The sequence below is a fragment of the Streptomyces sp. NRRL F-5123 genome, assembly GCF_000721495.1.
GTDB lineage: Bacteria > Actinomycetota > Actinomycetes > Streptomycetales > Streptomycetaceae > Actinacidiphila.
On sequence record NZ_JOHY01000018.1, the window covers coordinates 1 to 57,671 of the forward strand.

Here is a 57,671-nt window from a genome sequence, read left to right on the forward strand (position 1 = left end):
GTCACCGGAGCCTCCACCGCCAACGGCGCACTCGCCGAACTGTGGACCTGCAACGGCGGCAGCAACCAGCAATGGACCCTCGGCTGACACCAGCCGCACCGCGAGAACCGCACCACCCACACCGGTGGCCCGCCGGCTCCCTCCGGCGGGCCACCGGCCTGGAAGCCGCCCAACGACTTACGGAGACGCCATGCGCTTACTGCAAAAAAGAGCGACGCACGCGGTGACGGCGGCCCTGTGCACTCTCGGCCTGCTCAGCGCCGCCGGCCCCGCGCACGCCGGACCCCCCGCCACAGCGCACGCCCCGGTGCCGATCTACCTGGACACCGGTTACTCCTTCCAGGAACGGGCCGCCGACCTGGTCTCGCGTATGTCGCTCGACGAGAAGGTCCAGCAGCTGCGCACCAACAGCGCACCGGCCATTCCGCGCCTCGGCGTGCAGCAGTACACGTACTGGAGTGAGGGCCAGCACGGCATCAACACGCTGTTCGCGAACACCAACTCCGGGTCGGTGACCGGCGGCGTCCACGCCACCAGCTTCCCCACGAACTTCGCCGCGTCCATGAGCTGGGACAAGGACCTGGTCTACCGGGAGACCACCGCCGTCTCGGACGAGGCCCGCGGCCTGCTCGACAAGTCGCTGTGGGGCACCGGGCAGAACAACCTCGGGCCGTCCCGGGACGACTACGGCATGCTCACCTACTGGGCGCCGACGGTGAACCTCGACCGCGACCCGCGGTGGGGCCGCACCGACGAGGCGTTCGGTGAGGACCCGTACCTCGCGGGCCAGATGGCCGGCGCTTTCGTCAACGGCTACCAGGGCCAGAACCCGGACGGCACCGCGCAGAGCAAATACCTCAAGGTCGCGGCCACGGCGAAGCACTACGCCCTCAACGACGTGGAGCAGGACCGCACCGGCATCAGCTCGAACGTCTCGGACGACGACCTGTACGACTACTACACCGCGCAGTTCAAGAGCCTCATCGAGAACGCGCACGTGGCCGGACTGATGACGTCCTACAACGCGATCAACGGCACCCCGTCGGTCGCCAACACCTACACCACCAACCAGATCGCGCAGCGCACCTTCGGTTTCGGCGGGTACATCACCTCCGACTGCGGCGCGGTGGGCACCACCTACCAGAGCTTCCCCGCCGGCCACGACTGGGCTCCGCCGGGCTGGACCACGGACCGCAAGGGGGCGAGTGCCACCTGGACCGAGACCGCCACCGGGCAGCAGGTCTCCGGTGCCGCCGGTGGCCAGGCCTACGCGCTGCGGGCGGGAACCGACGTCAACTGCACCGGCACGGAGGCGACGTCCCTCAACCTCGGACAGGCGCTCAAAGCGGGAATCCTGAGCGAGGGAGTCATCGACAACGCGCTGCTGCACCTGTTCACCGTCCGGATGCGGACCGGAGAGTTCGACCCGGTGGACAAGCAGCCGTACACGAAGATCACCAAGGCAGCGATCGAGTCGCCCGCGCACCAGGAACTCGCCCGGACCGTCGCCGACAACTCACTCGTCCTGCTGCAGAACGACGCGCCCGACGGCGCCCGGGGGCCCCTGCTGCCGCAGGACCCGGCCACGCTGGACAAGGTCGTGATCGTCGGCGACCAGGCCGGCAAGGTCACCCTCGGCGGCTACTCGGGCGACCCCACCAAGAAGGTGGACGCCGTACAGGGCATCACCGCCCAGGTCACGGCCGCCAACCCGGACGCGCAGGTCGTCTACGACGCAGCCGGCACGTCCACCACCGCGACCGGTGACGCCGTGCTCAGCGACCGGACCAGGGCCGACATCCAGAACGCGGACCTCGTGGTCGTCGCCGTCGGCACCGACGAGGCCACCGCGGGCGAGGGCAAGGACCGCAGCGGCCTGGCCCTGCCCGGCAACTACGGCAGCCTCATCGACCAGGTCGCGGCCCTCGGGAACCCCAGGACCGTGGTGGACATCCAGTCCGACGGCCCGGTGGCCATCGAGGCCTACCGGTCCGAGGTCGCAGCGATCGTCTTCGCCGGCTACAACGGCGAGAGCCAGGGGGACGCCCTGGCCGACGTCCTGTTCGGCAGGCAGAACCCCGACGGGCACCTCAACTTCACCTGGTACAAGGACGACTCGCAGCTGCCGGACATCTCCGACTACGACCTCGCCCCCAGCGGCACCGGCGGCCTGGGCCGCACCTACCAGTACTTCACCGGCACCCCGACCTACCCCTTCGGCTACGGTCTGAGCTACAGCGCCTTCGCCTACTCCCACGTCGCCGCCGACCGCCACTCGGTCGACGCCGACGGCACCGTTTCGATCGGCTTCGACGTCACCAACACCGGCTCGGTGGCCGGAAGCACGGTGGCGCAGCTCTACGCGGCGGGCGACTTCGCCGTCAAGGGCAGGGAGCTGCCGGACAAGCGGCTTGTCGGCTTCCAGAAGACCAAGGTCCTGCGGCCCGGCGCCACGCAGCACGTCACCCTGCGCGTCCGCGTCCCCGACCTCGCCTTCCACGACGGCCAGAAGGCCCAGCAGGTCGTCTACGACGGCCGTTACCGCTTCGAGGTCGGACCCGACTCCGCCACCAGCGCGGGATCGGTCCAGGTGACCGTGCACGGCAGCCTCACCCCGCACGTCGCCTACGTGACCGTGCAGCCGGAGTCCGTGGTCTACGGCGCCGGCGACACCATCGACCTCACGGGCCGCAACCGGTGGATCAAGGACGACACCGATCCCACCGCCCAGCCCGGACGCAACATGAGCGTCACCGCCGACCACGTCGTGCAAGCCGTCAACGACGACGGATCATTCGTGGACCTGTCCAGGACCGCGGTCCGGTACACCAGCAGCGACCCGTCCGTCGCCCGCGTGAGCCCTCGAGGTGTGGTCACGACGGTCGGCAACGGTGTGGCGACCATCAGCGCGACCGTGCACGGGGTGACCGGAACCGCCGTGATCCGCGTTCACCACACCCTCGCCCTCTCCTCGGCGCGCATCGTCACCCCGGGAACGCCGGTCAGCGCCACCACCACCTACACCAACACCGGCCCCACCGCGCTGCCCAGCGCCTCGGTGACACTGGCCGCACCCGACGGCTGGACCGTCACGCCCACGTCCCCGGCCACCTTCTCCGAGGTTCCGGCGGGCGGGTCCGTCACCACCACCTGGTCCGTCACTCCCCCGGCGGACACCGGGCCGGGCAGCTACGCCCTGGCCGCCTCCGCCACCTACCGGGGTGCGAAGGCGGGCGACGACGCGGTGGGGCAGGTGCTCGTCCCCTACTCCTCGGTCGACGACGTCGTCACCAACGTGGGCATCAGCGACGATGCCGACCCCGGCAGCGGCAACCTCGACGGCGGCGGGCAGAGCCTGTCCCAGCAGGCCCTCGCCGCCCAGGGGATCACCTCCGGCGGCGCGGTCACCCACGACGGTCTCACCTTCGCCTGGCCCACGACGGGCTCGGGCAAGCCCGACAACATCGTGGCCGGCGGGCAGACCGTCCCGTTCACCGGACGGGGCAGCACGATCGGATTCCTCGGCACCGCCGACTACGGCAACGCCTCGGGCACCGGAACGGTCACGTACACCGACGGGACCACCCAGAACTTCACCCTGTCCTTTCCCGACTGGTGGGCCAACAGCCCCTCCACGGGCAACGACGTCCTCGCCACGACCGACTACTTCAACAACGGCGGCGGCAAGGTCCAGCAGAAGGTGAGCGTGTACGCCGCGACCGCTCCGCTCCAGCCCGGCAAGACCATCGCTTATCTGACCCTGCCCGACATCGGCCCGGGCGCCGCCACCAACCAGGTGGCGCTGCACATCTTCGCCATCGCCGTCGGCTGACGGCTACCGCACCACGGCAGCAGGCCAGCTCGCCGTGCGGCCCGGGCGGAAGCCCGGGCCGCACGGCTTTCCTGTTTTCGAGCACGAGGCGGGCACGCGGCGGCAATCCCGAGGGAGTGACCGGGCGGCATGTCCGTCTACCCTAGGGGGCGACGTACCAAGTGCCCTCACGTGCGACGCACCCAGTGTGCGCACCAGCACGGAACGGCGGCGCCGGATGTCGACCGGCGCCGCCCGCACGTGCACAGGAAAGCGAGCTGATCTGCCATGGCGGACAATGCCACCCTGAAGTCCCAGTACCTTGCCCAGATCCAGGCCGACCTGGAACGCACCGCCGAGGAGAAGGAACGCATCGCCGGCGAGCTGGCGGCGCTGCAGGAGAAGTTGACGAGCCTCGAGCAGGACCACGCGCTCCTCGTCGGAGTGCAGCAGGCCCTGATCGCATCGTCCACCGCCCCCGAGCAGGACGAAGTCCCGGTCACCGCCGGCGCACCCGAGGCGCCGCAGGCAGTGGTGCCCGGGCCGCGCAAGCCCGAGAAGGCCCCCCGTGCTTCCGGGCGAGCCACCCGCAGGACGAGGACCGCGGCCGGGGACAGCACGGGAACGAACTCCGCGCCCGCACCCACGCTGGTGGAACTGGTCGTCGCCGATCTCACCGGACGCAGCGAGCCCCGCTCGGCCGCCGAGGTCGCCACGGCACTCTCCCAGGCGCACCCCGGCCGGACGATCCAGACGACCGTGGTGCGCAACACCCTTGAGGCCCTGGTCGCCAAAGGCCAGGCCCAGCGCTCCAAGCAGGGCCGGTCGGTGTACTACTCGGCCGCCGGGAACCCCGCGCCGTCCGCCTCGACCGCGGAGGCCGCCGCGTAGGGTCCGCCGCGCGTGGACACCGGCGCCGGGGGGCGATGCTGTGCTCGCCCCCCGGCGCCGGGCCCGCGGGGCGGACGGTCCACCGGCCCGGTGCAGGTGACGTACGGATCGGCCGCCCGCGGCGGCCGGCCCCTACGTCCGGCTCCGTGCCGTCATGGTGCGCTGGATCAGGATGAACGCGAAGAGCAGCACCCCCGTGGCGATCTTCGTCCACCAGGAACTGAGGGTGCCCTCGAACTGGATGAGCGTCTTGATCAGGCCCAGCACCAGCACCCCGAACAACGTCCCGACCACATAGCCCGATCCGCCCGTGAGCAGCGTGCCTCCGACCACGACCGCCGCGATCGCGTCCAGCTCCAGACCGACCGCGTGCAGCGGGTCACCCGACTGGATGTACAGGGTGAACAGCAGCCCCGACAGCGCGGAGCAGAAACCGCTGACGGTGTAGACGGCTATCTTCGTACCCGCCACCGGCAGGCCCATCAGCAGCGCCGACTGCTCGTTCCCGCCGATGGCGTACACCCGCCTGCCGAACCGTGTGCAGTGCAGCACGTAGAACGCGACGGCGAGGACCACCAGCGAGACGACGGCGGCGATCGAGAGGAACGACCCTCCGGGCAGCGGGACATGCGTCTGGGCGAGCCTGTCCACCGTGGGGTCGCTGATGGATATCGACTCCTTGCTGATGACCAGGCACAGCCCCCGGAAGAAGAACAGCCCCGCCAGGGTCACGATGAAGGGCTCGATCTCGAAGTGGTGGATCACGTAGCCCATCAGGTAGCCGCCGAAGGCACCGACTACCAGGACGATGGGCGCGACGAGGAGGAGGGGCAGGCCCTGCTTCTCCACCAGCCACGCGGTCAGCATCGTCGTGAACCCGATGACCGAGCCCACCGAGAGGTCGATCCCACCGGTGAGGATCACGAAGGTCGCACCGACGGCGGCGACGAGCAGGTAGCCGTTGTCGATGAAGAGGTTCATGAAGACCTGGGCGTGCAGGAATCCGTAGGCCTGGTACCGGAAGGCGCCGAAGCCGAACATGACCACGAACAGGCCGGCTGTCACCAGGACGGGCAGCCGGCGGTCCTGCAGCAGCCGGCGGCCCTCCACACGTGTCCGGAAACCGTCGATCACGCTCACGGCGACACCTCCGTCCGCGGGGCCGTGTCAGCGGCCACGCCCGGGGTCTTCAGGTCGGGGATCCGACGCCCGGTGCGGGCGCCGAACACCTTGGCCCGGAAGACGGGCGACTGCATCAGGCAGACGACGATGACGACGACTGCCTTGAAGACCAGGTTGGTCTGGGTCGGCACACCGATCGTGTAGATGGTGGTGGTGAGGGTCTGGATGATGAGGGCTCCGATGATCGTGCCGCCGAGATGGAATCTGCCGCCGGTGAGCGAGGTGCCGCCGATCACCACGGCGAGGATGGCGTCGAGCTCGATCCACAGGCCCGCGTTGTTGCCGTCCGCCGCCGACACGTTGGAACTGATCATCAGGCCGGCGATACCCGCGCAGAGGCCGCAGAACATGTAGGCCATGATCTTGATGCGCCGTGACCGGATGCCCACCAGGCGGCTCGCCTCGGCGTTGCCGCCGACGGCCTCGACCAGCAGTCCCAGGGCGGTACGGCGGGTGAGCGCCATGCTCAGCACGACCACCACGGCGACCACGAAGAGGGAGAACGGCAGGGCCAGCCAGTAGCCCCCGCCGATGAGGGAGTACGCGTCACTGTTGACGGTGATGATCTGACCGCTGGTGATCAGCTGGGCGATCCCGCGGCCCGCGACCATCAGGATCAGTGTGGCGATGATCGGCTGGATGCCGAGCCGGGCGACCAGCAGGCCGTTCCAGGCCCCGCACACCAGGGACACGGCAAGTGCCAGCGCGAAGGCCAGCAGCACCCCGACCACGCTGCCCTGGTCCGCCTGCTTGCTGACGACGAGGCAGGCCAGCGCACCGGAGATCGCCACCACCGCGCCGACCGAGAGGTCGATGCCTCCGGTGGCGATCACCAGGGTCATACCGATCGCCACGAGGATGAGTGGGGACCCGAACAGCACGATGGAGACCAGACTCCCGTACAGGTGCCCGTTCTTCAGATGGATCTCGAAGAACCCCGGGGTGAAGGGGACGTTGACCAAAAGCAGCACGATCAGAGCAGCCACCGGCCAGAACAGCCGGTGCTGACTCGCCGCGCGCCACAGGGATGTGAGGCTCACTGATGCTCTCCGCTCGCAATGATCTCCAGGACCCGCCCGGCCGTCACGTCGGGCCCGTTGGCCAACCGCGCCACGAGGCGGCGGTCGCGGAGCACGCCCATGGTGTGGCTGAGCCGGAGCACCTCCTCCAGTTCGGCCGATATGTAGACGACGGCCATGCCCTCTTCGGACAGTGACACGACAAGCTTCTGGATCTCCGCCTTGGCACCCACGTCGATGCCCCGGGTGGGCTCGTCGAGGATGAGCAGCTTCGGCTGGGTGAGCAGCCATCGGGCGAGGAGGACCTTCTGCTGGTTGCCGCCGCTCAGCGAACCGGCCTTCGCCTCGGGGTCGGCCGGACGGATGTCCAAGGCCGCGATGTACTTGGCGACCAGCTCGTCCCGCTGCGACGCCGGTACGGGGCGGGTCCACCCGCGCGCGGCCTGGAGGGCGAGGACGATGTTCTCCCGCACCGTCAGGTCCGGGACCAGGCCCTCCGCCCTGCGGTTCTCCGAGAGGAAGGCGACTCCCCTGCTGATCGCGTCGTTCGGCTCCCGCAACGCGGCCTGCGCTCCGTCGATGTACACCTTGCCGCTGTCGGAGCTGTCCGCCCCGAAGAGCAGACGGGCCAGTTCCGTACGGCCCGATCCGAGAAGCCCGGCGAGCCCCAGGACCTCCCCGGTGCGGACCTCCAGATCGAAGGGGGCGACACCGCCGGCCCGGGAGAGGCCCTCCGCCTTGAGCCACGGCTCGCCCGTCTCCGGCTGCGCGTGGTGCTCGCCGAGTTCCTCCAGCTCGTCCAGGTCCTTGCCGATCATCAGCTTGACCAGGTTCACCCGGTCGAGGTCGGCGACCATGTGCTCGCCGACCAGGGTTCCGTTGCGCAGTACGGTCATCCGGTCGCAGACCTCGTAGATCTGGTCGAGGAAGTGGGAAACGAACAGGATGGCCACGCCGTCCGCCCTCAGCCGCCGCATGAGGGCGAACAGCTCCTCGACCTCGTCACGGTCGAGGCTCGACGTCGGCTCGTCCAGGATCAGCACGCGGGTGCCCGTTCCGGCCGCCCCGGCGGCGGGGTTGCCGGAACCGACGGCGCGGATGATGGCGACCAGCTGCTGTACGGCCAGCGGGTGCGAGCCCAGCGGGGCCGACACGTCGAGGTCGAGGCCGAACCGGGTCACCAGCTCCGCGGCCTGCCTGCGCAGCTCCTTCCACCGGATCCGGCCGCCGCCGACCGGTTCGCGGCCGATCATGATGTTCTCTGCCACCGAGAGGTTCTGGCAGAGGTTGACCTCCTGGTAGACCGTGCTGATCCCGGCCTGCTGGGCCTGCAGCGGACTGGTGATGCGGACCGGCCGCCCGTCCAGGTCGACCCTTCCGCCGTCGAGGGGGTGAACTCCTGTCAAGACCTTGATGAGCGTGGACTTCCCGGCCCCGTTCTCGCCCAGGAGAGCGTGGATCTCGCCAGGGAACAGCCGGAAGTCGACGTCCGACAGAGCCCGTGTGCCGGAGAACTCTTTGACTATGCCCGTCATCTCCAGGACGGGCCGAGGCTCTGCCATGGCAGCGCTCCTAGGTGCAATCGTCGCGACGTGGACGGGAGCCCCCCGTACCCCGGGGGCTCTCGCGGGCGGGTCTCAGTACTTGCGGCTCGGCAGCGCCGCCGCGGCCTGGTCCGCCGTGTAGTCGCTCTCCTTGGTCTTGATCCAGCGGGGAAGCGTCGACCCCTTGCCCGCATGGACGGTCTTGACGGTGTCCATCAGCTGCGGGCCGAGCAGGGGGTTGCACTCGACGATCGCATTGATCTGCCCCTTGCTCATGGCGACGAAGCCGTCGTGGACGCCGTCACACGAGATGATCTTGATGTCCTTGCCGGGCGCCTTGCCCGCCGCCTGGATCGCCTGGATCGCGCCGATGGCCATGTCGTCGTTGTGGGAGAACAGCACCTGGATGTCCGAGTGCGCCTGGAGGAAGGCCGCCATGACCTGCTTGCCGCCGGCGCGGGTGAAATCCCCGGACTGGCTCGCGATGATCTTCCACTCGGGGTGGCTCGCCTTCATGATCTTGGCGAAGCCGCTGGAACGCTCGATTGCGGGGGCCGCGCCGGTCGTCCCCTCCAGCTGTGCGATCTTCACGGTGCCCTTCTGGCCGGCCAGCACCTTCTCCAGCAGATGGGCCGCGCGCTCTCCCTCGCTCTCGAAGTCGGAGCCCACCAGGGTGACGTAGAGCGAGGGGTCCGAGGTCTCGACGGAGCGGTCGGTGAGGATCACCGGGATGCCGGCCGCCTTCGCCTCCTTCAGCACCGTGTCCCAGCCGGTCACGACGACCGGCGAGAACGAGATGACGTCGACCTTCTGCGCGATGTAGCTGCGGATCGCCGAGATCTGGTTCTCCTGCTTCTGCTGGGCATCGGAGAACTTGAGGTTGATGCCGGCGGCCTTCGCGGCGTCCTTCACCGACTGGGTGTTGGCCGCGCGCCAGCCGCTCTCCGATCCCACCTGGGAGAAGCCGAGGGTGATCTGCTCCGTCCCGCCGCCCTTCGACCCGGTGGACTTGGTGGGGTTCTTCTTCGCGCAGGCCGCGAGAACGCCGGCGGCCGAGACGGCCGCGCCCGCGGTGAGAAAGCTGCGTCTGTCGATCATGTCTGCTCCTTCGAGGAATTTCGGCAGGCGGGTGTTGCTGCAGGGTGCGGACGCGCCCCGTGCGGTCCGGGCAGCGGCACCGCCGTTGCCCGAGCGGGGTGTGTCAGCAGGTGGTGGGGGATCAGATGAGCAGGCCGACGTTCCAGGGAAGGGTGTCGCGGCTGCCGCCGGCGAGGGCGGTGGTGCCACAGGTGGCCCACATGGGTACTCCATACGGATGGGAGGGGGAACCGACGGGAGGTGGGTGCTCGGAGTGCCGTCGGGCGGTCGGGGGGACCCACGTACGGCTGGCTCTCACCGGGAGGGGAGAGTGCGGCCCGGTGCCGCACCACCCGTGTGTCACCACGAGTGTGTGCGCTCACCTGGCAGTGGCTTTCGGTGCCCGAAAGGGCCTCCGGTAGTCCCCCAGCAGGCTGAGGAGACACCGGATGTGGCAAAACGTCGCCGCGTGCGGCGTGCTGGGAATCGGTCCAACGAGTGAGCGCTAACATAGCTCGTTGCCATGCCGGTGCCAACCCCCACTGCCACCACCCCCGGCGGTCATCCGCGCGAGCGGGGCGACCGCACCCGGTAGTGAGCGCTAACACTTTGCTCCCCTCCCACACTTCGAACCAATGCAGCCACCGCCGTGCCGTCACCTGTGCGGCACGAGCGGGATTCCCACTGTCGTACGACTTTTCGCGGCACCTTAGGACGGCCGCCAGGACACGTCAATAGATCACACAGCCCGCTGCCAGGAAGCCGGCGGCAGAACGGTGGAGCCGTCCCACGGGCCGCCCGCCGACCGGGAGTTCCACCTCCACCCCGAATGTTTCGCATCCCGGGTTCGGCCCGTCCCGCGCCGGCCGCCGCGCCCGCGCGGACCTCGCAGAAGCCGTCGCTCCGGGGCAGCCTGACGGCCCGTGGAGCCCTCGCACCGGGCAGCCTTCCGAACTGGGCGTAAGCCGACCCGGGCAGCGAGTGCCGCCACCGCCGATCATGGAGGGTGCCGAAATTATCGCCGCGCAGGCGTTGACCGTTCGCGCTCAGCGGGTCCACACTTGCCACCGTTTCGCCTGTTCGCCACGTCCTGACGGCACAGCACCTCACGCCGTGGCGGCCAGAACCTCGTTGTTGGTCCCCCCACGCGTCCAGGCCGGCGTGCCCTGTTCCGCACTCCCGGCCGGAGCGCCAAGAAATGAGGTCGACATGACGCCCGAGAACTGTCGCGCCCCCGATCCGCAGCGCCGCACAGCGCGCGGCCCACGCCCGCGGGCCGCGACGCCGGCATCCCCTTGCCCATCGGCGTCCGCGCTTTCGTGTTAGCGCTAACACCTCTGCTTCACCCATTCGTGGGCGTCAACGGTGACACCTCCCTCCGCATCGGCCTCCGTGCCCCGCGGTCTGCCACCGAACGCCCCGCACCGACAGTCCGGGCGGCCCGCGACGGGGCCGACCGCAATCGATCACTCAAGGATCAGGAGGTCCCCATGCACAGAGGAAGGATCCGCCACAGGCGTCTGCTTGTGGCGCTCGCCTCGATGCTCGCCACGGTGGGCGTGGTGGCGGCGATGCTCGTCGCCAGCCCGGCTCAGGCAGCCACCACCGGCGCCCTGCGCGGTACCGGTTCCGGCCGCTGCCTGGACGTGCCGAACGCCAGCCAGACCGACGGAACGTACCTGCAGATCTACGACTGCTCCGGCGGTACGAACCAGCAGTGGACGCTGACGTCCAGCAACCAGCTGACGGTCTACGGCAACAAGTGTCTGGACGTCCCGGGCCACGCCACCACGGCCGGCACCCGGGTGCAGATCTGGAGCTGCAGCGGCGGAGCGAACCAGCAGTGGCGGGTGAACTCCGACGGCACGATCGTCGGCGTCGAGTCCGGGCTGTGCCTGGACGTCACCGGCGCGGCCACGGCCAACACCACGGCGGTGGAGATCTGGACGTGCAACGGCGCCAGCAACCAGAAGTGGTCCGGCCTGTCCGGAGGGACCACGACGACGCCGCCGACGACCCCGCCGACGTCGGGCGGTACGTGCACGCTGCCGTCGTCGTACCACTGGTCGTCGTCGGGCGCGCTGGCGCAGCCGGCGAACGGGTGGGTGTCGCTCAAGGACTTCACGAACGTGGTCTACAACGGCAAGCACCTGGTCTACGCGTCGAACGTGAACGGTTCGTCGTACGGGTCGATGGCGTTCGCCCCGTTCACGAACTGGTCCGACATGGCCTCCGCCGGGCAGACCGGGATGAGCCAGGCCGCGGTCGCGCCCACGCTGTTCTACTTCGCGCCGAAGAACATCTGGGTGCTGACCTACCAGTGGGGCGCCTGGCCGTTCATCTACCGCACCTCCAGCGACCCGACCAACCCCAACGGCTGGTCCTCCCCGCAGGCGCTGTTCACCGGGAGCATTCCCAACTCCGGCACCGGCCCGATCGACCAGACCCTGATCGGTGACGGCCAGAACATGTACCTGTTCTTCGCCGGTGACAACGGCAGCATCTACCGGGCGAGCATGCCGATCGGGAACTTCCCCGGTAGCTTCGGCTCGTCCTACACCACCGTCATGAGCGACTCGCAGGCCAACCTGTTCGAGGCGCCGCAGGTCTACAAGGTCCAGGGCCAGAACCAGTACCTCATGATCGTCGAGGCGATGGGCGCGAACGGGCGCTACTTCCGCTCGTTCACCGCCACCAGCCTCAGCGGCTCGTGGACCCCGCAGGCCGCCAGCGAGAGCAACCCCTTCGCCGGCAAGGCCAACAGCGGCGCCACCTGGACCAACGACATCAGCCACGGCGACATCGTCCGCAACAACCCCGACCAGACCATGACCATCGACCCCTGCAACCTCCAGCTCCTCTACCAGGGCAAGAACCCCAACGCAGGCGGCGCCTACGACCAGCTCCCCTGGCGCCCCGGCCTCCTCACCCTCCAGCGCTGACCCCCGTCCGATGAGCGGGCGCACCCCCTCAGGGGTGCGCCCGCTTCGGGGTGCGCCCACTCCGGGGCAAGCCGTGCCGGCCCGTCAGTCCCGTGGAGGTCCGGCGCTCCGTACCCCGCGACGGTCGGCGGCCGCAGCCCGTCCGGGGTCAGCCGTAGAACCGGGACAGGCTCTGCAGCACCGCCGCGGGCTTGGCGCCCCCCTCGATCTCGACGGTGCCGTCCACGGTGATCTGCAGCCCCCGGGGAACCTCCACGACCTCCGACAGGCGTGCGGCCAGGCGGATACGGGAGCCGACGCGGACCGGGGCGGGGAAACGGACCTTGTTGAGACCGTAGTTGACCTTGGTGCTGACGCCCTCGACCTCCAGCAGACCGGTGAACAGCGGGATGAAAAGGGACAGCGTCAGGTACCCGTGGGCGATCGGAGCGCCGAAGGGGCCGGTCGCGGCACGCTCGGGGTCCGTGTGGATCCACTGGTGGTCACCGGTCGCGTCGGCGAAGCCGTTGATGCGCTCCTGGGTGATCTCGATCCAGTCGCTCGTTCCCAGATCCGTGCCGGCGAGCGCCTTGAGCTCGTCGAGTCCCCGGACGGTGACGGTGGAGGGCATGGTCATGAGGGCGGTCCTTGCCTTTCGGAGTGGGTCAGGCACCGTGCGGCTGCTGCTCCTCGCGGAGCCGGCGCTTGAGGATCTTTCCTGACGCGGTACGGGGGAGGCTGTCGACCAGCACCACCGACGCGGGGATCTTGTACTTGGCGAGCCTGCCGCTCAGCGCGGCCAGCAGCTCGCCGGGGACGACGGCCATGTCCGCGGCCGGGACGACGAAGGCCCTGCCGACCTCCCCCCAGCGCCGGTCGGGGACACCGATGACGGCGCACTCGGCCACGCCGGGCAGGGTGCACAGGACGTCCTCGACTTCCGCCGGGTAGACGTTCTCACCGCCCGAGATGTACATGTCCTTGATCCGGTCGGCGATCGTGACGTAGCCGTCCGCGTCCACCCGGGCCGCGTCGCCGCTGCGGAACCAGCCGTCCCGGAAGGCGGCCGCGGTCTCCTCCGGCAGGCCCCAGTAGCCGGGCCCGACGTGCGGACCGCGGACGGCGACCTCCCCCACCTCACCGACCGGCACCGGCACTCCCTCGGGTCCGAGGACGCGGACGTCGCTGAAGAAGTGCGGGACACCGGCCGAGCCTGCCTTGCTGACGGCGTGCTCGGCGTCGAGGAAGAGCGTGCCGGGGGCCGCCTCGGTCATGCCGTACCCCTGGAGGAAGGTGAGGCCCCGCTGCTGGTACGTGTGGATCAGCGACGTCGGGACCGGTGCGCCGCCGCAGGTGAGCAGGCGGAGCGAGGAGAGGTCCGCCCGCGCCCAGCCGGGTTGCCGCGCGACGCGCTCGAACATGGTCGGGACGCCGAACATGAAGCTGATCCGGTGCTTCTCGATCAGTACCAGGGTGGCCGCCGGGTCGAAGCACTCGACGAGGACGCAGCAGCCCCCCTTGAGCAGGACCGGCAGGGTGAGCATGTTGAGCCCGGCCGTGTGGAAGAGCGGCGCGGAGACCAGGGCCCGCTCGTCAGCGGTGAGGTCGTGGTCGATCAGGACGTTGACGGCGTTCCAGACGAGGTTGCCGTGCGCCAGCATGGCGCCCTTGGGGCGGCCTGTGGTGCCCGAGGTGTACATGATCAGGCAGAGCTCGTCGGGGGTGACGGTCTCGTCGATCGGCTCGGAGGTGGCGGCCGCGAGCAGTTCCTCGTAGGCCGGGCCGACCTCGACGGGTGTCGGGAAGTCCGCGGGGACGAGCCCGGCGCACGAGGGGCCGTGGAGGAGGACGCGCGCGCCGCTGTCCTGGAGCTGGTAGGCGATCTCGGCGGCGGCCAGGCGGATGTTGAGGGGGACGAAGACCGCGCCGAGGATGCCGGTGGCGAACAGCGTCTCCAGGTAGGCGGGGTGGTTGGGGCCCAGGTATGCGACGCGGTCGCCGCGGCGGACGCCCGCGGTGCGCAGCGCGTGTGCCAGGCGGGTGGTGCGTTCGTGCAGGTCGGCGTAGCTCAGGATGCGCTCGCCGTGCACGAGTGCGGCACGGTGCGGGGTCTTGCGTGCCCTGCGGGCGGGCCAGGACCCGATGCCCTCGTTGCGCATGTGAGGCTCCTTCAGGAGGTGAGTCCCAGCAGCCGGGCGGCGTTGGTCTTGAGGATCTTGGGCTTCACGCTGTCCTTGATGGGCAGCTTGTCGAAGTCGGCGAGCCAGCGGTCCGGGGTCAGCACCGGGTAGTCCGACCCGAAGAGGACCTTGTCCTGCAGCAGCGAGTTGGCGTAGTGGACGAGCTGCGGCGGGAAGTACTTGGGCGACCAGCCGGAGAGGTCGATGTGCACGCCGGGTTTGTGGGTGGCGACCGCGAGCGCCTCGTCCTGCCAGGGGAAGGAGGGGTGCGCGAGGATGATCTTCAGGTGCGGGAAGTCGGCGGCCACGTCGTCCACGTGCATCGGGTTGGAGTACTTCAGCCGGATGCCGCCACCACCGGGGACGCCCGCGCCGATGCCGGTCTGGCCGGTGTGGAAGAGGGCGACGGTGCCGGTCTCCTCGATGACCTCGTAGAGTCCGTACGCCATGCGGTCGTTGGGGTAGAAGCCCTGGATGCTGGGGTGGAACTTGAACCCGCGCACCCCGTACTCCTCGACCAGCAGCCGTGCTCGGCGGATGCCCGCCCTGCCGCGGAAGGGGTCGACGGAGGCGAAGGGTATGAGGACGTCGGGGTTGGCGGCGGCTGCTTCGGCCACCTCCTCGTTGGGGACGGGCGGGGTGCCCGTGGCGTGCTCGGCGTCGACGGTGAAGACGACGGCGGCCATGTTCCGTTCGCGGTAGTAGGCGGCCATCTCGGGGAGGGTCGGCTTGCGGCTTCCCTCGACCTTGAAGTAGGCCTCGGAGGCGGCGCCGAGTTCGTCGGACAGGGACGCGTTCCCCCGCGAGGAGACCTCGGCATGGGTGTGGACGTCGATCGCCGTGAGTGTTTCCGGGTCCATGGGCCGGCCGCCTTTCACGCCTGCTCCCCCTCCGGGACGCGCGGCGCGGGGATGCCCACCGTCTGCGGCTCGCGGCCGACGGAGCCGTGCCACCCGGCGGCCAGTGTCTGCGGGGTCCAGCCGCCCTCCGCGTAGGCGACGGCGACCTCCTGCGGGTGGGACCAGAGCGTGAGCCGATCGCCGCCGATGCCGATGCACTGGCCGGTGATGTCGCGCGCGGCGTCGGAGGCGAGGAAGGGCAGCAGCGCGGCGCAGTCCTCGGGGGTGCCGAAGCCCTCTCCCTTGCGCAGGAAGTCGGGCAGCGGCTGTCCCTGCCGCAGACGTTCGACGTAGGGGGCGAAGGCGGGGATGGTCTCGGTCATGGCGGTGGCGGCCACCGGCACGATCGCGTTGACGGTGATGGCGGAGCGGGCCAGCTCCATGGACCAGGTGCGGACCATCGCGGCGATTCCCGCCTTGGCGGCGGCGTAGTTGGTCTGGCCGAAGTTCCCGCGCTGTCCCGCCGGGGAGCCGACCATGACGAGGGTGCCGCCGTCGCCCTGCTCGCGCATCCGTACGGCCGCCGCGCGGGCACAGGTGAACGTGCCGCGCAGATGGGTGCCGATGACCGCGTCGAAGTCGTCGTCGGTCATCTTCCACAGCACCCGGTCGCGCAGGATGCCGGCATTGGTGACCATCACGTCGAGGCGGCCGAACTCACTGACGGCACGGGCGACCAGGCGATCGGCGGCTTCGCTGCCGCCGACGGCGACGGCCTCGGCGGCGGCTCGGCCGCCCGCTGCGGTGATGGTCCCGGCGGCCTGCTCGGCGGCCTCGGGGTCGAGGTCGTTGACGACGACGGCGGCGCCCGCCGCGGCGAGTGCGGTGGCGTAGGCGAGGCCGAGTCCCCGTCCGCTGCCGGTGACGACGGCGACCTTGCCGGTGAGATCGGGGAAGGGGTGGGAGGTGGGTTCAGCGCTCATGCAGACAGAAACTAGGAGCAATCATTGTTACTGTCAATGATTGTTCCTGACCGTCGTTTTGGGGAATGATGCGCGTATGAGTGACGCACCCTGGATGCGCGGCCTGCACGCCGACACCGGATACCTGCTGTACCGACTGGGCCTGCGGTCCGGCAGCCTGTTCAACGCCCGCCTGGAACAGCACGGGCTGCGGCTGCGGCACTACGCCGTGCTGCGCTACCTCTCCGCCGTTGAGAACGCCAGGCAGCGGGAGTTGAGCGACCAGCTCGGCTACGACCCGAGTGCCATCGTCAGCCTCGTCGACGACCTGCAGCGGCTCCACCTGGTCGAGCGCCGTCCGGACCCGACCGACAGGCGCAACCGGATCGTCGTGCTGACGCCGGCCGGGCAGCAGCTGCTTCCGGAGAGCGAGCAGGACGGCGCCCGGGTCACCGACGACCTGCTGGCGCCCCTGGACGCGGAGGAGCGCCGGACCCTGCACGCCCTGCTGCTGCGGATCGCCGAACCGGTGGAGTCCGCAGCCGCCGGCGGGTGACGGGCCGTCCGCACCGTGCCCGGCTCCCCCTCCCCCCGGTCGGCAGCAGACCGCCTGCTCGACGTGCTCGGCGCCTTCGGGCAGGCGCACCCCACCCTGACGCTGACCGAGATCGCCCGGCGCGCCCGCCTTCCGCTGCCCACCGCGCACCGGCTGGTCGGCGTGCTCACCGGCTGGGGCGCGCTCGAACGCGCGGAGGACGGCCGCTACCAGGTGGGCCTGCGGCTGTGGGAGGTCGCCGCCCTGGCCCCCCGGGGGGTGGGCCTGCGGCAGGCGGCGATGCCCTTCCTGGAGGACCTCTACGAGAGCACCCATGAGAACGTGCAGCTCGCGGTGCGCGACGGCCTGGAGGTCGTCTACACCGAGCGCATATCGGGCCGTTCCGCCGTCGGCGTCCACAGCCGGGTCGGCGCCCGCTGGCCGCTGCACGCCACCGGCGTCGGCCTGGTGCTCCTCGCGCACGCGGACACCGCGCTGCAGGACCGCTACTGCGCGGGCGAACTGGCGGCGTTCACCCCGCACACCGTCACGGACCCGGTACGCCTGCGCCGGATGCTGGCCGACGTACGGCACACCGGGTGCGCGGTGAGCGACCGGCAGATCACCGAGGACGCGCTGTCCGTGGCCGCGCCGGTGCGCGGTCCCGGGGGCCGGGTGCTCGCCGCCGTCTCGGTCGTCGTACCGGTCACGGGCCCCCGGCCCCCCGTGCTCGTCCCCGTCGTCCGGGTGGCCGGCCGGGGCATCTCCCGGGCGCTGGGCTGGCAGCCGGAGGCGGGCTGAGCCCGGCTTCCGCCACACGGAAGTCCCGTTGCCGGCGGTCGGGCGCGGTCAGGACCCTGGTCCCCGGCGGAGCACCGGCGCTCCGCCGTAGAAGGAGGGGACTCCTGCCATGACCACGCACTCGGCCTTCGTCCGCAACCAGTGGTACGTCGCGGCCTGGGCCTCCGAGGTCGGCCGCGACCTGCTGGCCCGCACCGTCCTGGGCGAACCGCTCGCGCTGTACCGCACGCTGGAGGGCAGGGCCGTCGCCCTCGCGGACCGCTGCGTGCACCGCCGGTTCCCGCTGTCCGGGAGCCGCCTCGACGGCGACAAGGTGGTCTGCGGCTACCACGGCTTCACCTACGACACCACCGGTACCTGCGTCTTCGTTCCCGGCCAGAAGCGCGTCCCGCGCACCGCGCGGGTCAGCTCCTACCCCGTGGCCGAGGTCGACTCCTTCGTCTGGGTCTGGATCGGCGACCCGGAGGCGGCCGACCCCACCACGATCCCGCGCGCCCCGCATCTGGCGGACGAGGGCTGGGTCACCGTCACCGGCATGGAACCCGTCGACGGCGACTACGGCCTGCTCGTCGACAACCTCATGGACCTCTCGCACGAGACCTACCTGCACGGCGGCTACATCGGCACTCCGGAGGTCGCCGAGACCCCGATCACCACCGAGGTGGACGAGGAGGCAGGCATCGTCCGCGTCTCCCGGCACATGCCCGACGCCGAGTGCCCGCCCTTCTACGCGCGGTCGACCGGCATCGAGGGCCGCATCCAGCGGCTCCAGGACATCGAGTACTTCGCGCCGTGCCTCTACCTCCTGCACAGCACGATCAGCCCCACCGGGCAGGACAGCCCCCGGTTCCGCACCGAGATCACGTACGCGATCACGCCCTCGGCGCCGGGCAGGGTCTACGACTTCTGGGCCGTCTCGCGGAACTTCGCGGTCGGGGACGACGAGGTCACCACTTTCCTGCGCGACTTCAACCACACCGTGGTGATGCAGGACGTGGACGCCCTCAACCTGCTGCAGCGCTGCCTGGACAGCGAGCCCGAGGGCTACCAGGAGCTCAGCATCAACATCGACACCGGCGGCCTTGCGGCGCGGCGCATCCTGGCACGGCTGGCCGAGTCGGCAGCGCCGACCGGGCGATGAGTACGCAACGCCCGTCCCCGGGCGCCTCCGTCCTGCGCATCCGCTGGCTGCCCGGCACCGACGTCCTGCAGGGCATCTGCCACTGCGACGCCCGGCACCACTGCGAGGACCCGGTCGAGATGTGGGACTGGCTGCTCGCCCACCCCGACCACCCCACGCCTGAGGACAGCCCCGGTGAAGGAATCGCTTGACCTCGTCGTCGCCGACCGCCGTGCGGAGGCGGTCGGCGTGGTGTCCCTGACGCTCCGCCGCTCCGACGGCGGGCCCCTCCCCGACTGGCAGCCGGGTGCCCACGTGGACCTGCTGCTGGCCGAGGGGCTGGAGCGCCAGTTCTCGCTGTGCGGCCCGCCCGGCGGTGAGCAGTGGCGGATCGCCGTCCTACGGGAGGCGGACGGGCGCGGCGGCTCGGACTTCGTGCACACCTCCCTCGCGCCCGGCACCCCGGTACGGGCGCGAGGCCCGAGGAACCACTTCCCGCTGGAGCCCGCGCCGGCCCACCGCTTCGTCGCCGGCGGCATCGGCATCACCCCGATCCTCCCGATGCTGACCGCCGCCGCGGCCTCCTCCTCGGACTGGTCCCTGCTCTACGGAGGGCGCACCAGGGAGTCCATGGCCTTCGTGGCGGAACTGGCCGCACGCCATCCCGCGGAGCGCGTCACCTTCGTCACCGGCCCGCTCGACCTCGACGGCTACCTCGCGGACCTGCGGCCGGGCGAGCTCGTCTACGCGTGCGGCCCGGCGTCGCTGCTGGAAGCCGTCGAGTCCCGGGTCCCGGCGTCCGCGCTGCGTTTGGAGCGTTTCACCGCGGCAGCGGCCGACACCACCGGCGACACGCCGTTCGAGGTGGAGCTCGCCAGGTCGGGAAGGGTGCTGACGGTCCCGCCCGGGCTGAGCATCCTGCAAGCCGTCCGGCAGTCGGGCCTCGAGGTCCTCTACTCCTGCACGGAGGGCACCTGCGGCACCTGCGAGACCGACCTCCTGGCGGGCGAGGCCGACCACCGCGACAGTGTGCTCACCGAGGCGGAACGCGCCGCCGGCGAGACGCTGATGATCTGCGTCTCGCGCTGCCGCGTCCCCGGCGGACGGCTGACTCTGGACCTGTGAGGACACGGGAGCCGCGGCCCGGACCGGCTGTGCACCGGCCGGCCGGCGGCGACCGGTGCGCCGGTCAGCCCACCGGCCCGCCCACGTAGTTCTCCGCCAGTTCGGCGGCGGCGTGCGCGGAGGCCGCGACGCGGTCCAGCTGGGAGAGCTGCAGCCGGGTGTCGAAATCCGACTGTCCGGGCGCGGTGTGCAGAGTCGTCGTCATGAACCAGGAGAAGTGCTCCGCACGCCACACCCGCCGCAGGCAGGTGTCGGAGTACGCGTCCAGGCCCGCGGTGGAACCGGTCCTCGCCCACTGCTCGAAGGCGCGGGCCAGCACGATGACGTCGGCGGCGGCGAGGTTCAGCCCCTTGGCGCCGGTGGGCGGAACGATGTGCGCGGCGTCCCCCGCGAGCAGCACCCGGCCCCAGCGCATGGGCTCGGTGACGACGCTGCGCATCGGGAGGACGGACTTCTGCGTGATCGGCCCCCTGGCAAGGCTCCAGTCCCCGTCGACGGCGAAGCGGGCGTCGAGCTCGTCCCAGATCCGCTCGTCCGTCCAGGCGCCGGGGTCCGTGCCGTTGGGCACTTGCAGGTAGAGCCGGCTCACGGTCGGGGAGCGCATGCTGAGCAGTGCGAAGCCCCGTGGCGAGTGCGCGTAGACCAGCTCGTCGTTGGAGGGCGCCACGTCGGCGAGTACGCCCAGCCACGAGTACGGGTAGGCGCGTTCGAAGGTGGTCAGCGCGCCCTCCGGCGCCGCGTTGCGGGTGACGCCGTGGAAGCCGTCGCAGCCGACGACGTAGTCGCAGGCGAGGGTGTGCTCCGCCCCGCCATGGGTGTAGCGGACGAGTGGCCGGGCGGTGTCGGCACCGACCACGGCGGAGACCGGGGCGTCGAACAGCAGTGGTGCTCCGTCGCCCAGCTGGAGCCCGATGAGGTCCTTGACGACCTCGGTCTGCGCGTAGACCCAGACCCTGCGTCCGCCGGTGAGCGAGGGGAAGTCGACGCGGTGGCGGCGCCGGCCCCAGCGCAGTTCCACGCCGTCGTGGGCCAGGCCCTCGCGGTCGAGGCGTTCGGCGGCGCCGCTGGAACGCAGGGCGTCGACGGTTGCCTGTTCCAGGATGCCTGCCCGCTGGCGCTGTTCGACGTAGTCCCGGGTCCGGGATTCGAGGACCACGCAGTCGATGCCCGCCCGGTGGAGCAGCCGCGCGAGCAGGAGTCCTGCGGGGCCGGCACCCACGACGCCGACGGTGGTGCGGGCGGGGAGCGGCACGGGGGGCACGGTCATGCGGACGCCTCTTCCCCGAGGATGCGGTTGGCGATGGCGAAGGCCGTGTTGGCGGCGGGCACACCGCAGTAGACGGCGGAGTGGAGCAGGACTTCCTGGATCTCCTCGCGGCTGAGCCCGTTGTTGCGCGCGGCCCGGATGTGCATCGCCAGTTCCTCGTCGTGGCCGCGGGCGATCAGCGCGGTGATGGTGATGCAGCTGCGGGTCCGCCGGTCGAGACCGGGGCGGGTCCAGATCTCGCCCCATGCGTAACGGGTGATCAGGTCCTGGAAGGGCGCGGTGAAGGACGTCGTGGCGGCCGTGGCGCGCTCCACGTGGGCGTCCCCCAGCACCGCGCGGCGGACGGCGGCGCCGCGGGTGGCGGCGTTCTGGCCCAGGTGGTCGAGCAGCGCGTGCAGTACCCGCTGCGGCTGCTGCACGGGGGCGAGGTGGGCGGCGCCGTTGATCTCCACGAGGCTGGATCCATCGATGCCGTCGGCCAGTTCGCGGGCGTGCACCGGCGGCGTGGCGGTGTCCTGGCGTCCTGCGACGACAAGGGTCGGTGCCTGGATACGCGCGAGTTCGCCGCGCAGGTCGAAGGCCGCGAGGGCGTCGCAGCAGTCGGCGTAGCCCTTCGGGTCCACGGTCCGGTGGTCCGCGACCAGGGCGCGGGCGGTGTCCGTGGCCTCGAACCCCGGGGTGAACCAGCGGCCGGCGGCGGTGGCGGCGAGGCCGTCCACGCCTTCCTCGCGCACCCGCCGGGCGCGTTCCCGCCACGCTTCGGGCTCGCCGAACCTCGCCGAGGAGCAGACGAGGGCGAGCGATTCGACCCGCTCGGGACGGTGGACGGCGAGCCATGTGCCGACGGCGCCGCCGAGCGAGACCCCCGCGTAGGCGAAGGTCCGCACGCCCAGGGAGTCGGCGAGTTCGAGCACGAGCGCGGCGATGCCCGCCACGGTCGGTTCCCGCAGCAGCGCGGCCGGGGTGCCGCCGTGCCCGGGGAGGTCGTAGCGGACCACGCGGCGCCCGCGGGCGAGGGCGGCGACCTGCGCATCCCACAGCCGCACGCCGGTGCCGAGGGAGGGACCGAGGATGAGGACCGGGGCGTCCGCGCGGCCGTCGGTGATGTGGTGCACAGGCGTCATCGGTTCCCCCTGGGGTGCTGGGCCCGCGCGGTGCGCAGGACGCGGTCGGTCGGTTCGGCCGCCGCTCCCACGTACCGCGCGGGGTGGGGCGGTTCGCCCGGTTCGTCGCGATCGAGCGGGCCGCCGAGGTCCGCGCGGTCCGCGCTCTCCGGGCCGCACGAGGGATCGGTGGAATCAGCGGAAGGCAAGGAAGACCGTCTCCTCCGCGCTGCCTCCCTGGATCCTGATGTCGAAACGGTGGACGCCCTCGCTCTCCTCACGGGCGACCAGCGTCGCCCGCCGCTCCTCGGGCAGTGCGGCCAGCAGGGCGTCGTCCTCGTGGCCCGGCAGATAGGCGCGGGTGTGGAGGTGGTGCAGCAGCCCGCGGGCGAAGACGATGACCGAGAGGTAGGGCGCGTCCTCCGGCGGGGGGAGGGTGCGCACGACGTAGTGGCCGTCGGCGTCGGTGGGCACCCGTCCGAAGCCGGTGAAGACGAGGCCGTCGCGGCCGATGACGGCTCCGTCGACGGGATCCCGGCGCAGCGAGCCGGGGGCCCCCGTCCGCCGGCCGTCCGGTCCGGCCTGCCAGAACTCCAGCAGCGCGTCGGGGATCGGGGCTCCCTCCCCGTCACGGACCACACCGTGGACGGTGACGGCGCGGGGGTCGCGGACGGGGGCGATCTCGCCGCCCTTGGCGAAGGGCAGCGCGTAGCCGTAGAACGGGCCCACGGTCTGGGACGGCGTGATCACTGGTCCTCCCCTTCCGTCCAGGTGGCCGACGGCCCGTCGAGCACGATGTCCCACCGGTAGCCGAGGGAGAACTCGGGCTCGGACAGGTCGTGGACGTACTCGGCGACGAGCCGGTCCCGCGCGGCCTCGTCCGTGACGGACCTCAGGATCGGGTCGTGGCGGAAGAGCGGGTCGCCGGGGAAGTACATCTGGGTGACCAGGCGCTGGGTGAAGGCCGCCCCGAACAGGGAGAAGTGGATGTGCGCGGGCCGCCAGGCGTTGAGGTGGTTGCGCCACGGGTAGGCGCCGGGTCTGACGGTGGTGAACCGGTAGCCGCCCCGGTCGTCGGTGAGGCAGCGTCCCACTCCGGTGAAGTTCGGGTCCAGCGGTGCGGTGTGCTGGTCTCGCCGGTGGGCGTAGCGGCCGGAGGCGTTGGCCTGCCATATCTCGACCAGCTGCCCGCGTACGGGGCGGCCCCGGCGGTCGAGTACCCGCCCGCTCACGGTGATGCGCTCCCCCAGCGGCTCGCCCGCATGGTGGCGGGTCAGGTCGGCGTCGAGTTCGGTGACGTCGCTCACGCCGAAGACGGGGCCGGTCAGTTCCACGGCCTCCGGGTCGTCGACGACCACGAGCGGCTGCGTGGGGTGGCGCAGCACGCTGCTGCGGTAGGGGGCGTAGTCGCGTGCGGGGTGGGGGCCGCCTGCGCCGGGGAGGGCGGCCATCTCCGCGTCGACGGTCTGCTGGTCGAGTGCCATGCCTGATTCCTTGGGTGTCAGCGCTCCCGGACGGGGGCCGGTGGTCGAGACGGCGCGGACCGCGGCGCTCACAGCACGGCCCCCGTCGCCTCGTGGACGCCGAGCCTCGCGCCGGTGCGATCGCGGACTTCGTCCAGGCCGACGCCCGGGGCGAGTTCGGCCAGGCGCAGCCCGCCGGATGTGACGTCGAGGACGCCGAGATCGGTGACGATGCGCTGGACGCAGGCCTTGCCGGTGAGCGGCAGGGTGCAGTCGGCGACGATCTTCGGGCTTCCGTCCCTGGCGTTGTGCTCCATCACCACGATGACCTTGCGGGCGCCGTGCACGAGGTCCATCGCACCGCCCATGCCTTTGATCATCTTGCCGGGGACGGCCCAGTTCGCCAGGTCGCCGTGCTCGGAGACCTGCATGGCGCCGAGGACGGCGACATCGATGTGGCCGCCGCGGATCATGCCGAAGGAGAGCGCGGAGTCGAAGAACGCGGCGCCGGGGGCGACGGTGACGGTCTCCTTGCCCGCGTTGATCAGGTCGGGGTCGACCCGGTCCTCGGACGGGTAGGGGCCGACGCCGAGTATGCCGTTCTCCGAGTGGAGTACGACGTCGACGCCCTCGGGCAGGAAGTTGGGGATCAGCGTCGGCAGGCCGATACCGAGGTTGACGTAGGAGCCGTCCGGGAGTTCGCGTGCCGCCCGGGCGGCCATCTCGTTGCGGGTCCAGGGCATCAGGGGCTCACCGTGCGCTTCTCGATCCGCTTGTCGGCCGCCTGGGCGGGGGTCAGTTCGACCACGCGCTGGACGAAGACACCGGGCACGTGCACCTGGTCGGGGTCGATCTCGCCGGGTTCCACGAGCTGTTCGACCTCGGCGACGGTGATCCGCCCCGCCATGGCGGCAAGGGGGTTGAAATTGCGGGCGGCCTTGTTGAGGACCAGGTTGCCGTGCCGGTCGCCCCTGGCGGCCCTGACGAGGGCGAAGTCGGTGGTGATGCCGCGTTCGAGTACGTACTCGCGGCCGTCGTAGACCCGTACCTCCTTGGCGGGCGAGGCCACGGCCACGGACCCGTCGGGGGCGTAGCGCCACGGCATGCCGCCGTCGGCCACCAGGGTGCCGACGCCGGCCGGGGTGAAGAAGGCGGGGATGCCCGCTCCCCCCGCACGCAGCCGCTCGGCGAGGCTGCCCTGCGGGGTCAGCTCCAGCTCCAGTTCACCGGACAGGTACCGGCGGGCGAACTCCTCGTTCTGGCCGACGTAGGAACCGGTGACCCGGACGATCCGGCCCGCCGCGAGCAGGATCCCGAGCCCGCCGCCGTCCACCCCGCAGTTGTTGGACACCACGCTCAGCCGGCCGGCCCCCTGCCGGAACAGCGCCTCGATCAGTACGTCGGGCACACCGCTGAGTCCGAAGCCGCCCACGGCCAGCGAGGAGCCGTCGCCGATGTCGGCCACCGCCTCCTGGGCCGAACGAACCACTTTGTCCATGTGCTCATCCGCTCACTTGTGTTCGCCTGATGAACTATCGTTCGCCATTGGTGGGGGGAGTTTCTGCCCGCGTCCCACCGGTTGTCAACAGAAGGCCGGCCGCGACCCAGCGGGTACGGTGTGCCGCAGCCCGTCGTCCGAGGAGGTCAGATGCCGTCCACCGGCAGCGCCGGCGTCTGCGTCGGCCCACTGGAGCGCGGCCTGGCCGTGCTCCTCGTGCTGGCGCGGGCACCGGGTGGACGGCTGCGCGCGAGCGAGGTGGCCAGGCTGACCGGACTGGCCCGCTCCCCCGTGGACCGCATCGCCACCACGCTGGCCAGACTCGGCCATCTCCGCACGGAGGAGCGCGAACTCGTCCTCGCGCCGGGGCTGATGGCCCTCGGCGCGGCCTACCTGCGGGCGTGCCGCATTCCGGCCGCCCTCGGCCCGCCGGCCGCCGCGCTGGCGGAGGAGCTGGACGAGTCGGTCTCCCTCGCCGTACCGGACGGCGACGCCGTGCGCTTCGTGGTGCAGAACACCCGGCGCCGAACGCTCTCCGTCTCGTTCGGGGTCGGGGACGTGCTGCCCGCCGAGCGGTGCGCGCCGGGCGCGCTCTTCGCCGCCGACTGGGGGCCGCAGGAGTGGGCGGTCTGGCGGGAGCGGGCGGCGGCCGATCCTCGGGACGACGGCTTCCCCGCGGTTCCGCCGCTTTCGGGGTCCCGTCCCGGTGAGGGCCGGTTCTCCGCGCTGGCCGCGGCCGCCGCGGCCCAGGGCTGGGCGGTGGACGACCAGCTGATCGAGCCCGGCCTGGTGGCCGTGGCCGTGCCGGTCCGCGATCCCGGCGGCAGGGTCGTGTGCGCGCTGAGCGTCGTCAGCCATACGAGCCGGCACTCCGCCGAGGGCCTGCGGACGTTCGCGCTGGACGCGATGCACCGTACGGCCGGCCGGATGACGGCCGCCCTCGGGTCGGCGCCCGCCGACCCGAGGGCGACGACCGCGGCCGACAGCACTGCCGACGCCAAACGGGAGCTGGGCCCGGAGTACCTCCAGTCCCTCGCCCGCGGACTCGCCGTACTGGGCTGTCTCGGCGAGGTCCCCGGGGGGATGGCGCTCGCCGCGGTGGCCCGGTCCACAGGACTGCCCAGAGCCACCGCCCGCCGCTCGCTGCTCACGCTCGAGCAACTCGGCTACGTGGCCTCGGACAAGGGGCTGTTCACCCCCCTGCCCCGGGTGCTCGACCTGGGTTACCGGCTGCTGTCCGGCCTCTCCCTCGGGGAGATCGCCGCCCCGCACCTGGCGGCGCTGGTGGAGCAGGTGCACGAGTCCGCCTCCGTGGCGGTCCTCGACGGGACGGACATCCGCTACGTCGGCCGGGTGGCGTCACACCGGATCATGAGCGTCACCATCACCCTGGGAACCCGGTTCCCCGCACACGCGACCTCGATGGGCCGGGTGCTGCTTGCCGGTCTGCCCCCGGCCGACCGGGCGCGGTGGCTCTCCGGGGCGGACCTCGAACGGCTCACCCGCTTCACGCTGACGGACCGCGACCGTCTGGCGGCGGTGCTCGACCGCACCGCCGACGACGGATACGCGCTGGTGGACCAGGAGTTGGAGGAGGGGCTGCGCTCGGTGGCCGTGCCGGTGCGGGACCGCGAAGGGTCGGTCGTCGCTGCGGCGAACGTCTCGCTGCACGCCGGGCGCACCTCCGCCGAGGAGGCCAGGACGAACATCCTGCCCGCGCTGCGCGAGGCCGCCGCACGCATCGGCGCCGACCTCGCGATGGTGAGCGGGGGCAGGCTCCGCGCCCCCTGAAGACCGTCTGATTCGAGACGGCCGTCACAGAAACGTCGCGCATTGCCCCGCGCACCCTTCCACAGCTCTACGCTGTGCCCGTGACCAGTGCCGACACCCCTCTCGACGCGCCCGAGCCGCGCACCCAGTCCCTGATGCTGTCCTTCTTCGGCATCCATCTGCTCGGGCGGCCGTCGGCGGTCTCCTCCGGCAGCGTGATCGCCGTGCTCGAAGAGGTCGGCGTCAGCGAGGAAGCGGTGCGCACGACGCTCAACCGCATGGTCAAGCGGGGCATGCTGGAACGCCACCGGCAGGGCCGCAGGACGTACTTCGGGCTCACCGCGCACGCGGCCCAGGTACTGACGGACGGCCGCGACCGGGTGTGGCGCACGGGCGCGGTCAACCGCGACTGGGACGGGCAGTGGACCATGGTCGGCTTCTCGCTCCCCGAGGCCTGGCGCCGGGAGCGCCACGACCTGCGCTCCCGGCTGATCTGGGCGGGCTTCGGCCCGCTGCAGAACGGGCTGTGGGTGGCCGCGGCGCCGGTCGACGTGCGCGAGGCGGTGTCGGGGCTCGGCCTCGAGGCGTACCTGCGGGTTTTCCGGGCCACCGTGGCGTCGCCGACCGAGGTCCGCGAGGTGCTGGAGCAGGCCTTCGACATCGCCGCGATCGGCGCCCGCTACCGGTCCTTCCTCGACCGCTGGGACCGCACGGACCCGGTGCCGGGCACCCCGAGCGAGCTGGCCGGCCAACTGCTGCTGCACACGGACTGGTTGGGGCTGGTGCGCCAGGACCCGCACCTGCCCGCGGAACACCTGCCCGCGGACTGGCCCGCCGCACGGGCCGAGGCGGTCTTCCGCGGCCTCGCCCGGCGCTGGGAGCGGCCGGCCGCGCAGGCCGCCGCGCAGTTGCTCGACACGCTCGACCTCGGCTGACCAATCCTTGTCACTCCATTGACGGCAGTCATCAGGCAGACCTACATTCATCGCACTTCGGCACCCGGCACCCACCCCACCCACCATGTGGAGTCCTCATGCCCCGACTGCCTTCCCGTGCGCTTGTCGCGGGCTGCGCGGCCCTCCTGCTCTCGCTCACCGCCACGGCAACCGCGGCCCACGCGGCGGCCGGCACCCCCCGGTCCGACGCCCAGCTGTCCGGCACTCTCGCCGACGGTGCCGTCTGGACCGCGGACGTGCCTGCGGACTGGAACGGCACCGTCCTGCTCTTCAGCCACGGCTTCGGTTCGCTCGCTCCCGCCGACGCCCCGAGCGACGCGGCCAAGGCGGAGCTGCTGGCCGAGGGCGACGCCCTCGTCGGCTCCTCCTACGACCCGCACGGCTCGCTGTGGGCGCTGGACTCCGCCGAACGGGACCAGTTCGCGACGCTCGACGCGTTCAGGACGCGGATCGGTGAGCCGAGGAGGGTCATCTCGGTCGGCCAGTCGATGGGCGGCCTGATCAACGCCCAGCTGGCCCGGGACGGCGCGGGGCGGATCGACGGCGCACTCAACCTGTGCGGCCTCGTCTCGGGCGGCGTCGACCTCGACAACTACCAGTTGGACGCCGAGTACACGCTGGCCGCCCTGTTCGACCCCGCCGACGTCGACCGCCTGGTCGACCTCAGCAGCGCGGACGAGGCCAACGCCCTCGCCGGCCGGCTCACCGCCGCGGTCACCGCCGCTCAGCAGACCGCCTCGGGGCGCGCCAGGATCGCCCTGGCCGCGGCCTACCTCAACCTCGCCGACTGGGCACCGGGCGAGTCCGCCCCCGGCGCCACCGACTACGCGGGCCAGGAGGAGCAGCAGTACGAGTGGATCGCCCAAGGCCTGCTGTACTTCCTCGTCCCGGCCCGCCTGTCGGTCGAGCAGTCCGCCGGCGGCAACACCTCGTGGAACAAGGGCGTCGACTACGCCGCGCTGCTGCACGGGTCCGCCCATGCCCCGCAGGTCGCGGCGCTGTACCGGGCGGCCGGGCTCGACCTGCACGCCGACCTCGCCGCGCTGACCCGGGGCGCGCACACCGCCGCCGACCCGGCGGCCGTCAAGAACCTGGAGCGGACGTCGACCGCCGGCCAGGGGCTGGCCGTTCCGCTGCTCGACGTGCACACGACCGCAGACCAGCTCGTTCCCGTCGAGCAGGAGGCCGCCTTCGCCGAGCGGCTGCGCAAGGCCGGCGACTCGAACCTGCTGCGTCAGGCCTATGTGGCCCGGCAGGGCCACTGCAACTTCACCACCGCCGAGACGGTCGCCTCGCTGCACGCGCTGGAGCAGCGGCTGGACACCGGGCGCTGGGGCAGCGCGACCACGCCTGAACGCCTCCAGCGCAGCGCCACCGGGCTGGACCTCGACGGCGCCGCCTTCGTCCGCTACCGCCCTGACGCCCTCTCCGGCGTCCGGCGCTGATCCCAGGAGCGCACAGTGTCAACGACGACCGACGCCGCATCCAAGACCTCCACCTCGGGCCCCGGCCTCAGCACCGGCACCCTGGTCGCCGGGCTGCTGGCGGTCTGCCTGGCCCAGATCGGCCTGGCCATACCGGCCACCCTCAACGGGCTCTTCCAGAGCGACCTGCATCCGGTCGGCTCCCAGCTGACCTGGATCTCGGACGCCTTCCTGCTCCCCGTCGCCGTGCTGGAACTGACCTTCGGGCTGCTGGGCGACCTGTTCGGGCGCAAGCGGCTGCTGGTCGGCGGCGCCGCGCTGCTCGCCGTGGGCGAGCTGGTCAGCACCACGTCCGACGGAATCCACCAGCTGTGGGTCGGGCAGGCGCTCGCCGGGCTCGGCGCCGCGGCGCTCTTCCCGACGTCACTGGCGATCCTCGCCGCGGGCGCGACCTCGCACACCCAGCGCGCCAGGGTCATCGCCCTGTGGGCGGCGTTCCTGTCCACCGGCGGTTTCCTCGCCCCGCTGCTCGGCGGCATCACCGCGACCTACGGCTCGTGGCGCTGGTCCTTCGTCGTCGTCATGGCGATCGGGGCGGTCAGCGCCGCGGTCAGCGCCCGCTTCGCCGTCAACTCCCGTGCACCTGAGGGCCGTTCCCTGGACCCGGCAGGCCAGGTCACCATCGGCCTCGGGCTGTTCGCCCTGCTCTACGCCATCATCCAGGGCCCGGAGGACGGCTGGGGCTCCCCGTCGATCGTCGTCGCCTTCGTGCTGGCGGCCGTGTTCCTGGTGGCCTTCGTGTTCGCCGAGCTGCGCGTCAGATCCCCCCTTCTGCGGCTGGACCTGTTCCGCAACCGGTCCTTCGCGGTGGCCTCCGTGGTGGCCGTGGTCGGCATGTTCGGCTTCCTCGGCACCGCCTACGCGGTCAGTATCCGGTTGGGCCCGGTCCAGGACCAGAAGCCGATGCGCACCGCCATGGCGTTCCTGCTGCTCAACGGCATAGCCCTGGTGGTGCTGCCGCTGACGGAGCGACTGCTGAGAACGGTGGCGCCGCGACTGCTGCTGGTCTCGGGCCTGGCCCTGATGGCGGCGGGCGACTACTGGGCGGCCACGCTCCCGATCACCGACCGGGCCTTCGGCTCGCTGATCGTGCCGCTGGGGCTGGTCGGCCTGGGCTTCGCCATCACCGTCTCGTCGATCACCGCCACCGCCGTCAACACCGTGCCGACCCGGCTCGCCGGTATGGCGAGCGCGACGACGAACCTGCTGCGCGACTTCGGCTTCACCCTCGGCCCCGCCGTCATCGGCGCGGTCGCCCTGAGCCGCGCCTCGCACAGCTTCTCCTCCTCGCTCCACGGCTCCGCGCTCCCCGACGCGCTCAAGGGCGCGGGGTCCGAAGTGCTGGCGGAGGGCGGCCCGCTCGCGGTCAACGGTGCCTCCGCGGCCTCTCCGAAGCTGTCCGACCTGCACCCGCTGGCCCTGGACTCCCTCGGCCACGGGTACGCGATCGGCTTCGTGGTCTGCGGCTCGGCGGCGCTCTTCTCCGCGCTGCTCGCAGTGGTCGCCCTGCGCGGCCGGTCGGCCTCCGAGGAGGAGGCGGAGGTCCTCGACTGACCGCGGACCGGAACACCGTGCGCGGAGCGGTACGCCCGCCGGGTGGCCGCAGTCGCCCGGCAGACGCCTGCCCGTCCGCGCTCACAGCCGCGGGCGGGCGGCCGGGCACCTGCTGCCCGACGGCTACGGCAGGTCCGCCGTGCCTTCCGGGCCCGGCTCGGGATGCAGGGCCAGCGCGCACTCGGCCAGGTTGTCGGCGAGCGTCTTCCGGTTCTGCTCGTCCAGCGCGGCGAGCATGACCTGTTCGATCTCGTCGAGTGCACGGTCGCAGCGTCGCAGCGTCGCCAGGCCGGCACGGGTGAGGCGCACCCGCAGTATGCGGCCGCCCCGCGGGTCCGGTCGGCGCACCACCAGGCCGCGGCGTTCGAGGTCGCGGACGACCAGGTTCATCGCCTGCGCGCTGACGAACGCGATGCGCGCAAGCTGCGCCGAGGACGGCCCGTCGCGCAAGCGCAGTTCGCTCAGTGCCATGTACCCGGTTGTGGTGACCCCGTGCCGGGCGAGTGCGTCGTCCAGGTGCCCGCGGATACGCCGCTCCAGCCGGAACACCAGATAGCTCAGGCGCGGGGCCGCCGCCCCGTGGCGAGCGGCTTCGCCGGCGCGTGGTGTGGTCACGGCCGAACGATACCTGCCCGCTGCCCGCCGGGCGGCGAAACCCATCCCGGGCAGCTGTCAAGCCACTTGACAACAAGGGACTTGATATCAAGGCGCTTGATAACAACTAGCTTGACACTCTGGCGCAAAACTCCTCTACGCACCGCTGATCATCCGCACCATGACGTCCCAAGCATTGACGTTGCGTCAGCCGAGCAGCATTCTTCCCCTGACGGATGCCGACGCGCTGGGACTCACCGCGGCATCCCGGTCCCCCCACACAGGAGAAACCATGAGACGGATCTCGAAGGCGCTGGCCGCCGTCTGCGCCGCAGCCGCGTTCACAGCATTGAGCCTGTTCATCGGGCTCACCTCCCCGGCCTCCGCGGCGGGCCTGACCCAGGTGACCAATTTCGGGGCCAACCCCGGCGGCGCACAGATGTACGTCTACGTGCCCGACACGCATCCGGCCAATCCGGCGATCCTGCTGGCCCTGCACGGCTGCGGCGGCACGGGGCCGGGCTTCTACTCCGGCAGCGAGTTCGCCTCCCTGGCCGACCGGTACGGCTTCATCGTCATCTACCCCAGCGCCCAGCAGGAGGCCGGGTTCGGCAAGTGCTGGGACACCTGGTCGTCCGCGGCCAAGGTGCGGGGCGGCGGGAGCGACCCGGTCTCCCTCGTGTCGATGATCACCTATGCCGAGCAGACCTACCACGGCGACGCCAACCGGGTCTACGTCACCGGCTCGTCGTCGGGCGGCATGATGACCGACGAGATGCTCGCCCTGTATCCGGACGTGTTCAAGGCCGGGGCTGCCTACATGGGCGTGCCGTTCAACTGCTTCGCCAGCGCCGCCGACTACCCTCCGGGCACGAGCAAGTGCACCGGCGGCAACATGGTCCGCACCCCGCAGGAGTGGGGCGACGCGGTCCGGGCGGCCGACCCCGGCTTCAACGGCCAGCGCCCGCCGCTCCAGCTGTGGCACGGCACCGCCGACACGCTCGTGCCTTACCAGCTGTTGCAGGAAGACATCAAGCAGTGGACCAACGTCTTCGGGCTCAGCCAGACGCCCACCTCCACCGACACCCCGCAGTCCGGCTGGAACCGCAGCACCTTCGCCGATTCCTCGGGCAAGGTCCACATCGAGGCGTACAGCATCCAGGGCGCCGGCCACGTACTGCCCCAGACCGGCATGGCCGCCTACGCGATCCACTTCTTCGGGCTCGACGGCACGACCGGCACGACCGGCGGCACGTCGACGGGCACGTCGACCGGCACATCGACCGGCACGAGCACGGGCACGTCCACCGGCACCACGTCGGGCACGTCGAGCGGTACGTCGTCGGGCACCACGTCCGGGACGACGTCGGGTACGAGCACGGGCACGTCGACGGGTTCGACCGGGGGTAACACCGGTCAGGGCTGCACGGCCACGTACAAGACGGTCAACTCGTGGCCGGGCGGCTTCCAGTCGGAGGTCACCGTGACCAACTCCGGCAGCTCGGCGATCTCCGGCTGGAAGGTCTCGTGGACCGAGCCCTCCGGCAGCGCGATCACCCAGATGTGGAACGCGGTCAACAGCGGCACCTCCGGCGCGATCACCGCGACCAACGCCTCCTTCAACGGCGCCCTCGGCGCGGGAGCCGGCACCACCTTCGGCTTCACCGGCAGCGGCTCAGCGCCCAGCCCCACCCTGGCCTGCACCGCGAGCTGACGCCCACCCCGCCGGTGCGGACGGCTACCGCACCGGCGGCGCGAATGCGCACCACCGGCGGCACGAGCCGGAACAGCAGGGCCGCCGTGACCAGCACGGCAGAGGGAGCGGCAGGCCGAACCGGCCTGCCGCTCCCGGCCGTCTGCTCAACTCGATCCTGCAGGCCCGCCCCGGGCCCGCGGCACCACAGAGGAACGCGTCCTCCGCCGAATCGACGCGACGAGCTGCACCGTGCGCCGAGCGCGTGACAGACTGCTCAACGGCCCCCAGGTACGCACGAACTGCCACCGATCAGCAGACCGATCAGCAGCATGCCGAGGGCTCGCACCGTGGCGAGACCGCCAGGAACCGGAGGATGGCGTTGACCGACCAGGGCTTCCCTGTCGCCGAGATCGACACGAGCAGGCCGCACCCTGCCCGGATGTACGACTACTACCTGGGCGGCAAGGACAACTACGCGGTCGACCGCGACGCCGCCCAGCGGGTGATCGACCTGGTCCCGGACATCGTGCCCATGGCCCAGGCCAACCGGGCTTTCATGCACCGCGCCGTGCGGTTCCTGGCGGAGAGCGGCATCCGGCAGATCATCGACATCGGCACCGGCATCCCCACCGCCCCGAACACCCATCAGGTTGCACACGAGGTCTCGCCGGACGTGCGGATCGCGTACGTCGACAACGACCCGATCGTCGCCACGCACGCCGGCGCGTATCTGCTGGACTCGGGCAACACCGGCTTCCTCCTGGGCGACCTGCGGGAGCCGGAGAGCATCCTGGGGCACCCGACCATCGACAAGCTCATCGACTTCGACCAGCCGGTCGGGCTGATGCTCGTCGCCATCCTGCACTTCGTCAGGGACGACGAGGATCCGGCCGGGCTCGTCGCCGCCTACCGGGACGCCCTGCCCAAGGGCAGCTACCTGGTCCTCAGCCACGGCACGAACGACTTCCACCGGACGAACCCGGGGTCGTCGCAGGCCCGTGACGTCTACCGCGACAGGGGCGCCACCGCCACCTTGAACCTGCGGTCCCACGACGAGGTTCTCGGCTTCTTCGGGGATCTGGACCTGGTCGACCCCGGCCTGGTCCAGCCGCCCCTGTGGCGCCCCGACGCAGCGCAGCCGACCGGGGAAGAACTGGCCCACATCGGCTTCTACAGCGGCGTCGGCATCAAGCGCTGAGGCCAAGGGCCCGGCGCGGCGTCACCGCCGTCGACCGCGAACGACCGGTACCGGCAGCACGGTGATCGGGTGCAACAGCAGTGACGATCGACTCGTGGCTGGCGTTCGGTCACTATGGGGCGGTCGAAAGGGCAGCGCACATGGGCGGAGGCTGAGGACCGTGGGTCGAAGGCGGATAGCGCGGCGGGGACTTGCGACATGCGTCGTGGGCGCGACGCTGGTCGTCATGGGGTGCGTGACGGCGCCGGACGCGTCGGCCGGCGCGGCGCCGGGTGCCGCAGGCGAGCAGCGGGACTTCGCCTACGCCGCGCACGAGTCCGGGGTGCCGGAGCCGGTGGTGGCGGCGGTCGCGTACCAGGAGTCCGGGTGGGACGTCCACCAGGGCCACAACACCGGCGGCGGATACGGCCCGATGAGCCTGACGGACGTGACGCCGTCGATGCTCGCGGCCGGTGCGGCCGGTGCGGCGGGCCGCTCGGACCAGGCGTCGCCGGCGTCCGACCCGTCGCTGCACACGCTGACCATCGCGGCCGCGCTCGTCGGCCTGCCGGCGCAGCGGGTGCGGACCGACCGGCGGTCCAACATCCGCGCCGCGGCAGCGCTCCTGGCGTCGTACGAGCGGAAGCTGCGCGGGAGCACACCGCAGGACCCGGCACAGTGGTACGCCGCCGTGGCCCGGTACAGCGGCTCCTCCGACCAGGCGGCCGCCACGCGCTTCGCGGACCGCGTGTTCGCCACGATGCGGGCGGGCGCCGAGCGCACCACCGCCGACGGCCAGCACGTGCGGCTCGCGCCCGTGCGCGCGCTGCTCGCGGACACCACCGGCCTCGCGTCCCTGCGACTGGAGCAGACCGCGTCCGCCGGCACCGACTGCCCGCCGGACCTCGACTGCCGGTCGGCGCCCGCGGCGACGACCAACTACCAGGTCGCGAACCGCCCGTCCGACGGGATGACGATCGACTACATCGTCATCCACGACACCGAGTCGTCGTACGAGTCCGCCGTCAACAGCTTCCAGAACCCGGCGAACAGGGCCGCGGCCAACTACGTCATGCGCGCCTCCGACGGCGCGGTGACGCTGTCCGTGGCCGACAAGGACCTGGCGTTCCACGCGGGCAACTACTGGTTCAACATGCACTCGATCGGCATCGAGCACGAGGGCTTCGCGGCCCACGGAGCCACCTGGTACACCCAGGTCCAGTACGAGAACACGGCCGACCTGGTCACGTACCTGGCCGAGAAGTACCACATCAGGCTCGACCGCGAGCACATCATCGGCCACGACAACGTCCCGGGCCCGGTGGACTCCTCGGTCTCCGGGATGCACTGGGACCCGGGACCGTACTGGGACTGGAACCGGTTCATGGCCATGCTGGGCGCGCCGACCTCCGAGGGCCGGCACGGCGTGGGCCCGGTCGGCACCGCGGTGACGATCGCACCGCGCTTCGCGTCCAACGACCAGACGGTGCGGGTGTGCCCGGCGGACGACCCGACCGGCGCGACGCCCGCGTGCACGGACCGGACCGAGCCGTCGAACTTCCTCTACGTGCGGACCGCGCCGAGTGCGAGCGCACCGCTCGCGGCCGACCCCTACGTGCACGCCGGCGGCTCCCCCGGCACCGACGAGATCAACGACTGGAGCGCCACCGTGTCGGCGGGCCAGCAGTTCGTCGTCGCCGGCCGGCAGGGCGAGTGGACAGCCGTCTGGTACGGCGGGCAGAAGGTCTGGTTCGACAACCCGCACGGCATGAACACCGTTCGGGCCCGGCACGTGAAGATCCTCACGACCGCCGGCGACACCGCCGCCCGGGTGTACGGCGAGGCCTACCCCGACCCGTCCGAATACCCGGCGGGCCTCTCCCCGGACTCCGCTCCGGCGTTCACCCGCTACACCTTCCCCGCGGGACAGGAATACGTGGCGACGGACCGGCCGGCCCACCGCGACGACTTCTACCCCGCGAACGGCACCACTCGCCCCACCGAGACCTACATCCAGGGCGCCGGCACGATGTACACGATCCAGTACAACCACCGCCTCGCCCTGGTCGACACCACCGACGTCCACCGCGCCTGATCCCCGCCTTTCGGGCCCCCGGCCGCGGGCCCGAAGGGTTCGCTCAGGCTCCTTCCTCCCCGGTGCCCGCGTTTGCGCCCGGGATCGGCACGGCCTGCCCGCTCACCCGCACGCGCGGGTCCGTTGCGGACGCCTCGACGCGGAGCAGGCTGGGCCGGCCGAGGTCCTCCCCCTGGCGGATGGTGAAGGCACCGGACGGCGGGAGGGCGCCGAGGGTGCGCAGGTAGCCGCCGAAGGCGGCGGCCGCGGCGCCGGTGGCCGGGTCCTCGACGACACCGCCGATCGGGAAGGGGTCGCGGGCGTGGAAGAGGTCCGGGGCCGCGCGCCAGACCAGCTGGAGCGTGGTCCAGCCGTGCCGGTGCATCACCTCGGCCAGGGCGTCGAAGTCGTAGTCGAGGGCCGCGAGACGCTCGCGGGTGGCCACGGCCAGCACCAGGTGCTCGTTTCCGCCGAAGGCGACGTGCGCAGGGAGTGCCGGGTCGAGGTCTTCCGCGGACCAGCGCAACGCCGCGAGGGAGGCCTCCACCTCCTCGTCGCCCGCCGGCCGGGAGCGGGTGGGAACGCTGGTGAGCGACGCCGTCACGGAGCCCCCGGGCTCCGCCGCGGTGTCCAGGGCGATCTCACCCACCGGCGTGTCGAAGACGAGCGGGCCGGTGCCGATCCGCTCGGCCAGGGCCACGGCGGTGGCGACGGTCGCGTGGCCGCAGAAGGCGACCTCGGCGAGCGGACTGAAGAAGCGCAGCCGGAACCGGCGCGCCTCGTGGTCCGCGGCGGTGACGAACGCCGTCTCCGAGTATCCGACTTCGGCGGCGGTCGCGAGCATGGCGGCATCCTCCAGTGCGGCCGCGTCGAGTACGACGCCTGCCGGGTTGCCACCCGCGGGATCGGTGGTGAAGGCGGTGTAGCGCAGGACTTCGGGGCGTGTCTTCAAGCTCATGCCCCTACGGTGGCACCCCCCAGGCATCCACACAAACGATCGACATCGATCGAATCCATCGGTGTATCCGATGGGAACCTTGTATCGTCGACGGCATGGACACCCGGCTCCTGCGCACCTTCGCCACCGTTGCCCGGACCGAGAACCTGACTGCCGCAGCCGAGCACCTGCACCTCGTCCAGTCCACCGTCACCGCCCAAGTGCAGTCGCTGGAGAAGGACCTCGGCCTGCGCCTGTTCGACCGGCTGCCGCGCGGGGTGGTGCTCACCGGCGCCGGACGCGAGGTGCTGACGCAGGCCCAGGCGGTGCTGGAGGCCGAGTCCCAGCTGCGGGCGGTCGCCGCCTCGGCAGGCGGCGCGGGCGGTCAGGTGACCGGACGCGTGGTGCTCTCGGCCGGCGAGACGCTCGTGTCCGCGCGGCTGCCGGGAGTCATCGCCGCACTGCGGCGCAGCCACCCCGGGATCGAGGTGGACCTGCGCACGACGGGGACCGCGACCGCCGTCGCCGCGCTCCGCACCGGCGAGCTGGACCTGGCCCTGCTCCTGGAGGACGAGGCGGCTTTCCGCGACATCGAGTGCACACCGCTGGCCCGCGAGCCGCTGGTACTCGTCTGCTCTCCCGACCACCCCGTCGCCCACAGCGCCACCGGCTGGGCGGAACTGGCCCGCGAGGACTACTTCCTGCACGAACAGGGCTGCTCGTACAGCGACCGCTTCATCGAGCAGCTGCTCACCGCCGCCAAGGGCGCGCCGCCCCGGATCACGCGCTTCGGCAGCCTGGAGGCCGCCAGGTCCTGCGTGGCCGCCGGCCTCGGCCTCAGCCTGCTGGCCCGCGCCAACGTCACGGACGCCCTCGCGGCGGGCCGCCTGACGCAGGTGACGGGCCCGCAGTTCCCCGACGTCACCGTCCAGCTGGCCCGCCACCGCCGACGCCGGCTCTCCCCCGCGGCAGCCGCCCTCACCGCAGAACTGCCGCACCACTTCCCGCACTGACCGCAGCTGCACCGACGGACTCCGAGCGGTTCATCGAGCTTCTTCGGGGCGACAACCGACCAGGTGGTGGTCGCCGGCCTCCGACCGGTGCCGTGACCGGAAACGATCACCAGGGTGCGCGGCCAGCGGGACGGGGGCGATGACGGGGGGATGACCGCCGGCACACGCGCCCATTCGTTCAACGCGGCCGCTGACCGCGTCCGCGGCCCGACCGGTCGCGGTCAGACGGTGATGCTTTGGCCGACGGGGACGATGCTCAGGGGGACGTCGGCGAGCATCTTCGGGCTCAGGAACATGGCCATCGACTGCTGTCCGATCTCGGAGAGCATGACCTCGTGGATCTGCACCGCACGCTCGGGCCCGACCGCGTTCACGTAGTCGGCCGCCTCACCGACCTTGGTCCACGGGCCGCTGGTCGGCAGCAGCAGCGTGCCGACCGGGTGCGGGGGGACGTGGTAGGCGTCTCCGGGGTGGTAGACGGCACCGTCGACCAGGTAGCCCACATTCGCGCAGCGCGGGACGGACCGGTGGATCTCGGCGTGGATGTCGCCGTGGACGGTGACGTCGAAGCCCGCGGCGGTGAACCGGTCACCGTCGGCGACCGCGAGTGCCTGGCCGGGGTGGGCCTCGCGCCAGCGGCTCACCACGGCGTCCGGGCCGTGGACGGTCAGCTCCGGGCGGGCCGCCAGGGCAGCGGTGATGACGTCCTCGTGGAAATGGTCGAAGTGCTCGTGGGTGATCAGGACCGCGGCGGCCCCGGCGACCAACTCGGCGGCGTCGGGGGTGAAGGTACCGGGATCGATGACGAGCGGCCCGCTGCCCTTGTCCAGGCTCACGCAGGCGTGGGTGTGCTTTGTCAGTTCCACAGGGACTTCCCGTCTTCTCCGGCCGGCATTTTATGCAGGGCATTCTGTACAGATGAAACTGTACAGGGCGCCCTGCCGGGTTTGCTAACGTGGTCGTATGAGCCGCCAGCCGCCCCCGCCCGGCGCGAACGCGCACACCGTCGCCGCCCGCCTGCGTGTCACCACGGGTGAGCTGGTCCGCGCCGCCCGCACGACCGATGCCCTCCCGCCCACAAGAGCCGCGGTCCTGGACCTGCTGGACCGGCGCGGCCCGATGACCACCGCGGATCTGGCCGCCGCCCGGCAGGTCCGGCACCAGACGATGGCCACCACCGTCAAAGAGCTCGTCTCAGCCGGTCACGTCACTGCCGTCCCGGACGCCCACGACGGGCGCAAGAAGGTCCTCCACCTCACATCCGCGGGCCAGGACGCTCTCGACCACGACCGCGAGAACCGGGTCGGTCGTCTCGGCGAGGCCCTCGCGCGCGCGCTGGGGCCCGGCGAGCTCCAGGACCTGGCCGACGCCCTGACCCTCATCGACAGAGTCACCGCGGCGATGTCGGTGCACGCGGAGACGCCCGGCGCCCCCGATCGCGGACCCGTCACCGGAGGCTGCTGACCATGACGGTCGCCCATGTCCACCGGCGGGCGGGTGATCACGCGTCGGACAGAAGGTGCTGGTGGCGGCGGACGGCTTCGCCCCGGGGAAGCGGTCGCGGGCTCCGGCGCTCGCACTGCTACCGGTGCTCGGCGGCCTTGGTCGCGATGTAGACGGTGTTGGCGGCGGTGCGGCCCTGGAGGGGGTTGGCGAACGCGACGGTGTGGGCTTCGGCGCGGGCGAAGGTGGTGTCGAGCAAGGAGGTGAAGGTGTCGCTGGGCGGGTCGTTGGACCAGAGCGCGAAGACACCGCCCGGGTGGAGGTGTTCCGCCAGGGCGAGCAGTCCTTCCGGCCGGTAGAGCGCTGCGTGCCGCGGATGGAGAACGTGCTGCGGTGAGTGGTCGATGTCCAGCAGGACGGCGTGGAAACGGCGCCCGGGCACGGAAGGGTCGAAGCCGTCGGTGCCTCCGGCCAGGGCGAAGAAGTCGCCGTGGACCAGACGGCAGCGGTCGTCCCCGGTGAGTCGTGCGCCCAGCGGTACGAGGTGCTTGTGGTGCCACTCGATGACCTTGGCGATCGCATCGACGACGACGAGCGATGCGACACGCGGATCGTCGAGTGCCGCCGCAGCCGTGTACCCCAGCCCGAGGCCACCGACGGCGACGTCCAACTGCTCCGCGGGCAGCGCGGCCAGGGCAAGCCGCGTGAGGGCGGTCTCGCCGGCGGTGAAGAGGCTGGACATGAGAAACTCGTCGCCGAGCTTCACCTCATGGACGTCCTCGCCCGAGGCGGGGTCGCGCCGCCGGCGCAGGCTGATGTCGCCCATCGGGGTCGTGCCCCAGTCGAGTTCCTGGAAACGCAGGCTCATCTGCTCTTCTTTCTCGGCCGCTGTCGAGCGGTGCTGCTGAGGTTGGCAGGGCGATCGGCCGGTGTCCGAGCGCTTCCTCGACGATCTGCTCGGCCGAGGCGTCCCGAAGTGCGGCCGGGGGACGGAAGATCAGGTCACCGGCGCGTCGAAGGCCCTGATCTCGCCGTCCGCACTCCCGGACCCGGAGTGCACGAGGCCGGCGATCCGCGCGATCTCACGGCAGAGCTCGTCCAGGCGTCGCCGGCTCACGCGCGGGGGTATCGGTTCCGCTCTCAGGTCCACGGTCCGCATTATGCCGTCGGCCTCCGCCGCGCCGGCGTGGCCGTCCACGGCTTGCGCGGGCGCCTCCCCACCCTGCCCGCACGCCCGGCCGTCACCCGGGCAGCCGGGCGGGGGCGGCGGTCAGGCCAGGACCGCGCGCACGGCGGCTTCGACCTGGGCGGCGACGTGGGCGTGGAAGGCGGCGTTGGGGTGCACGTAGGTGGTGCGCCTGCCGTCTGAGCACGTCAGGGTGAGCAGGCCGGACGTGAGCTGGTCCGGCCAGTAGGGACCCGCCGCGCCGCAAACGCCTTCCACCCACTTCTGCGCCGCCGGCCGGCATGCGTCGTGGCCGAGGCCGGCCGCGGCGGTGTCCACGTAGGTGTCGCCGCTCAGCTCGGTGAGGGTCCGGATGATCTGGTTGAGGCGGGTGGTCACCTCGTTCAGCCAGGCGATGTCCCCGTGCGTGACCGAGACCAGGCCGAGGCCGCTGATCCGGGCGGCCAGTTCGGTGGTGTCGTGCCGGTCGCAGCCGGAGGCGTCGGCGGGGAAGATCGTGGGGTAGCCGATCGTGATCACCTCGGCGTGGGGTGCCCTGCGGTGCACGGCGGCCAGCATGGTGGCGTAGTCCCGGGCGGCGCGGTCGTACTTCTCCTCGATGGACTCCGGGTCGAGGAGCGGACCGCCGTTCTCGAAGGCGTCGCGGCAGGGAGTGGCGTCGTCCGGCCGGCCCATGCCGACCAGGAGGCAGGACAGGAACATCGAGCCGAGGGACAGGCTGTTCGTGCCGACGCCGATGGTGACCACGTCCGTGGCGGCGCTCAGACCGGCGCGGTCGATCTGCGGGGGCATGTCGGGCCAGCCGCCGGCAGGGGGCTGCACAGGGCTGATGGGGGTCTGCCGGGCGGTGTCGATGTCGGCGATGTCGGCACCGCTGCAGCTGACGTCGCTCAGCTCCACGGGCCGGCCCGAGGGCGGGTCGGCGGCGAGCCTGCCCGCGGCGAGGTAGGGGTAGGCGCCCGCCGTGCGGTCGCAGCCGTCCCGGTCCGGGCTGCCCAGGGCCGGGCTCGGGTCGCCGACGAAGACCCCGGCCGTGTACGAGTCGCCGAGCGCCGCCCACCGCACCGGCTCCGGCGCCGCCGCCGTGCCCGGCGCGGCGGCGACCAGCATCAGCGTGGCCAGCGCTCCCGGCACGGCTCTGCGGATGAGGGTTCTGGCCCGCGCCGGGAGGGTGGCGGCCCGCTTCCGCGTGCCCGCGGCCGGTCGGGTCATGTCGATGCGGAACATGTGGACTCTCCCGGAGCGGGTGATCGGTTGCTTGTCGCACTCACCCGACAACGTTACGTAATCATCCGTCGGACGGCTGACCAACACTCCCCCGCCGGGCAGGCAGACCTGCCCGCCTTGCGCCGACGGGGAGTCCGCGCGGCGCAGCACGGGCCTGCGGGCCGGTCACGGGCTGGGTCTTCCGTCCGCCTGGACGCTCCCGCACGGGCGAGCGGCGCGCGTGCGCCGGGCGGACCGGTCCACGATCCCCCCGGGACCCGAGGGGTTCGGGAACCGACGCGGCGAGCGCCACCCGGCCGGTACTGACGGCCCGCCGCTTCGGCGCACAACGCCGTCATCCCCGGAGCCCTGGCACCTCGGCTTCACCCTCACGCTCGCCGCCCGGCCCCCGGGTTCCGCTCTCGGGACAGGACCCGCGGTGCCTGGCGTGCGGCGCCCGGCGCCGACGGGGGCGGCGGCGGATCAGGCGTCCGGGGCCAGGGCGCACGAACGCGCCACGCCGCGGCCGCGGCCGGTACGGGCGCCCGCCGTGCGGGCGGCGGAGGCGGGGCCGCCGCGCGAAAAGATACGGTGTGCCCCAGCGTGTACGCGCTTACAGGGAAGCGGAGGAGCATCAGGTGGTCACAGCAGGGCGGAAGCAGCCGGAACCCGGGACGGGGACCGGGGTGCCGACGGTCTACGACGTGGCCGAGCACGCCGGCGTGTCCATCGCCACAGTTTCCCGCGTCTACCGCTCCCCCGACGCCGTACGCGCCCCCACCCGCGAGAAGGTGCTCGCCGCCGCCCGGGAGCTGGGCTACGTCCCCAGCGGCGCCGCCCGCGGGCTGGCCAGCAAGAGCACCGGCATCCTCGGCCTGTGCTTCCCCGACTGCACCGACCCGGAGACGGACACCCCGGGGGACGGCGACGAGAACGCGGCGACGCTGTACGCCGACCACATCATCCGCGGCATGGAGCGCGCCGCCCGCAACCGCGGCTACGCCCTGCTGGTCGCCGCCTCCCTGCGCGACGGGCCGACGAACCTGGTGGCCACCCTGGCCGGGCACGTGGACGGCTTCGCCGTGATGTCCCGCACGGTCGACGCCAAGGACCTGGAGACGGTCTCGCGCCGGATGCCGGTGGTCACGCTCGCCGGGCCGCCGGAGCTGGCGCACCTGGACAACGTGCAGGTCGACAACCGCAGCGGGCAGCGGGAGCTGACACGCCATCTGATCAGGCACCACGGGCTGACCGAGCTGACCTTCGTCGGCGGTCCGCCGGACTCCCCCGACGCGGAGGAGCGCTTCCTCGGCTACCAGGACGCGTGCCGGGAGGCGGGCCTGCCCGTCCCGGCGGAACCCGCGCTGCGCGGCGCGCTCACCAGGACCGCCGGCCGGGAGGCGGCCCGCGCGCTCATCGACGGCCCGCACGGCACCGCCGGCCTGCCCGGCGGACTGCTGCTGGCCAACGACCAGATGGCGGTGGGTGCGCTGGAGGAGCTGGCGGCGCACGGCGTGCGAGTCCCGCAGGACGTCGCGGTGACCGGCTTCGACGGCATCCCCCTCGGGGCGATGGCCCAGCCGCCGCTGACCACCGTGCGGCAGCCCAGCAGGCGCATCGGCGAGGAGGCCGTGGCGCTCCTGGTCGACCGTGTCGCCGCCCCGCAGCGCGACCCGCACTCCCTCGTGCTGCCGGTCACCCTGGTCCTGCGCGCGAGCTGCGGCTGCCCCGAGCCCGAGCCGCCCCGCGGCGCGGATGGGACCGTCCGGTCCGGCTGCGCCCCGCGGGACGCAGCCGCTCAGAGCACGCCGGCCGTTGCCTCGGGGAGTTCGAACACGCCGTAGGAGAAGGGGGCCGCCGCGATGCCCGCCGGGGTCAGCTCCACGCCGTGGACGGCGAGGGGCGAGGCGCCGGTCGGGGGGAAGGGAGCCGTCGCGGGCGTGGCTCGGCCGTTGACGACCACGAGGTGGCGGTCGCCCCTGAGGTAGACGAAGGGGTAGTCGCGGTGGAGGACGCGGACCGGGGCGGTGGCGCCGAGGGCGGGGGTGGAACGGCGGAGGGCGATGAGACGGCGGACGTGGTGGAGGAGGGAGGCCTCGTCGGCCCGGGCGGCGGCCACCGTGGGGCGGTCGGGGGCCGGGTCCACGGGAAGGTAGCACTGGTCGGGCGGCGCGGTGGAGAAGCCCGCGTTGGCGGAGTCGTCCCACTGCATGGGCGTACGGGAGCCCTGGCGCGCCTCGGAGTCGAGCTGGCTGCCCTCCTTGTCCGGCAGCCCCGGCACGTACCGCATGCCGATCTCGTCGCCGTAGTAGATGACGGGCACCGAGGGCCAGGTGAGCTGGAAGGCGAAGGCGGGGGCGACCATGTCGCGGGTACGGGGGCCGCAGGTCAGCCGGGAGAAGTCGTGGTTGGCGGTGGGGAGCGCGACGTGGCCCGCGCCGTCGATCGCGGCGTCGGCCTCCTGCCAGGCGTCGACAAAGGTGGCCATCGAGCCGCGGCCCTCGGGGTCGAAGTAGCAAGGAGCGCCGTCCGCCCACGCGCCCTGGCTGCCGGTGCCGTTGTCCCACAGGGAGCGCAGCGCGGGCCCCGTGAAGTGCAGGAAGAAGTCCGCGTGGAAGCCGGCCGGCACGGCGGTCCCGGGGTCCCCCCACTCGGACAGCAGGATGCGGCCGGGGTAGGCGGTGTCGATCCAGTCCCGCATCTCGCCCCACAGCCTGCCGGTCTCGACCAGGCCCGGATCGTCCTTGACCAGCGAGGCGGCCATGTCGACGCGGAAGCCCGAGACGCCCCGGTCGAACCAGTGGCCCATGATCTCCCGTAGCGCGGCCCGGTTGGCCTGCGGTCCCGGCGCCGTCACCGGCTGCCGCCAGGGCTCGGCGGGGTCCGTCCGCGCGTAGCCGAAGTTGAGGGCGGGCTGGATCGGATAGAAGTTGGCCAGGTAGTAGCCGCCGCGGGCGGCGTGGTTGGGAATCCAGCCGCGCACCGGGGAGGCGATGCGGTCGGACCAGATGTAGCGGTGGTCGTCGGGGTTCCGGACCGCTTCGAGGAACCAGGGGTGCCGGTGCGAGGTGTGCCCGGGCACGAGGTCGAACATGACGCGCATACCGCGGGCGCGGGCGGCCTCGATGAGGGCGTCGGCGTCCTCGTTCGTCCCGTAGCGGGGGGCGACGGTCAGATAGTCGGTGACGTCGTAGCCGCCGTCGCCGAAGGTCGAGTCGAAGCAGGGGCTGAGCCAGAGCGTGTCCACGCCGAGCCAGGACAGGTGGTCGAGACGCTGTGTGACGCCCCGGAGGTCCCCGATGCCGTCGCCGTCCGAGTCGGCGAAGGTCGCCGGGTAGATCTGGTACAGCACCGCCTCCGAGAGCCAGGACGGCGGGTTTCGGTGTGCGCTCACGGTGTGCTGTGTCCTCCTGTGGTCCCGCGGGCGGCGGCCGGACCGGTCGCCGCGCCTCGGGGTGCCCCTTTGACGTCGTGCGAGTCTAGGACTTCATGTAAGCGCATACAAGCAGGGGTCGGGCGAGACGTGCTCGACGCGGGCGAGACCTGCCTGTGGGACTTGTCGCGTTCCTCTTTCCGGGCCGTCGGTTCGCCCCGGCCGCACTCGCGGCGGTGCGGGACGACCACCCCCGCGCCCGGGCGGCCGCCGTCGGCGGTCGTGGCGGTCCTGCCGACGGCGGCTTGGGCGCCGGACTCCTCCCACGCCTTGCGGTCGTTGCGGTTCCAGGCAGGTGGCCGGCGGCCCGGGGCGGTCGACAACGCCGCCTGCTGCCGACCTGGCCCACCCGCGCCGGCACCACCGGGTGAGCCGCAGCACTCAACGACCTGGCGGTCACTGCCGCCCCGCACGCCGTCCACCGGGATCCAGCCGCACCTGGATCGTGGCACCAGCTGGTCCCGCCGCCCAACCGTCGGGCGAACGGCTCCGACATCGCCCAATCAAGTTCAGCAGCGGCCTACATTTATCACTTTTGCACCAGACGCAGCATTGAGGGAAATTCCGGTCAGCACCCGCCCACCTCAGGCCCACCGAAACGCCGACTCCCATCCATAACCGATCAGTTATCGATACGGAACCAAGCGACATAATAGAACCACCCATTCCGGCACGTCCTCCTGGGAGGATCCAAGGGCGGGGCAAAGTGTCCCCAGAGGGAGGGGAATTCACGTGAAGAGCTTCCTTAAGGGCAGGGCGATGCGAGCAGGATTGGCGATTCTCGCCCTCGGCGCCATCGGTCTCGCAGGCAGCGGCACGGCCAATGCGGCGGACCACGTTGTCACGCCCGCCGGCGTGGCGGGCACGATGATCCAAAACTTCAACACGCACAACTGCTTGGACGACAGCGAAACCTACGGCATGCGTGCGATTCCCTGCGTCGACGGAAACACGCACCAGCAGTGGACGTACGAGGATTTCGCCGGCAAGTTCATAACGAAGAACGGCTATACCCACCGGTGCCTCGACGACAGCGTGACCTACGGGCTGCGCGCAATCTCATGCGACGAGGGCAACCCGCACCAGTTGTTCTACTACCTCCGCGAGGTCACGAATGCGGACATTCACCCGGGCTACCAGATCGAGAGCGAAGAGCTGAGCCTGTGCCTGGACGACAGCCCGACGTACGGCTTGCGCAACGCCCCTTGCACGTTCGAATACAACGACCACCAAAGGTGGTTCAGCCTCGTTTACTGACGCCGTCGCGAGCGAGCCACAGGGGGGGGTCGCATTTCGGTGGTGAAGTTCGATCAGCTGATTGTTTCAGCTGGCACGCGTCACTCGGCCGGACGACAGTGAATTGTTCCGGTTCTGGTGGAGACTCTGATGTGCCCCGGCGCGCGCGACGTCACCGCGTGACCCGGCGGCGGGCCGTGGCGCGGGCGCGCGTTCGGGACCGCACCGGGTCAGGCCGGGCTTCTCGCCCCTCCGGCCGGTGAGTTCAGTCCGCTCCGGGAAGCGTCCGAGGCAGCCAGAACCGTGGCATCACGCTCGCGTCAAAGCCGGTGATCGCGCCGATGCGGTCGCCGGCGACCGTGATGACGAGCAGGGTGTACCCCCGGTGGAGACCCGCGTGCTGGTCGGCCGTGTACATACCGAACGCGGGCCGGCCGCTCGCGCGGGTCCGCACCATGCGGTACGACCGGTCGGGCCGGAAGGTGACGGTCATGAGGATGCGACGTGCCACATCGAATCCCCGGTATTCCGGCAGGGCAGGCGGCACGGAGAATCGGACGTCCGCGACGAACATCCCTACCGGCGCGTCGAGGTCGGCCCGTTCGAGCGCGTCGGTCAGCCGGGCCACGAGTTGGTGTACGGCCGCGCTGTCCGGCCGGCCGGCGGGACTGCCGCGCCCTGCGTCCGCCAGGTGGTTGTCGATGGTGGCCCGCGCCCGTTCGAGGGCGCTCTGTACCGATTCCCGGGATGCGTCGAGCATCGTGGCCACCTCGCACGCGCGGTAGCCGAGTACGTCGCGCAGCACGAGTGCGGCGCGCTGCCGCGGCGGCAGCAGTTGCAGGGCTGTGATGAAGGCGAGCGAGATGGCCCCGGTGGTCTCGTAGCGGGCCTCCGGACCGGGTGCCTGGTCGACGAGGTCGTCCAGCAGCACGCCCGGACAGGGTTCCGGCCACGGGGGGCGTCGCTGGTGCCGGTCGGCTCGGGCAGGGCCGGATCGGGGAGCGGGGCCGGATCGGGGGGCGGGGCCGCGCTGCGTGGTGTGCGGCGCCGTCGGGCAGTCCCGACAGCGCCGCACGCTCCCGACGGCACGGCCGGCGGTCGGCCCTTTGCGCGGGCACGGCCGTACGGTCGAGGCGCGGCCTGCGGTGCCGGGGCCGTCCGGCCGGCGCGGGCCGCGCGTTCAGGCGTGGGGCGGTCCTGCCTCAGTCCAGGTCGGGCAGGCCGATCTCGACCGGGCCGAGCGTGCGTGCCGATGTCGCGGGGGAACCGCTGACCGGTGCGAACGGCAGCTTCGGGGCGCCGTCCCGCTCGACGAGGTACGAGTGGCCGGCGCGCAGCGGCACGGTGAACCGGGACGCCGAGGTCGGGCCGACCACCGTGCGGCCGTCCGCGACGACCTTGACCCGCTGGCCCGGCCAGGGGTTCCGCACCTGCTGGGCGACGTTCGCGCCGGCCTCGATCGCGACCGTCACCGGCGCGCCGTCGCGCAACTGCACGTCGACCCTGCTCCTGTGCTGGATGAACACGGTGGCGTCCGCGTTCCAGCCGGTGGGCGCCGCGGGTGCGATGCGCAGCAGCCCGTCGTAGTCCTGGACGAGCGCGTCCTGCAGCGCCGTTGCCACGACCGCGCCCTGCTCGGCGTACGGCTCCTGGTAGGTGGCGCCGAAGGACGCCAGGCCCGAGGGGCGCTTCTGGTAGGCCTCGGTGAGGTCGACCAGTTCCTTCGCCATGTCGTCGCCCAGGCCGAGCCGCGCCGCCTCGATCGGGTCGAAGCTCCAGTCGTTGTGCTCCACGTAGGGGCGGTCGGTGAAGGTGCGCGCGGCCAGGTCGGACAGCGGGCCGCTGTCGCCGATCAGCCCGTAGGGCCAGACCGGTTCGAGGCCGAGGTTCTCCTGGTTGTGGGTCTTCACGGCCTGCTGGTACGACTGGCCGATCACGTCCTGCGCGGTGGCGTCGGCGGACGGGTCGAGCTGCTGCGTCATGGTCGCCGCGTCCGTGCGCGGGTAGGGCAGGACCTTCGGCAGTGCGGCGGTCAGCTCCGCCACCAGGTCCTGGTCGCGGTGCAGCAGTTGCGCGGCCTGGATCACCTCGGGGAAGACCGCGGTCATGGCGGCGATGTCGGTTGTCGGGTCACTGACGTCCCACTGCGTCTCGTGCGCGTTGGACGGGCTGGTGTGCAGCCGGCCGTCCGCGCCCACCTCGGCGTACGACAGCATGAACCGGGCCCAGCCGGCCATCAGCGGGTAGTTCTGCCGCAGGAAGTCCAGGTCGTCCGTGGCCTGGTAGGTCTGCCAGGCGAACAGCGAGACCTCCGCGCCCGTGCTCAGCGTCCTGACGTTGTAGTTGGCCGGGCCCTGCGAGCTGCAGTTCAGGTACGGGTTGGCACCCCACTGGCCGTTGGCGAGGTGCACCTGGACGCCGACACCGTTGAACCGCATGGTCTCCGGCGTGCACGCGCCGGCCGAGCCGGGGAACTGGCTCGCCGTCCAGGCAAGGGTGTTCGGCAGGGCGTCGCGGTAGAGGGCGAAGTACGCGTCGTTGTTGGCGTACGCGCCGGCGCCCAGGTTCGCCGTGACCAGCATCCGCAGGTTCCAGCCCCAGTACGACGCCGGGTCCCAGGAGTGCGTGTCGCCGGCCGAGTCGAACAGGTCGGCGACGCCTGCCTGCGAGCCGGGGCGCACGGTGCCGCGCTCCGCCGCCGCTGCGAACAGGCTGATCGTGCGCAGGTTCGCCAGGTACTGGGCCGAGCCGTCGGGCGAGGACAGGTTCATCAGCCCGACGCTGCTCCAGTAGTGGTGCCACCAGGCCGCGGTCCTGCCGGGCACCGACGCGGCGGCACTGCCCGCCAGCAGCCGCTCGGCGGTGGCGGAGGGGTCACCGCCGGTCCACCGTGGCGAGGCAACGGCGATGCGGAACGAGCCGTTCGGCCTGGGCTTGACGCTCACCTGCACCGTCAGCGGGTCGACGACGCCGGCGTGCACGTCACGGCCGGTCGCGGTGACGGCGGCGAGCGCGCCGAACGTCTCCCCGCCGCCGCCCGGTTGGGTGTCGTCCTTCCAGGTCTGCGCGAGCGTGCCGGCCGTGGAGCTCGCCGACGCGGTCGGCGTACGCGGCTGCCACAGGTGCAGCCGCGCCGTCTGCACGGCCGCCGGGTCGGCTCCGGTCACGTCGACGACGAGCTGGTCGGTGTCGGAGCGTACGTAGGTGGTGGCCGTCATACCGCCGCCGGACTGGGTGAACGTGCCGTCGTACAGGTCGAGTCGGCCCTTGTAGTCGGGGGCGCTCGTCAGCTTCGCCAGCCCCGGTACGACGAGCTGGCCGGGTGACAGCCGGTCCGGCAGGGTGTCGGCCCTGTTCAGCTGCACGGTCAGGCCGTTCTCGTCCCACACGCCGACGCCGAGGCTGCCGTTGCCCAGCGGCATGGCCTGTGCGGAGGCGGTGTTGGGCCGGCCGAGGACCACGTCGGAGCTGTGGACCACACCGGGGACGTCGACGTGGAACGACCCGTCGTGCCACGCCGTGGTCGCCGTCGTGGACGCGCTCGCCGCCGGGGCCTGCCCGATCAGCGCCACGCCCATGACGTAGGCGAGCAGCATCACCGAAACCGACCGGCGGGTTCTTCGATCACCATGAGACATCCGAGGTGCTCCACTCGACGCTGTACCGGGACCGGAACAGGGAAGCAGTAGACATCGGATGGGTCAACCACTATCGATCAAATATGCACATGCGGTTGGCCTATTGCCCCCTATAGATCGGGCGTTCTGTGTGTATGGGCGCTTCATGCCCGACCAGGTGCTCTTGTCACGACATACACCCATGACAGCTGATGGATTTTGTTGATTCATCGGATGAGTGTGTTGACTCGGTGGTGGATCGTGCGTAAAACGGGGGCGGTTGATCGGCAGGCACACCGTGCTTCTGCCGTAGATCCCGTTGAGGAGCCGCGCGATGCGCCCGAAGTTCACCAGATATCTGCTGCCGGCAGTGCTCACCCTCGGTCTGGCCGCGGCGTTCTCGCCCGCGCAGGCCGCGCCCGCGCCCCAGGCCGCAGCGGACGCCGCCGCTGCCGGCTCGCCCACGCCGCCCATGGGCTGGAGCAGTTGGAGCGCGCTGCGCGAAGGCGGCAGCCTGACCCAGGACGGGATCAAGGCCCAGGCACGGGTCATGCACGACAAGCTGCAGAAGTACGGCTACCAGTACATCAACATCGACGCCGGGTGGTCCGACCACCTGGACGCCTACGGACGCGACGCATGGAACACCACGCGCTTCCCCGACGGCATCCCCGCGCTCGCCGCGTATCTGCACGGCCTGGGGCTGAAGTTCGGCATCTACCTGACGCCCGGCGTGCCGATCAAGGCGTACCAGGAGAACCTGCCGATCTACGGGACCCCGTACCACATGCAGGACATCGCGGACCCGACGCAGCCCGGCAACACCAACAACGACTCGTACCACATCGACTTCAGCAAGCCCGGTGCGCAGGAGTACGTGCAGAGCTACGCCGACCTGTTCGCCTCATGGGGCGTCGACTACATCAAGATGGACTTCGTCGGCCCCGGCGGCGGTGTCGTACCCGCCGACAACCGCCCCGACATGCAGGCGTGGCACCAGGCCATCACCGCCACCGGCCGCCCGATGCACCTGGAGCTGTCCAACTCGCTCAGCATCGCCGACACCGCCACCTGGCAGGCCACGAGCAACGGCTGGCGCACCGGCGGCGACATCGAGTGCTACTGCGGCGTCAACGGATCAAGCACGCCGCTGACCAGCTGGCAGAAGATGTCGGCCCGGTTCGACCAGGTCGCGACCTGGCAGCCGTACGGCGGCTCCGGCGCGTTCAACGACTACGACTCGATCGAGGTCGGCAACGGCAGCGACGGCGGGCTGACCCCCGACGAGCGGCAGACCCAGCTGAGCCTGTGGTCGCTCGCCGCCTCGCCGCTGCTCCTCGGCACGGACCTGACCAGGCTCGACCCGGACGACCTCCAGCTGCTCGCGAACCGCGACGTGGTCGCCGTCGACCAGGACGCGGTCAACGCCTCGCGGGTGAGCAAGGGCTCGACCTCGCAGGTCTTCGCCAAGACCGAGCCGAACGGCGACGTGGTCATCGGCCTGTTCAACACCGGGTCCGCCGCGCAGACCGTCTCCGTCGCCCCGGAAGCGGCCGGTCTGGCCGCGTCCTCCTCGTACCGTCTGGACAACCTGTGGACGCACGAGATCACCCGTTCCTCGGGTGACGCCGTCTCCGCCTCCGTCCCCGCGCACGGCGTGGCCCTGCTGCGGGTGCGCCCGTGGGGTCCCGGCGGCGCCGCGGCCGGCCCGCAGACCGGCCTGACCGTGACCGCCCCCGCCACGATGGCCGCCGGTCAGCAGGCCGACGTCACGGCGGACTTCACCAACTGGGGCACCACCGAGGCGACCGACGTCCGGGTGGACCTGCCGGCCCCGCACGGCTGGACCGCCACGCCCACGTCGCCCACCGCCTTCGCCTCCGTCGCGCCCGGCGCGACCGTCCGCGCCACCTACCGCGTCACGGCACCGTCGTCCATCACCGAGCTGTTCCCCACGGCACGGCTCGACGCCACCGCGGGCTTCGGCTGGAAGGACGGCAACGGCCCCAGGTCCGCCCCGACCGCCGGCCACGCCTCCGTCACCCTCGGCCGGCCGGTCCAGGCCCCGTTCAGCACCTTCGCCTCCACACCGGAGCCCGCGGGCTTCTCGCAGGTCGGTGACTCCCTCGGCATCCGCGCCGCGGGCGCCGACGTCTACGGCTCGAAGAACGAGTACGGGGCGCTCTACGTCCCCGGTGCGGGACACGACGGCTCCGTCACCACGGTCCGCGTCACCGGACAGAAGTACCAGAACTCCGGCGTCAAGACCGGGATCATGGTGCGCAACGACATCACCGCCGCGGGCACCTCGCCCGGCTTCGTCACCGTCGGAGTGAGCGCCAAGAAGGGCTACTTCATGCAGTGGGACGCCAACGGTGACGGCCGGCTCGACGCCGGCACCGCCGCCAACGGCTCCGGTGTCGGCACCCCCGTCCTGCCCAGCCTGCTCCGGCTGGTGCGCTCCGGCACCACCTACACCGGCTACTACTCCACCGACGGCACCACCTGGACCCAGCTGAGCAGCGTCGACCTGCCGTCCGCGGCGGCCACGCAGGACGTCGGCCTCTTCGCCTCCTCCCACAACGCGGGCTACCTGAGTGAGGACGACTTCACCGGCTTCACCACCTCCTGACGCCCTCGGTGTGACGCCCGCGGGGTGCGGCTCCCGCCCGGACTTCCGGGTGCCGCACCCCACGGTGCCGCGTCACCGGTAGTTGATCAGGAGGCGGCCGGCGATCCCACCCGCTCCCACCGCGTCTGCCCGCCTCGCCCGGCACACCGCCGGCCGCCTCGGCAACCCCGCGGCGGCGGAGCCCCCGGTGACGGGGGATCCGGCTTCCCGGCAGCGCGAGCGCTCCTCCGGCAGCGGCAGCTTCCGCACAGGAGACAGCGGCGCCGGCCGCGGGACAGCGGAAACCGCCCGGATGACGACGCCGCCCGGCCGGGCCCGTGGCCGTGGCCGCAGACGACCGCCCCGCCCTGCCCGGCCGGGGCGCCCCTGTGATAAATCTTGGGCGCGTCGCCACCGTCACATGTTCGAGGCAGGGGAGTTCATGTGGTCGCCCCCGGCCTTGCCACGTCGCCGCCGCGGCAACAGGGCACTCAGCGCCGAGCCCGGCGGATTCCCGCGAGCGCCCGGCGGGCCGCACAGCACGGCCTGGTCCTGGCCGCCGTCGCCGTAACGGTTCTGCTCTGCGCGACGGCCCTCGCCGCGCTCACCGCCCAGGCCGGCAGCTCCGTGCAGGCCGGCGCCGTACGCAGGCTGGCCGCCGACACCGACGCGCAGGTGACCGTCAACGCGTCCTTCGAGGCCGACGGGATGGCTGCCGCCGACCGGGGCGTACGCGCCGCCGCCGCGCGGGCCTTCGGCGGGGTGCCGCAGCACACGTACGTGGGACTGCTGGGCACGTCACCGGTCTCCGTCACCGGCGTCGAGGGCGCCAAGGGCCCGACGCAGGGGCCCGGCGGCACGAGCCTGCACCCCGTGGCCGTGCAGGGCGCGGGCGCCTTCGGGCAGTTGGTCGCCGGGCAGTGGCCCGCCGGCACGGCCGACGCCCCTGACGGCGCCTTCACCTCGCTGCCCACCGTCCGGGTCGGCACCGGGTCCACCGCCCCCGTCGATGTGGCGGTGCCCGACACGCTGGCCCGGCTGCTCGGCCTGCGGCCCGGCTCGGCCCTGCGGGTGCAGGACGCCTTCCAGCGGGTCATGACCCTCCGCGTCACCGGCGTCTTCCGGCCGTCGGGCGCGGTCGGGTTCTGGCCCGCGATGGCCGGCGACCTGACCCAGCAGCAGACCGCCGTCCAGGACCTGCTGGTGGTCCCGCCCTCGGCGCTCAACGGCAGCGCGGCACTCAACGGGCACCTGACGGCCCACTGGAGCGTGCAGCCCGACTTCTCCCGGCTCGACGCGGACAGCCTGCCCGGGCTCCGCGACCGGGTGCGTGCGCTGTCCGGAAGCAGGACCGGTGTGTCGGTTTTCGGCGGGCGGGAGCCGTCCCTGGACGACGTGACCGTGACCTCCGGCCTCCCGGGCACCATCGACACGCTGTCCGTGCCGATGGTGGCCGCCCGGTCCTCGCTGTACCTGCCGAGCGTGATGCTCGCCGTCCTCGCGCTGGCCACCCTGGTGCTGGCCGCCCGGCAGTTGACGGTACGCAGGCGCGGGGAGCTGGCGCTCCAGCGGGGCAGGGGCGCGAGCACCGCGCGGCTGCTGCGGGCCGCGGGCGGCGAGTGGGCGCTCACCGGCATACCCGCCGCGGTGGCCGCGGTCTTCCTCGCCGGGCTGCTGCACCCCGGCGGCCGGGGCACCGGCTCCTGGGCCGCGGTGGGCCTGACACTGCTGGTGCACGCCGCCGCGGTGCTGCTGCCCGTACTGCCGTCGCCGTCCGCGCGGCCGCCCCGCGGGGCGCGCGCCGCCGCCGTCCAGCGCATGGGCGCCGACCTGGCGCTGCTGGCCGTCGCCGTCGCGGGCTACCTGGAGCTGCGCCGGCACCACTCGCTGCTCGCCGGCGCGGGCAGCGGCAGCGCTGCCGCCGACCCGGTGCTGGTGCTGGTGCCGTCGCTGGTGGCCGTCGCCGCCGCACTCCTGCTGCTGCGGCTGCTGCCCCTGACCTCGCTGCTGCTGGACGTCGTGGGCCGCCGCAGCCGGGGCCTGGTCCTCACGCTCGCCGGGTGGCACCTCGGCCGCAGGGCCGCGCGCAACGCCGGGCCCGTGGCGCTGATGTGCCTGGCCATGTCGGTGAGCGCCTTCGCCACCACCGCGCTGGCGTGCCTCGGCGGCCTGGCGTCGGAGCAGGCCGCGTTCACCGTCGGCGCGGACGTACGCGTCCAGCCCTCCACGGCCGACGGCTACCCGTCGGCGGTGCTCGGGTCCGCCTACCGGGCGCTCCCCGCGGTCACCTCGGTGGCGCCGGTGACGCAGGCGATGGCGGACCTCCCCGGCGGCGTCACCGAGAACCTGGTCGGCACGATCGGCGGCCCCGCCCCGCGCACCCCGGCACCCCCCGTCCACGGGATACCCCTGCCGGGGCGGCCCACCGCGCTGCTGCTGGACGAGCAGCTGCGCAGCGACGGCAGCCACACGGCGCCGAAACTCGCGCTGACCGTGCAGGACGGCTACGGCCTCGACAGCACCGTGTCGGCCTTCCTGCCCCCCGCCGACGGCGCCCGGCACACCGTCGTCGTCCCCCTCGGCGTGGCCGACGGCGGCGGGCACCCGCGGACGTACCCGCTCACCGTGACCGCCGTCAGTGTCCTGCCGCAGGCCGACCAACCGCCCGCACGGCTCGACCTGCGCATCCTCAGGTTCGGCGCGCGCGGCCCCGGCGCCACCGACCGCTGGGCCGGGCCGACCGGCGGGCAGACCTGGGCCGACGGCACCGAGCACGGGGAAGCGTCCGCCGCCGCGGCCTGCCGGGGACAGGCGGACTACAGCTACCAGCCCGGCACCCCGGGGGTGTGCGCGATCTCCCGCGGCGGCCCCGACGCGCTGCGGGCCACGATCAGCACCGGCCTCAAGGCCTCCCGGGCGAGCGCGGACTTCGCGGCCGGCATGCCCGCGAGCGACTTCGACACCCGGTCGGGCACCGAGGCACGGCTGGTCGCGGGCCCCGCAGGGAAACCGCAGCCGCTTCCCGTACGCGCCGACGCCGCGATGCTGCGGGACACCCGCCTGGGCGTGGGCGACACCACTTCGCTCGGCCTGGGCGGCGGCGCGCGCATCACCGTGAAGATCGTCGGCCAGGCGGAAGCGCTGCCCGGCCTCGGCCGCGGACAGGGGCATCTGGTCGCCGACCAGCGCGCACTCGCCTCGGCCACCACACTGGCCGGCGCCGACCAGGCGGACCCCGCCTTCTGGTGGCTCGGCAGCACCGACAGCACGCGTACGGCCGCAGCCTCCGACGCCCGGCCCGCGCTCGGCCACGCCACCACGACGTCGCGCACCGCGGCGGCCCTCCAGGACGACCCGTTCCGCAGCGGGCTTCGCCGCGTGCTGGAACTCGTCCGCTCCATGGCCCCCGGCTTCGCGGTCGTCGCCTTCACCGTGCACGCGGTGATCTCCGCCCGGCAGCGGCGCAGGGAGTTCGCCCTGCTGCGGGCGGTCGGCGTCCGCTCCCGGAGCCTGTCAGCGCTGCTCGGCGCCGAGCAGGTGGGCCTCGCGCTGTTCGCGGTCGTGCCGGGCGCGCTGATGGGCACGGCGCTGGCCTCCGCGGTGCTGCCGCTGGTCACCGTGGACGACAGCGGGCAGGCCCCGTACCCGCCGCTGCCGCTCGTCGTCCCGTGGGGCGTCGTCGCGCTGACCGCGGTGGCGACGGCGTCGGCGATCAGCGCGGTGGTGCTGGGCCTCGGCCGGCTGCTGGCCCGGGTGGACCTGGTACGCGTACTGCGCGCGGGGGAGGGCCGGTGAGCCGCGCGGCGGAGGAAGGACGCGACGTGACGCGGCGGGCAGGCAAGGGCGCGGCGATGACGCTGCGCCTCATCCGCAGGGAGACCCGCGGCGACCTGCCGCTGCTGGTGTGCCTCGCGGTCCTCGTCCTGGTGCTCGCCGCGCTGTGCGCCTGGGCCCCCGCCCTCGCCGGCCGGCAGGAGGACCGGGCGCTGCGGCAGCGGGTCGAGGCCGCGCAGGCGCAGACCCCGCTGGTCACCATGAGCACCACCCCCGCGGTCTTCAACGGCCCCCGCGTGGACATCGGCCGGCTGCTCGGCGCCGGCCGCACCCTCACCGCCCGGCTCGGCGCACCCGCCGCCGCGCACCTGACCCCCGAGGGCGACGCCGGCTACGACTACAGCCAGGCGGCCCTGACCTTGCCGCACCCGCCGGACCACACCGTCACCGGCACCCGACTCGCTCTGAGCTACCTGCCGTCCGCGCGGGACCACCTGCGCTACGTCAGCGGCCGCGCGCCCGCCGACAGCACGCCGGAGGGCGGCGTACCCCAGGTCGCCCTGTCGCAGGCC

General features: G+C 72.1%; 45 protein-coding genes and 1 pseudogene (1 of these 46 running past the window's edge). 23 read left to right on the forward strand and 23 right to left on the reverse strand.

What is annotated here, in order from left to right:
• From IH54_RS44565 to IH54_RS0117725, 3 genes are all read left to right on the forward strand, one after another.
• Positions 1–87, forward strand: an 87-nt coding sequence (locus IH54_RS44565) for an RICIN domain-containing protein (RefSeq protein ID WP_159011917.1), incomplete at its 5' end; no start/stop codon positions are given.
• Positions 88–190: 103 nt separating this feature from the next.
• Positions 191–3,832 carry a glycoside hydrolase family 3 C-terminal domain-containing protein gene (locus IH54_RS0117720; RefSeq protein WP_031517837.1) on the forward strand — a complete coding sequence of 1,214 codons (3,642 nt, stop codon included), beginning with the start codon at positions 191–193 and terminating at the stop codon, positions 3,830–3,832.
• 267 nt (positions 3,833–4,099) lie between these two features.
• A complete protein-coding gene (locus IH54_RS0117725; protein WP_031517839.1) occupies positions 4,100–4,702 on the forward strand; it encodes a hypothetical protein in 603 nt (200 codons plus the stop codon).
• A gap of 132 nt (positions 4,703–4,834) precedes the next feature.
• On the opposite strand, the gene yjfF is transcribed toward IH54_RS0117725, so the two are convergent.
• The 4 genes from yjfF to IH54_RS0117745 all read right to left on the reverse strand — a co-directional run bounded on the left by yjfF (position 4,835) and on the right by IH54_RS0117745 (position 9,545).
• Entirely contained in the window at positions 4,835–5,842 is a 1,008-nt protein-coding gene (yjfF, locus tag IH54_RS0117730) for a galactofuranose ABC transporter, permease protein YjfF (protein ID WP_052397573.1), read from the reverse strand.
• Positions 5,839–6,924, reverse strand: coding sequence for an ABC transporter permease (locus IH54_RS0117735; protein WP_031517844.1), 1,086 nt, complete (start codon positions 6,922–6,924; stop codon positions 5,839–5,841). The genes yjfF and IH54_RS0117735 overlap by 4 nt, the downstream gene beginning before the upstream one ends.
• Positions 6,921–8,465 (reverse strand): sugar ABC transporter ATP-binding protein, encoded by a 1,545-nt coding sequence (locus tag IH54_RS0117740; protein ID WP_031517846.1) that lies wholly within the window; start codon positions 8,463–8,465, stop codon positions 6,921–6,923. Before IH54_RS0117740 ends, IH54_RS0117735 begins: the two co-directional genes overlap by 4 nt.
• Positions 8,466–8,540: 75 nt before the next feature.
• Positions 8,541–9,545, reverse strand: coding sequence for an ABC transporter substrate-binding protein (locus IH54_RS0117745; RefSeq protein WP_031517848.1), 1,005 nt, complete (start codon positions 9,543–9,545; stop codon positions 8,541–8,543).
• A 1,520-nt stretch (positions 9,546–11,065) separates the two neighbouring features.
• Here IH54_RS0117745 and IH54_RS0117755 point away from each other — a divergent pair.
• Positions 11,066–12,466, forward strand: coding sequence for a non-reducing end alpha-L-arabinofuranosidase family hydrolase (locus tag IH54_RS0117755; protein WP_420711776.1), 1,401 nt, complete (start codon positions 11,066–11,068; stop codon positions 12,464–12,466).
• 148 nt (positions 12,467–12,614) lie between these two features.
• On the opposite strand, the gene IH54_RS0117760 is transcribed toward IH54_RS0117755, so the two are convergent.
• Genes IH54_RS0117760 through IH54_RS0117775 form a run of 4 tightly spaced genes read right to left on the reverse strand, consistent with a single transcriptional unit; the run spans position 12,615 to position 16,447 of the window.
• Complete coding sequence (locus IH54_RS0117760; RefSeq protein WP_031517852.1) at positions 12,615–13,076, reverse strand: MaoC family dehydratase; 462 nt, start codon at positions 13,074–13,076, stop codon at positions 12,615–12,617.
• A gap of 34 nt (positions 13,077–13,110) precedes the next feature.
• Complete coding sequence (locus tag IH54_RS0117765) at positions 13,111–14,604, reverse strand: acyl-CoA synthetase (protein WP_031517854.1); 1,494 nt, start codon at positions 14,602–14,604, stop codon at positions 13,111–13,113.
• Between the two features lie 11 nt (positions 14,605–14,615).
• Entirely contained in the window at positions 14,616–15,485 is an 870-nt protein-coding gene (locus IH54_RS0117770; protein WP_031517856.1) for an amidohydrolase family protein, read from the reverse strand.
• Positions 15,486–15,499: 14 nt separating this feature from the next.
• Positions 15,500–16,447: an SDR family NAD(P)-dependent oxidoreductase gene (locus IH54_RS0117775; protein WP_031517858.1), complete on the reverse strand. Its 948-nt coding sequence runs from the start codon at positions 16,445–16,447 to the stop codon at positions 15,500–15,502.
• Positions 16,448–16,523: 76 nt separating this feature from the next.
• Here IH54_RS0117775 and IH54_RS0117780 point away from each other — a divergent pair, with 76 nt between their 5' ends.
• The 5 genes from IH54_RS0117780 to IH54_RS0117800 all read left to right on the forward strand — a co-directional run bounded on the left by IH54_RS0117780 (position 16,524) and on the right by IH54_RS0117800 (position 20,007).
• A complete protein-coding gene (locus IH54_RS0117780; RefSeq protein ID WP_107060187.1) occupies positions 16,524–16,982 on the forward strand; it encodes a MarR family winged helix-turn-helix transcriptional regulator in 459 nt (152 codons plus the stop codon).
• A 15-nt stretch (positions 16,983–16,997) separates the two neighbouring features.
• On the forward strand, positions 16,998–17,762 hold the full coding sequence (locus IH54_RS0117785; protein WP_031517863.1) for an IclR family transcriptional regulator: 765 nt from the start codon (positions 16,998–17,000) through the stop codon (positions 17,760–17,762).
• Between the two features lie 109 nt (positions 17,763–17,871).
• Positions 17,872–18,903, forward strand: coding sequence for an aromatic ring-hydroxylating dioxygenase subunit alpha (locus IH54_RS0117790; protein WP_031517866.1), 1,032 nt, complete (start codon positions 17,872–17,874; stop codon positions 18,901–18,903).
• Positions 18,900–19,094 (forward strand): hypothetical protein, encoded by a 195-nt coding sequence (locus IH54_RS0117795; RefSeq protein WP_031517868.1) that lies wholly within the window; start codon positions 18,900–18,902, stop codon positions 19,092–19,094. The genes IH54_RS0117790 and IH54_RS0117795 overlap by 4 nt, the downstream gene beginning before the upstream one ends.
• A complete protein-coding gene (locus IH54_RS0117800; protein WP_078862306.1) occupies positions 19,078–20,007 on the forward strand; it encodes a PDR/VanB family oxidoreductase in 930 nt (309 codons plus the stop codon). The genes IH54_RS0117795 and IH54_RS0117800 overlap by 17 nt, the downstream gene beginning before the upstream one ends.
• Before the next feature lie 64 nt (positions 20,008–20,071).
• Here the strand turns inward: IH54_RS0117800 and IH54_RS0117805 are convergent, their stop codons facing one another.
• The 6 genes from IH54_RS0117805 to IH54_RS0117830 form a co-directional block, all read right to left on the reverse strand.
• Positions 20,072–21,274, reverse strand: coding sequence for a 4-hydroxybenzoate 3-monooxygenase (locus IH54_RS0117805; RefSeq protein ID WP_031517872.1), 1,203 nt, complete (start codon positions 21,272–21,274; stop codon positions 20,072–20,074).
• Complete coding sequence (gene pcaD, locus IH54_RS0117810; RefSeq protein ID WP_031517874.1) at positions 21,271–22,398, reverse strand: 3-oxoadipate enol-lactonase; 1,128 nt, start codon at positions 22,396–22,398, stop codon at positions 21,271–21,273. The genes IH54_RS0117805 and pcaD overlap by 4 nt, the downstream gene beginning before the upstream one ends.
• Positions 22,399–22,572: 174 nt before the next feature.
• On the reverse strand, positions 22,573–23,127 hold the full coding sequence (pcaG, locus tag IH54_RS0117815; protein WP_031517876.1) for a protocatechuate 3,4-dioxygenase subunit alpha: 555 nt from the start codon (positions 23,125–23,127) through the stop codon (positions 22,573–22,575).
• Positions 23,124–23,861: a protocatechuate 3,4-dioxygenase subunit beta gene (gene pcaH / locus IH54_RS0117820; protein ID WP_031517878.1), complete on the reverse strand. Its 738-nt coding sequence runs from the start codon at positions 23,859–23,861 to the stop codon at positions 23,124–23,126. The genes pcaG and pcaH overlap by 4 nt, the downstream gene beginning before the upstream one ends.
• A 68-nt stretch (positions 23,862–23,929) precedes the next feature.
• The gene (locus tag IH54_RS0117825) at positions 23,930–24,583 is read right to left on the reverse strand and encodes a CoA transferase subunit B (RefSeq protein ID WP_031517880.1); all 654 of its coding nucleotides are present in this window, start codon (positions 24,581–24,583) and stop codon (positions 23,930–23,932) included.
• A complete protein-coding gene (locus tag IH54_RS0117830; RefSeq protein WP_031517882.1) occupies positions 24,583–25,338 on the reverse strand; it encodes a CoA transferase subunit A in 756 nt (251 codons plus the stop codon). Before IH54_RS0117830 ends, IH54_RS0117825 begins: the two co-directional genes overlap by 1 nt.
• Positions 25,339–25,488: 150 nt before the next feature.
• Between IH54_RS0117830 and IH54_RS0117835 the strand changes: the two genes are divergently transcribed.
• From IH54_RS0117835 to IH54_RS0117850, 4 genes are all read left to right on the forward strand, one after another.
• On the forward strand, positions 25,489–27,129 hold the full coding sequence (locus tag IH54_RS0117835; RefSeq protein ID WP_031517884.1) for an IclR family transcriptional regulator domain-containing protein: 1,641 nt from the start codon (positions 25,489–25,491) through the stop codon (positions 27,127–27,129).
• Between the two features lie 80 nt (positions 27,130–27,209).
• Positions 27,210–28,043 carry a PaaX family transcriptional regulator C-terminal domain-containing protein gene (locus IH54_RS0117840; RefSeq protein ID WP_267965201.1) on the forward strand — a complete coding sequence of 278 codons (834 nt, stop codon included), beginning with the start codon at positions 27,210–27,212 and terminating at the stop codon, positions 28,041–28,043.
• Between the two features lie 98 nt (positions 28,044–28,141).
• The gene (locus IH54_RS0117845) at positions 28,142–29,509 is read left to right on the forward strand and encodes an alpha/beta hydrolase (protein ID WP_031517887.1); all 1,368 of its coding nucleotides are present in this window, start codon (positions 28,142–28,144) and stop codon (positions 29,507–29,509) included.
• Between the two features lie 15 nt (positions 29,510–29,524).
• Positions 29,525–31,102 carry an MFS transporter gene (locus IH54_RS0117850; protein ID WP_031517889.1) on the forward strand — a complete coding sequence of 526 codons (1,578 nt, stop codon included), beginning with the start codon at positions 29,525–29,527 and terminating at the stop codon, positions 31,100–31,102.
• Positions 31,103–31,225: 123 nt separating this feature from the next.
• Here the strand turns inward: IH54_RS0117850 and IH54_RS0117855 are convergent, their stop codons facing one another.
• Positions 31,226–31,717 (reverse strand): MarR family winged helix-turn-helix transcriptional regulator, encoded by a 492-nt coding sequence (locus IH54_RS0117855; RefSeq protein WP_031517891.1) that lies wholly within the window; start codon positions 31,715–31,717, stop codon positions 31,226–31,228.
• 271 nt (positions 31,718–31,988) lie between these two features.
• Here IH54_RS0117855 and IH54_RS0117860 point away from each other — a divergent pair, with 271 nt between their 5' ends.
• The 3 genes from IH54_RS0117860 (at position 31,989) to IH54_RS0117870 (ending at position 36,664) form a co-directional block, all read left to right on the forward strand.
• Positions 31,989–33,410 carry a PHB depolymerase family esterase gene (locus IH54_RS0117860; RefSeq protein ID WP_031517893.1) on the forward strand — a complete coding sequence of 474 codons (1,422 nt, stop codon included), beginning with the start codon at positions 31,989–31,991 and terminating at the stop codon, positions 33,408–33,410.
• A 355-nt stretch (positions 33,411–33,765) separates the two neighbouring features.
• Positions 33,766–34,590: an SAM-dependent methyltransferase gene (locus IH54_RS0117865; protein WP_031517896.1), complete on the forward strand. Its 825-nt coding sequence runs from the start codon at positions 33,766–33,768 to the stop codon at positions 34,588–34,590.
• Between the two features lie 205 nt (positions 34,591–34,795).
• The gene (locus IH54_RS0117870) at positions 34,796–36,664 is read left to right on the forward strand and encodes a peptidoglycan recognition family protein (RefSeq protein WP_324607802.1); all 1,869 of its coding nucleotides are present in this window, start codon (positions 34,796–34,798) and stop codon (positions 36,662–36,664) included.
• 43 nt (positions 36,665–36,707) lie between these two features.
• Here the strand turns inward: IH54_RS0117870 and IH54_RS0117875 are convergent, their stop codons facing one another.
• A complete protein-coding gene (locus tag IH54_RS0117875) occupies positions 36,708–37,601 on the reverse strand; it encodes a PhzF family phenazine biosynthesis isomerase (protein ID WP_031517901.1) in 894 nt (297 codons plus the stop codon).
• Between the two features lie 95 nt (positions 37,602–37,696).
• Between IH54_RS0117875 and IH54_RS0117880 the strand changes: the two genes are divergently transcribed.
• Positions 37,697–38,593: a LysR family transcriptional regulator gene (locus IH54_RS0117880; RefSeq protein WP_031517902.1), complete on the forward strand. Its 897-nt coding sequence runs from the start codon at positions 37,697–37,699 to the stop codon at positions 38,591–38,593.
• Between the two features lie 221 nt (positions 38,594–38,814).
• Here the strand turns inward: IH54_RS0117880 and IH54_RS0117885 are convergent, their stop codons facing one another.
• Complete coding sequence (locus IH54_RS0117885; protein WP_031517905.1) at positions 38,815–39,459, reverse strand: MBL fold metallo-hydrolase; 645 nt, start codon at positions 39,457–39,459, stop codon at positions 38,815–38,817.
• Between the two features lie 97 nt (positions 39,460–39,556).
• On the opposite strand from IH54_RS0117885, the gene IH54_RS0117890 reads away from it, so the two are divergent.
• Positions 39,557–40,057 (forward strand): MarR family winged helix-turn-helix transcriptional regulator, encoded by a 501-nt coding sequence (locus IH54_RS0117890; protein ID WP_052397575.1) that lies wholly within the window; start codon positions 39,557–39,559, stop codon positions 40,055–40,057.
• 118 nt (positions 40,058–40,175) lie between these two features.
• Here the strand turns inward: IH54_RS0117890 and IH54_RS0117895 are convergent, their stop codons facing one another.
• A complete protein-coding gene (locus tag IH54_RS0117895) occupies positions 40,176–40,904 on the reverse strand; it encodes a spermidine synthase (RefSeq protein WP_031517907.1) in 729 nt (242 codons plus the stop codon).
• A gap of 402 nt (positions 40,905–41,306) precedes the next feature.
• The gene (locus IH54_RS0117905) at positions 41,307–42,449 is read right to left on the reverse strand and encodes an SGNH/GDSL hydrolase family protein (RefSeq protein WP_234343582.1); all 1,143 of its coding nucleotides are present in this window, start codon (positions 42,447–42,449) and stop codon (positions 41,307–41,309) included.
• A 617-nt stretch (positions 42,450–43,066) separates the two neighbouring features.
• Between IH54_RS0117905 and IH54_RS0117910 the strand changes: the two genes are divergently transcribed.
• Positions 43,067–44,272, forward strand: a complete 1,206-nt coding sequence (locus IH54_RS0117910; RefSeq protein ID WP_063762322.1) for a LacI family DNA-binding transcriptional regulator — start codon at positions 43,067–43,069, stop codon at positions 44,270–44,272.
• On the opposite strand, the gene IH54_RS0117915 is transcribed toward IH54_RS0117910, so the two are convergent.
• Both IH54_RS0117915 and IH54_RS46940 read right to left on the reverse strand, forming a co-directional pair.
• Positions 44,227–45,822, reverse strand: a complete 1,596-nt coding sequence (locus tag IH54_RS0117915) for an alpha-amylase family glycosyl hydrolase (protein ID WP_031517915.1) — start codon at positions 45,820–45,822, stop codon at positions 44,227–44,229. The genes IH54_RS0117910 and IH54_RS0117915 overlap by 46 nt on opposite strands.
• A gap of 126 nt (positions 45,823–45,948) precedes the next feature.
• Positions 45,949–46,163: pseudogene (locus tag IH54_RS46940) on the reverse strand (IS5/IS1182 family transposase); the annotation flags it as partial.
• Between the two features lie 430 nt (positions 46,164–46,593).
• Between IH54_RS46940 and IH54_RS0117920 the strand changes: the two are divergent.
• A complete protein-coding gene (locus tag IH54_RS0117920; protein WP_031517917.1) occupies positions 46,594–47,118 on the forward strand; it encodes an RICIN domain-containing protein in 525 nt (174 codons plus the stop codon).
• Between the two features lie 244 nt (positions 47,119–47,362).
• Here the strand turns inward: IH54_RS0117920 and IH54_RS39895 are convergent, their stop codons facing one another.
• Both IH54_RS39895 and IH54_RS0117930 read right to left on the reverse strand, forming a co-directional pair.
• Positions 47,363–48,028 carry a sigma factor-like helix-turn-helix DNA-binding protein gene (locus IH54_RS39895; RefSeq protein WP_052397576.1) on the reverse strand — a complete coding sequence of 222 codons (666 nt, stop codon included), beginning with the start codon at positions 48,026–48,028 and terminating at the stop codon, positions 47,363–47,365.
• Between the two features lie 271 nt (positions 48,029–48,299).
• Entirely contained in the window at positions 48,300–50,693 is a 2,394-nt protein-coding gene (locus IH54_RS0117930; RefSeq protein WP_043181387.1) for a glycosyl hydrolase family 95 catalytic domain-containing protein, read from the reverse strand.
• 355 nt (positions 50,694–51,048) lie between these two features.
• Here IH54_RS0117930 and IH54_RS41725 point away from each other — a divergent pair, with 355 nt between their 5' ends.
• The 3 genes from IH54_RS41725 to IH54_RS0117945 form a co-directional block, all read left to right on the forward strand.
• Entirely contained in the window at positions 51,049–53,346 is a 2,298-nt protein-coding gene (locus tag IH54_RS41725) for an NEW3 domain-containing protein (RefSeq protein ID WP_052397577.1), read from the forward strand.
• 423 nt (positions 53,347–53,769) lie between these two features.
• Positions 53,770–57,120: an ABC transporter permease gene (locus tag IH54_RS0117940; protein ID WP_234343585.1), complete on the forward strand. Its 3,351-nt coding sequence runs from the start codon at positions 53,770–53,772 to the stop codon at positions 57,118–57,120.
• A gap of 26 nt (positions 57,121–57,146) precedes the next feature.
• Positions 57,147–57,671, forward strand: the start of a protein-coding gene (locus IH54_RS0117945; RefSeq protein WP_234343587.1) for a hypothetical protein. The gene runs 2,307 nt beyond the window's last position; the window shows 525 of its 2,832 coding nt (coding positions 1–525); the start codon lies at positions 57,147–57,149; its stop codon lies beyond the right edge, outside the window.

What these genes read in the sequence shown, in the direction of transcription:
- IH54_RS0117805 (WP_031517872.1), bottom strand. Translation starts at nt 21,274, where the DNA reads ATGACCGTGCCCCCCGTGCCGCTCCCCGCCCGCACCACCGTCGGCGTC.
- IH54_RS0117825 (WP_031517880.1), bottom strand. Translation starts at nt 24,583, where the DNA reads ATGCCCTGGACCCGCAACGAGATGGCCGCCCGGGCGGCACGCGAACTC.
- IH54_RS0117770 (WP_031517856.1), bottom strand. Translation starts at nt 15,485, where the DNA reads ATGGACCCGGAAACACTCACGGCGATCGACGTCCACACCCATGCCGAG.
- pcaH (WP_031517878.1), bottom strand. Translation starts at nt 23,861, where the DNA reads ATGGCACTCGACCAGCAGACCGTCGACGCGGAGATGGCCGCCCTCCCC.
- IH54_RS0117830 (WP_031517882.1), bottom strand. Translation starts at nt 25,338, where the DNA reads ATGGACAAAGTGGTTCGTTCGGCCCAGGAGGCGGTGGCCGACATCGGC.
- IH54_RS0117860 (WP_031517893.1), top strand. Translation starts at nt 31,989, where the DNA reads ATGAGACGGATCTCGAAGGCGCTGGCCGCCGTCTGCGCCGCAGCCGCG.
- IH54_RS0117775 (WP_031517858.1), bottom strand. Translation starts at nt 16,447, where the DNA reads ATGAGCGCTGAACCCACCTCCCACCCCTTCCCCGATCTCACCGGCAAG.
- IH54_RS0117905 (WP_234343582.1), bottom strand. Translation starts at nt 42,449, where the DNA reads ATGTTCCGCATCGACATGACCCGACCGGCCGCGGGCACGCGGAAGCGG.
- IH54_RS0117765 (WP_031517854.1), bottom strand. Translation starts at nt 14,604, where the DNA reads ATGCGCAACGAGGGCATCGGGTCCTGGCCCGCCCGCAGGGCACGCAAG.
- IH54_RS0117745 (WP_031517848.1), bottom strand. Translation starts at nt 9,545, where the DNA reads ATGATCGACAGACGCAGCTTTCTCACCGCGGGCGCGGCCGTCTCGGCC.
- IH54_RS0117725 (WP_031517839.1), top strand. Translation starts at nt 4,100, where the DNA reads ATGGCGGACAATGCCACCCTGAAGTCCCAGTACCTTGCCCAGATCCAG.
- IH54_RS0117720 (WP_031517837.1), top strand. Translation starts at nt 191, where the DNA reads ATGCGCTTACTGCAAAAAAGAGCGACGCACGCGGTGACGGCGGCCCTG.
- IH54_RS0117790 (WP_031517866.1), top strand. Translation starts at nt 17,872, where the DNA reads ATGACCACGCACTCGGCCTTCGTCCGCAACCAGTGGTACGTCGCGGCC.
- IH54_RS0117845 (WP_031517887.1), top strand. Translation starts at nt 28,142, where the DNA reads ATGCCCCGACTGCCTTCCCGTGCGCTTGTCGCGGGCTGCGCGGCCCTC.
- pcaD (WP_031517874.1), bottom strand. Translation starts at nt 22,398, where the DNA reads ATGACGCCTGTGCACCACATCACCGACGGCCGCGCGGACGCCCCGGTC.
- IH54_RS0117835 (WP_031517884.1), top strand. Translation starts at nt 25,489, where the DNA reads ATGCCGTCCACCGGCAGCGCCGGCGTCTGCGTCGGCCCACTGGAGCGC.
- IH54_RS0117865 (WP_031517896.1), top strand. Translation starts at nt 33,766, where the DNA reads ATGGCGTTGACCGACCAGGGCTTCCCTGTCGCCGAGATCGACACGAGC.
- IH54_RS0117780 (WP_107060187.1), top strand. Translation starts at nt 16,524, where the DNA reads ATGAGTGACGCACCCTGGATGCGCGGCCTGCACGCCGACACCGGATAC.
- IH54_RS0117755 (WP_420711776.1), top strand. Translation starts at nt 11,066, where the DNA reads ATGCTCGCCACGGTGGGCGTGGTGGCGGCGATGCTCGTCGCCAGCCCG.
- IH54_RS0117930 (WP_043181387.1), bottom strand. Translation starts at nt 50,693, where the DNA reads ATGCTGCTCGCCTACGTCATGGGCGTGGCGCTGATCGGGCAGGCCCCG.
- IH54_RS41725 (WP_052397577.1), top strand. Translation starts at nt 51,049, where the DNA reads ATGCGCCCGAAGTTCACCAGATATCTGCTGCCGGCAGTGCTCACCCTC.
- IH54_RS0117895 (WP_031517907.1), bottom strand. Translation starts at nt 40,904, where the DNA reads ATGAGCCTGCGTTTCCAGGAACTCGACTGGGGCACGACCCCGATGGGC.
- IH54_RS0117890 (WP_052397575.1), top strand. Translation starts at nt 39,557, where the DNA reads ATGAGCCGCCAGCCGCCCCCGCCCGGCGCGAACGCGCACACCGTCGCC.
- IH54_RS0117795 (WP_031517868.1), top strand. Translation starts at nt 18,900, where the DNA reads ATGAGTACGCAACGCCCGTCCCCGGGCGCCTCCGTCCTGCGCATCCGC.
- IH54_RS0117875 (WP_031517901.1), bottom strand. Translation starts at nt 37,601, where the DNA reads ATGAGCTTGAAGACACGCCCCGAAGTCCTGCGCTACACCGCCTTCACC.
- IH54_RS0117740 (WP_031517846.1), bottom strand. Translation starts at nt 8,465, where the DNA reads ATGGCAGAGCCTCGGCCCGTCCTGGAGATGACGGGCATAGTCAAAGAG.
- IH54_RS0117880 (WP_031517902.1), top strand. Translation starts at nt 37,697, where the DNA reads ATGGACACCCGGCTCCTGCGCACCTTCGCCACCGTTGCCCGGACCGAG.
- IH54_RS0117760 (WP_031517852.1), bottom strand. Translation starts at nt 13,076, where the DNA reads ATGCCCTCCACCGTCACCGTCCGGGGACTCGACGAGCTCAAGGCGCTC.